Below are 57,671 nucleotides of genomic sequence, written 5' to 3'. Positions count from 1 at the left end.
GCACAGGGTAAAGCGGCCAAACCAATGTTGTTGGATGTGCGCTGGAATAATATTGACCGTGCAGTGCCTTATGTGGGTTGGCTAAAAAGTGAATCGGGGGATGTACAGTTAGCATTGGTTGAGGGGCAGCAAGATATTTTTGTGGCGACCAAAGTCAGTGCGCATGAGCAAACGGCTTTGCCTGCAGGTATGTATCAAGCCAAATTAAACCTTAAAAACAACCGTTTAAATATTCCAAACTTTAAGCTAGATACGGGCAATAGTCACTTGGCAGGTAGCGCCGTAATAGATTTACCTTCTGACAAACGTCAGTTGAAATGGAATGCGGTGTTGGCAGCCAAAGATTTTAATCCGCAAACTGTGGTAGCGGCAGCACCAGTGAATGTGTTGAATGGGCAGTTAAAAGCCAATGGTTTTGCATTGCCGAATCAGCAAATTATTCATTTAAATGATGTGAATTTAACTGGGCGACTGGCCAACCAAAATGAAAGTGTACATTTAACAGGGCAAAGCACGATTGCTTTACTGTTCCATGATGCCAAAGCAGGCGGTGGTTTTAAAAGTTTTGCGGTGAATTATGATGGTGACCTAAATGCCAGCGCAATTCAGGGCAGTCAAGGCAGTTTAAAGCTGAAAGTTTCGGGCACACCTGAGCTGATCAAAATTAGTGATTTACGTCATAACGGAGTCGCAGGGCAAATTGTGGCAGATGGTTTATTACATCTGAACAATGGGATGGGCTGGAATTTAAATGCTTCTTTAATCCGTTTTAAACCGCATTATTTTGTATCGAGTGTACGTGGTGAATTATCAGGAAACATCCGCACACAAGGCATTTGGTCAGAAAAGCAGAAGCGTATTAACATTGAGCGTCTAAATTTAGCAGGTATGCTGAATAATAAACCTGTACGTGGTACAGGTAATTTGGCGATGGTGATTGATTCCAATCAAAAAGGTTTCTTGCCGCAACAGTTTGAAGCCAATAATTTGTATCTGTCTTATGCCAAAAACCAGCTACAGGCCACTGGCAATGCACAAAACCTACGCATTAAAGTCAATGCACCTGCCTTATACGAAATATATTCGGGCTTACGTGGGCGTGCCTATGGTTATTTAAATGTGCAGTCGCAACCACGTTTGAAAGCAACCGCCAATTTAGCGGTTGATCAGTTCAGTTTTAACAATATTTTCAGTGTACGTAAATTGCGCATACAGGGTGAATTGCCAACATCTGAAAATACCGCAACATTGATGACCGCATCGCTGGAACATCTCCGCAGTGGCAATCGTGGCATTGAACAAGGTCAAATTGCGCTGGCAGGCACACGTCAGGCACATGTATTAAAACTTGAAGCAGAAAATAAACTGAGTAAGTTTTATGTGCAACTCGCAGGTGGCTTGAATGCGCAAAACGATTGGATTGGACAAATCCAGAAAGGTGATTTTGACTCATTAAGAACCCATTTGGCGCAGCGTCAAAATGCAGCGGTAATTTATCAGCATAAAAACAGTGAGCTGTATGTGGGTGCACATTGCTGGATGAGCCAACAAAGTCAGTTGTGCTTCGATCAGCCGATTCGAGTCAGTAAAACCAAAGCCAATGCATCTTTTGTGACACAAAACCTAGACTTAAACGATTTTGCTGCCTTTATGCCTGAAGGTCTTGCCATTACAGGTAAGGTCAATGGTCATGCCAAAGCAGCTTGGGCCAAAGGGCAGAAACCTAAAATTGATGCGCATCTGATTACACGTAATGGTGTGATAGGTATTGCAGCAGATGACCCGCAAGATATTGGCTCTACTTTACGCTATGAACAAGTCGCTTTGGTGGCGAAAAGCATTGCCGATGGTTTACAGTTACGCATGGATGTCAAAACGCCTGAAATTGGTGCAGGTTATGCCAATGTGGTGATCGATCCATACAGTAAAAATATGCCAATGCGTGGTGAAATCGCCTTCGATCAAGTGCAACTAAAAGTCTTTAAACCGTTTATTGCCGATGTGCGTTCCATGGCGGGAACTCTATCTTTTGCTGGTAAGGTCAATGGCACTTTAACCTCACCTTTGGTCACTGGTGAAATGCGACTGAAAGATGGCGCAATTAGCATGATTTCCTTACCTGTGAATTTGACCAATGTGCAGCTGTATTCTTCAATTCGACAAGATCAAGCCTCTATTAATGGTGCATTTAATAGCGGTGGTGGTGTAGGTCGTTTAACAGGTAGTGTGGATTGGAAAAATGATCTTCGAATTCAGTTAAATTTAAATGGTAAAGATTTATTAATACGTCAGGCGCCGTTAATTACTGCAATGATTACGCCTGATGTCTCTTTGGATGTTTTACCGTTCCAAAAAAAACTGAGTTTAAAAGGGAAAGTAGATGTACCACGTGCGTTAATTTCTATGCCTGAAGTTTCTGCACCCGTGGTGAATGTGTCTTCTGATGTACGTGTAGTACATGAAGGTCAAGATCAGCTCGCATTACTACGTTCAGCACGTCCATGGGATATCCGAGCAGATTTAGAGCTAAACTTGGGTGATCGAGTGATTTTCCAAGGCTTTGACAGCCGTATTCCACTTATTGGACGTTTGTATCTTTCTCAACGTGGTTTGGAAACTGCCATGCGTGCCAATGGTGCAATTGGTGTTAGTCAGCGTGTAAAAATTGAAGCATACGGACAGAGTCTGGACTTAAACCGTGCGATTGCACGTTTTAATGGCCCGATTTCAAACCCAACTCTAGATATGGATGCCAATAAAAACGTACAAGGCAGTATGGTGGGTTTTAGGGTTACAGGTACAGCCAGCAGCCCAAATATTCAGGTTTATAACGATGCGGGTTTATCTGAACAGGAAGCATTAAATGCTTTGATTACAGGACGTATCAATGAAGGTACTAGCGGTCTGAGTCAAACTGAAAGCTTTAAGTCGGATGTAAACAATACCATTGCTGCAGCAGGGATCAGTATGGGCTTGGGTGGCACACGTGCCTTGACCAACCAAATTGGACGTACATTCGGTTTAAGTGGTTTAGCGCTTGATGCCCAAGGTACGGGGGATGACACGCAAGTTAGTGTGACGGGTTACATTACTCCAGACTTATTTATTCGTTATGGTGTGGGCGTATTTACCCCAGTGAATAAACTGACCTTGCGTTATCAAATGAATAAGCGCTTGTATTTGGAAGCCAGTCAGGCTTTAGAACGTGCGGTGGATATTTTCTATAATTGGCGTTTCTAACCGCAGCTAAGTCAGATAAAAAATGCGCTCTACATGAGCGCATTTTTTCAATGAAATTTCTTATTTTGTTGAACATTGATTATCATAAGCCTAATAGGAGAGCGTGAATGAAAAAGATTTTGGTTGTTACTGCCGTGCTTGCATTAATGGGCTGTGCAGAAAAAAAACCTCTAACCCCAGAAGAGCAATGGCAAGGTTACTGCAGAAGTGTTGGAAATGCAGCACGTACCATTATGCTAGATCGTCAAAATGCAATTGAAAAAGAACGAGCTATTGAGCATGCCAACAAAATTGAAGATGATACGACCCGTACTTTTATTTTAGAGATTATTGAGCAAATTTATGCTTTGCCAATAGATGAAATTAAGGGCGATGCAGATGCCGCACGTGAAAAAATCCGTGCTCAGTTTACTGAAAAATGTATTGCTACACCGCATGATAAAATGCCAGATTACAAACCGTTCTAAAAGAACGGTTTTTTTATGAATATTTATTATTCTACCAACAGTAATTTCAAAACTTAAATAGCCTAAACAGTGTCTAGTATTCGTTGTCAGACCATTAAAATTTCCCACAAATAAATTGTGACAAGTTCTTAATCTTAAAACTAGCAATACTTATCTTTTTACTGAATAATGAATTTATAACAAAAACAGTAGGAGCGCATAATGGAAGTGGTTGCTTACCTGCATAATGCAGACTTGCTCTTAGAAGATGAACAGGGTGTCGCCATTGTTGGTGGTAGTCACTATGTTTTAAGTTTAGGTGATCGGGTTTTTTTACGTCAGCAAATAGATGAGCCCGCAAAGATTTATCAAGTACAGATTTCATTTGCTAGTGCAGCGCATTGTATGCTGCATGAAGATGAAATTCAGCTCAAGTTTGAAGGTAGCCGTGAACAATTACAGCACTATCTTCAAGCTACTACAGTACACTAAGGTGGAATATCTTTCATTTTAGATAGAAGGCAACATTGGGTTGCCTTTTTTACGAGTTAAACTTTAGGCAAAAGTTAAAGTGAATGCAGTTTAAGTCAAAATTAAGTCATGTTTTGCCTGTAAATTGAACAATATGCGCATCATTTAGTTATAAAATAATGGGCATCACAAAGAAACACTTTAGTTGCATTAACTTTTAACTGGAAGTTTAGTAAAATTTTGCAGTCCATATTATTTGTGATGCTTTGCAAAAGCAGGAATTCGCAAATAATTTTTTAAAAAAGAGGAATAACACCGTGCTAGAAGCTTACCGCCAACACGTTGAAGAACGTGCCGCACTCGGAGTCCCACCGAAGCCACTTGATGATGTGCAAACAGCTGCATTAGTTGAATTATTAAAAAATCCACCAGCAGGCGAAGAAGCTTATTTAGTTGATTTGCTTGAAAACCGCGTACCAGCAGGTGTTGACCAAGCGGCATACGTTAAAGCTGCTTTCTTAGCTGCTGTAGCAAAAGGTGAAGCAACCTCTCCACTCGTGTCTAAAGAGCGTGCTGTTTACTTACTAGGTACTATGCTTGGTGGTTACAACGTAGCACCTTTAGTTGAGCTTTTAGACAATGCAGAATTATCTGGCTTAGCTGCTGATGCATTGAAAAACACTTTGCTTGTATTTGATGCGTTCCATGACGTAGCAGACAAAGCAAAAGCAGGTAACGAAAACGCGAAAGCAGTTTTACAATCTTGGGCTGATGCTGAATGGTTCACTAGCCGTAAAGATGTACCTGAAGAAATCAAACTTACAGTTTTCAAAGTAACTGGCGAAACTAACACTGACGACTTGTCACCTGCACAAGACGCATGGAGCCGTCCAGACATTCCATTGCACGCAAATGCAATGTTGAAAAACGTACGTGATGGTATCAACCCAGAAGTTCCTGGTGAAGTTGGTCCATTAAACCAAATCAAAGACTTAATCGCGAAAGGCAACCAAGTTGCTTACGTGGGTGACGTTGTAGGTACAGGTTCTTCTCGTAAGTCTGCAACTAACTCTGTACTTTGGTTCTTCGGTGACGAAATTGCGCACATTCCAAACAAAAAAGATGGCGGCTACTGCTTAGGCGGTAAAATCGCGCCAATCTTCTTTAACACAATGGAAGATGCGGGTGCTTTACCTGTAGAAATCGACGTTTCTAACATGAACATGGGTGATGAAATCACTCTTAAGATCGACCATGCTGCTGCTAAAGTAACAGCGTTCAAAGACGGCGCGCAAATCGCTGAATCTGAACTTAAAACTCCAGTGCTTCTAGACGAAGTACGTGCTGGTGGTCGTATTAACTTGATCGTTGGTCGTGGTTTGACTGCTAAAGCGCGTGAAGCTTTAGGTCTTGCACCATCTACATTGTTCCGTACGCCAGTACAACCTGAAAACACAGGTAAAGGCTTCACTCAAGCTCAAAAAATGGTAGGTCGCGCTTGTGGTCTTCCAGAAGGTCAAGGTGTTCGTCCAGGTACTTACTGCGAACCTAAGATGACAACTGTTGGTTCTCAAGATACAACAGGTCCGATGACGCGTGACGAATTAAAAGACTTAGCATGCTTAGGTTTCTCTGCAGACCTCGTTATGCAATCTTTCTGTCACACAGCTGCGTATCCAAAACCAGTTGACGTACAAATGCAACACTCGCTTCCTGACTTCATCATGAACCGTGGTGGTGTTTCTTTACGTCCAGGTGACGGTATTATCCACTCTTGGTTAAACCGTATGCTTCTTCCAGATACAGTAGGTACTGGTGGTGACTCGCATACTCGTTTCCCAATTGGTATTTCATTCCCAGCGGGTTCTGGTCTTGTAGCGTTTGCTGCAGCAACTGGTGTTATGCCACTTGACATGCCTGAGTCTGTACTTGTGAAGTTCAAAGGTAAAATGCAGCCTGGTATCACGCTTCGTGACCTTGTACATGCGATTCCTTACTACGCAATTAAAGAAGGTGACTTAACTGTAGAGAAGAAAGGTAAGAAAAACATCTTCTCTGGTCGTATCTTAGAAATCGACTTAACAGAAATGGAAACTGACTTGACTGTTGAGCAAGCATTTGAATTATCTGATGCTTCTGCTGAACGTTCAGCTGCTGGTTGTTCTATCACACTTTCTGAAGAGAAAGTTGCTGAATACCTTCGTTCAAACATCACTATGCTTAAGTGGATGATTTCTGAAGGTTATGGCGATGCGCGTACTATGGCTCGTCGTGTTGAGAACATGGAAAAATGGTTAGCGAACCCATCACTTCTTAAAGCTGATGCTGACGCTGAATACACGAAAGTGTATGAAATTGACCTTGCAGACATCAAAGAACCTATTCTTTGCTGCCCGAACGATCCAGATGATGCAAAACTTCTTTCTGACGTTCAAGGCGACAAAATTGATGAAGTATTCATCGGTTCTTGTATGACAAACATCGGTCACTTCCGTGCTGCTGGTAAGTTATTAGACAAAGTTCCTGGTGGTTCTTTATCTACTCGTCTATGGTTAGCGCCTCCAACTCGTATGGATGAGCGTCAACTTATGGAAGAAGGCTTCTACAACACTTATGGTAAAGCTGGTGCACGTACAGAAATGCCAGGTTGTTCATTGTGTATGGGTAACCAAGCACGTGTAGCGCCGAACACAACTGTCGTATCAACTTCTACACGTAACTTCCCGAACCGTTTAGGTCAAGGTGCAAACGTATACTTAGCTTCTGCTGAGCTTGCATCTGTTGCTGCGGTACTTGGTAAGTTACCAACACCAGAAGAATACCAACAGTACGCTTCTCAAATCGACAGCATGTCTGCTGACATCTACAAGTACTTGAACTTTGACAAGATGGAAAGCTACACAGACGCTGCTGCGAATGTAGACACCAAGAAAATTGCTGCTGCTCAGTTGACCTAAGTTAGGAAAAGCAAACGCAAGAGCAAATCTATGATTTGTTCGAGTGTTGAGCGATAAGCAAGATCAAATAAGGGCTGATTATTCAGCCCTTATTTTTATGCGTAAAATTTCAATCTAATAATGAATGACATTTAAAACAGCATAGATTGTGATATTTCAGCTTGCCTAGCTGATTTTAAAAATAGGGGCGTAAGCTATGAAATAAATTAGGATTTAACTTATTAAAACAATATAAATTTGCCTATCAATACCGTTCGTCATAAAATAATGTAAACTGCGTCACAAAATATAATGGATTAATGCTGGTATTCAATTTTAATTATAATTTTTGGTAAAAACTTTATTGAAATGAACTACTTAGTTTTAATTTTAATGAAATTGGATATTTTTTAATAACTTACTATAATGATTGTAAAATTATGTAATTAAAATGTGTCATATTATTAATGCATTGACCAATTAAAAAAATTTTGCGTCTCTCTTTAAATATGAAACTGGGTTGTTTTTATGAATTTAATAGAAACAGTTTTTGACTTTAAAGCGCTTTCAATGCAGCAGCAATCGTATTTTTTTGAAAAAATTTATCAATTCGATCAAAAAATCTTTCCAAATTCGAGTTTAGAAGAATTTAAAGCCTTTGTTTATGACCCCGATGCAATCGCAGTCATGGTTATTCAATATCATGATCGAGATCAAGTGGTTGGGCAAAATGTTATTCCTTTTATTTTGATTCATTATAATGAACAGCCTATGCATGTGGTCAATTCACGAGCGGGTTTTTTGTCTGAATATCAAAAACAAAATTTGACGATTCCAAGTGCAGTCAAAGCCATGTTGAATCGACGCTTAAAAAATCCATTTATTCCATTGTGGTTTGTGATTAGCATTAATCAACCGAAGATTTATGCTTTGTTTGCTTCGCGTTCTAAAAGTTTTTTCCCAAGAGTCGGGAAAACTATGCCTAAGGAATATCATGAAGTTTTGCAGCTTATGGCGGCACGGTATCCTGAAATTCAAAAGCGCGGTGAAGGCGTATATGTGCATGAAACTCATTCTCCAGCACGAAGTTTTGAGCAACTGATGCATTTGAGAATTCCGCAAGATGTACATTCCAATTTCTTTTTGCAGCACGCGCCTGATTATTTTGATGGTTGGGGCATTATGTGTATTTGTAAATTAGACGGTAAAACTTTATCTGAAACGGCACTCAATTTAGCACTAAACAGAAAAGTGGATTAGGTGCTTATCACATCGAAAAACTGTAATCCTCTGTACGTATCCTGTTGACTCTATACTGCAGTAGATGATGAATTTGGGCAGTGATGGGGTGTAACCATCATCTTCACCAAAGTTTTATTGAGTGAAATAATGATCTTGATGTTTGCAGTTGCGACAAAATAAGGACACATAATTTTCTGCGTCATAATCGACAGTCAGTTCATCCGATCCGCAGTGCATACAGCGTTTAAGTGAATAAAATTTAAGTCGTGCTTCAATTTTTCGCCAAGAACGCCACACAGGTTGAAAGAAAATCCTTTCGTCATAACCCAAAAAGCGGAAGAATAAAATTTCGCTCATATAGCTGAAAGGCAAATTAGGCGGGCGTGGCAGGGTAGAGGTCTCCCATTTTTCAGCCACTGACCGTTCTCGGTATTGCTGCACAGTCTTTTTCAGTAAATTGGTATTAATAAAGTTTTCATTACGCGGTTTGAGTGCTTTTTGTTGGTATAAAAATTCCAAAGCAGTTTGCACCAAGTAATAAATTTGCCCAACCGCCACGACATCTAAAAGTCGGTAGCAAAAGCTCTGAAAACTATGGTTGCCCGCAATTTGTATTCCCCAAGTCCGACAATAAAATTGCATAAACTGCACAATCTCTTGATACAGCAATAAATACAGCGCATCTTTGACTTCATCTGCTGTTTTGAACGGTGTGCCCATACTCAGATTTTCATAAAACCAATAACGTAATTGTTGTGCAATGCTGAATAAGCTTGGTTCAGAATAACCATCTAAACGGACATTGATATAATATTGCTGCGCATTTTCGGCAAAATCTTTGGCAATTAATATTTGCTCTTTTAGCAAATGTTTGATCATGCCGTGCTGGAAAAAATAGTTGGGGGTAATATTTAAATACTTGATTTTTTCCCAATCTATAAATTCTTCATGTGGAATATGTTCCTGTGCATGCTGATCTAAAATACTCAATAAAAATAATTTATCTATAAAACGCAGCTGATTTAATTCGCGTTCAGGTGCATCCTGTTTTTTGAATTTTTGTTGTTCTTGCAAGCGGGTTTCCGCCATGATTTTTTTGCGTTGTTGGGTACAGCTTGCGCAATGACAGTTTTGTTGTTGGCTATTTTGAAAGATGCGATGTTCACAATGACTACATTGGTGAAAATTTAATTCCTGCTCATATTGTTCTGCTTCTACCCAATACATAGATGCCTGACACAAAGGGCATAATGTGCTTTCATCTAATTGTTTTTGCAGAATTTGTAGCATTGTGAAATAGAAGCTCAAGTAAATCGTGATATGTCATTATACATGGCTTGTGTACTGAAAGGTGGAAGCTTCTGTGCTTTTGATCATCATCAAAATTAGCCTGTGTTGGTCGTATTTGAAGTGAAGTTGCATATCAAAATATTAAATTTACGCGTAATAGCAATACAGGTATTGATTTAAACAGTCTGCTTTTATGTTACTTGTACAGGATTAATCCAGATAGGATTGAAAAGCTTGGGTTGAGCGCCCATATAAATCAGCATTGTTGAACAAGACTGAAATAGATTGTGCGCAGACAGATGTTGAAAGTTGTCGTATGATCATTGCAACTTTACAAAAACAAGCGCATCGCCACAAAGAATGAGGACAAGATGAATATTGCAGCAAATCCTATGGTTGAAGCCAGCCAAACTATCTATTTAAAAGACTATCAAAAACCTTCATTCTTGGTAGATGCTGTAGAGCTAGATATTCAAGTCTATGCAGATTACACCCAAGTGGGTGCAACATTGAAAATGCAGCGTCAGACTGCAGGCGATTTGGTGTTATTGGGCCGTGATTTAGAATTGAAATCTATTATTTTGAATGGCACGGAATTATCGGAAAGTGACTATCAATTAGATAGTGAGCAGCTTCGCATTGCAAATGCACCTGATCAAGTCACGTTAGAAACCATCGTGATCATTCATCCTGAAAGCAATACGCAACTTGAAGGCTTATATCAGGCAAGTTCTGATTTATTTGTTACCCAAAACGAGCCTGAAGGTTTCCGTAAAATTACCTTCTATCCTGACCGCCCAGACGTATTGTCGGTATTTACCACACGTGTTGAAGCCGATAAAAAATATCCTGTGTTATTGGCAAACGGCAACTTGTTAGAAACAGGTGAAGCAGGCGAAGGTCGTCATTATGCGATTTGGCAAGACCCGACCAAAAAGCCAAGCTATTTATTTGCTTGTGTGATTGGCGATTTGGCAGTCATGAAAGACCATTATGTGACATCTGAAGGGCGTAATGTTGCACTGGAAATTTATGCAGAAGAAAAAGACATTCCAAAATGCAAAATTGCTATGCAAGCGTTAAAACATTCGATGCGTTGGGATGAAGAACACTATGGTCTGCCGTATGATTTAGATAATTATATGATTGTGGCGACCAGTGCCTTCAATATGGGCGCAATGGAAAATAAAGGTCTGAATATTTTCAATACGTCATGTGTATTGGCCGATGAAGAATACACCACAGATGCCGCAATTATGCGCGTACAGTCCGTGATTGCGCATGAATATTTTCATAACTGGACAGGTAACCGTATTACTTGCCGCGATTGGTTCCAGTTGTGTTTAAAAGAAGGTTTAACGGTGTTCCGTGACCAATCTTTCTCTGAAGATTTACAGTCTGCCGCAGTACAGCGTATTGATGATGTGGCGGTGCTCAAAGCACATCAATTCCCCGAAGATTCTGGCCCGTTATCGCACCCGCCACGTCCAGATCATTTTGTAGAAATTAATAACTTCTATACCGCAACAGTCTATGAAAAAGGTGCGGAAATTAACCGCATGATGTCGACTTTACTCGGTAAAGAAAAATTCCGTAAAGGTAGTGATGAATATTTCCGTCGTCATGATGGACAAGCAGTCACGGTTGAAGATTGGGTCAATGCTTTAAGCGCAGGTTCAGGTGTCGATTTATCTAATTTCCTGACTTGGTACAATCAACCAGGCACACCAAAGCTTGAAGTGCAGGGCGAATACGATGCGGCTGCGCAGGTTTATCGTTTAAATTTAAAACAAAGTCTGAAAAGCAATGCCAAATATCCAAACTTAAAAGCATTGCCTATTCCTGTTGCATTGGCATTGTTCAATGCAGAAACAGGCGAGCAATATATTTTGCAGTCTGAAGCTTTGGTTGAAAACTCAGTAAAAGATGGTGTGTATTTGTTTGATCAGGCACAAGCAAGTATTGAATTTAGCGGTATAACTGCGCATCCCGTTGTTTCTTTATTGCGTAATTTTTCTGCACCTGTGAATTTAGAATTTAACTATTCTAATGATGAATTGGCATTTTTAATGCAGCACGAAACCAATGGCTTTAACCAGTGGCAGGCGACTCAGACTCTATTGGAACGTATTTTATTGGAAGAACATGCAGCAGATACTTATTTGCAAGCCATGAAAAATACAGTACCTGCTTTAATTGAAAAAGATCCTTTGTTGGCATCACGTATTTTTGATGTACCTTCTGAAGGCTATTTGGGCAGCCGTATTGATCAAAATTATCAACCTGAAAAAATTCAGCAACAACGCAATGCGCTGTTAGATACATTGGCGCGCGAACTTGGTGCATTCTGCAAAGAAACCTATTTAAGCCTTGATCCAGACATGCAGCAAGATTTCTCTCAGGCAATGGGTGTACGTGCTTTAAAGAATATCATGTTGGCGTTAATGGCACGTCAGGGCGATGCCGAAGCGTTTGAGCTGGCAAAGCAGCAATACCAAACAACTCGAAATATGTCTGAGCGTTTAGGGGCATTGCGTGTCTTGGTGTGGAATGATGCACCGCAAGCCAAAGCTGCTTTGGAAGATTTTTATACACGTTTTAAAGATGAAGCTTTAGCACTTGATCAATGGTTTATGGTTCAAGCTTCACATCCAAAAGCGACAGCTGAAACCATTCAGGCTTTAACTGCACATCCTGATTATGATTTGGGTACACCTAACCGTATTCGTTCAGTCAGTGGTGGTTTAAATAGCAACCCTGTGAATACATGGAGTTTTGGTGTTCAGCATTTTATTGACTTAGCCAAGTATTTAGATGAGAAAAACCCAATTGTAGGTTCGCGTTTATTGCAGGTGTTGTCGCGTTGGTACACTTTGGCAGAGCCACAACGTAACCAAGTGCAAGCAGCGTTGCTAAATTTGCAGTCTGTGGTGAAATCTAAAAACGTGGTTGAAACCCTAAATAGTATGTTAGAGGTTTAAGTTAAAAAACTAAAAGCCATTTCATCAATTCGTTGAAATGGCTTTTTTGTGGCTGGAATACATTAAAAATAATCTAGCTTAGTCACAGCGAATTTGATATTCATTTTTATAGTTGGTGTAAGTTTCATTTAATTCAGCATGTAATTTTTCTCGTTATATTGCCGATCTTCAGGTTTAGAATTTTTAAGTACAATTGGCATATATTCATGTTTGTAAATCTGCGTATATTCTTCACAAATAATATGTTTGCGCTCATCTGCAGAATAGTTATCTAAATCGCGAAGCAAGATTTCATTCATTTTGGTATTGATGAGATCGAGTTCATCAAACATGCTTGGGGCTTGATCTGACGGTTGGGATGGGGAACAGCCGAAAGTGATAAAGCTACATATCAGAACGTAAACCCACTGCTTCACATTGACCCCAATGATAAAAAATCAAATTTATATTATAGCCTTAAAAGCGTAAAATTTAAGTGAATAGTCAGTTTTATTGGCAGTGAAATCAATTGAATGACAGTGTGTCGATTTTGTGTATTTAGACAATATGGCTGACTTGGGAAATGCAGTTTTATGTGTTAGTTTTGATGAAAATGAATGTTTTTCTGCGCTGAATTTCTGCAGATGAGTATCTAAAAAATCACGAAAAATTGAGGCATGAAATGGCTAAACATTATGACTATTTGGTAATTGGGGCAGGAAGTGGTGGTATTGCTTCGGCCAATCGCGCGGCGCAATATGGTAAAAAATGTGCATTAATTGAAGTTGCAGATTTGGGCGGGACTTGTGTCAATGTGGGGTGTGTGCCTAAAAAAGTGATGTGGTATTCTGCGCAAATCGCCGATGCTATTCAAAAATACGGCCCAGATTATGGTTTTAATACTGAATTAAAATCGCATGATTGGAATACGTTAATTCAAAATCGTCAAGCTTATATTCAGCGTATCCATGCATCGTATCAATCAGGTTTAGCTAAAAAAAATGTTGATGTGATTCAGGGCTTTGCTCGTTTTGTAAATGAAAAAACAGTTGAAGTAAATCAGCAGCAATACACTGCAGATCACATTTTAATAGCCACAGGAACTGAGCCAACACGTCCAGATATTGAAGGGGCAGAGCTAGGAATTGATTCAAACGGTTTCTTTGAATTGCAACAATTACCAAAACGCACGGCAATTGTCGGTTCGGGTTATATTGCCGTAGAGTTAGCAGGTGTTTTAAATGGGTTGGGTTCAGAAGTTGGATTGTTTATTCGTAAACAATTGCCGCTGCGTAGTTTAGATCAATTTTTAGGTGAAACATTACTTGAATGTATGCGTGATGAACATATCCAAGTGCATACGCAAGCCATTCCAAAGAAAGTCACTCGCCAAGCGGATCAGTCTTTGTTATTACATCTTGAAGATGGTTCACAGCATGAGGTCGATTGTCTGATTTGGGCAGTTGGACGTAAACCAAATACACAAGCATTGAACTTGGCTGCTGCAAATGTGCAGATTGATGAAAAAGGATATATCGCAGTAGATCAATTCCAAAATACCAGCCAAGCAGGTATTTATGCGGTGGGCGATATTATTGGAAAAATTGAGCTGACACCCGTTGCTGTTGCCGCAGGACGTAAATTGTCTGAACGTTTATTCAATCACAAACCAAATGAATATTTAGATTATCAAAATGTTGCCACGGTGGTCTTTAGTCATCCGCCTATTGGTACGGTGGGTTTAAGTGAAGCGCAAGCCATTGAACAGTTTGGGCAAGATCAGGTCAAAGTCTATCAATCTTCTTTTACCTCAATGTACACGGCTGTAACTCAGCATCGTCAAGTGTCTAAAATGAAATTGGTCTGCGTTGGTGATGAACAGAAAGTCGTGGGCGTGCATGGTATTGGCTATGGCATGGATGAAATTTTGCAAGGTTTTGCAGTCGCGGTCAAAATGGGCGCGACCAAGCAAGATTTTGACAATACTGTCGCAATTCATCCAACTGCTGCAGAAGAATTTGTGACTATGCGCTAATGGAGTAGCGTAGTCGCACACAAAGAGTATGGGTTAAAAAAATCCATACTCTTTTTTATTTTTGAAATTTGTAGATAAAAAATCAGAAGATAAACGTCAGAAAGATAAAGTTTGTTATCGTTATTTAGTTAGCCTAATAAGAAACCCACCGAAGTGGGCTTGTGCGATCAAACACCATCCATTGTGTTTGGGGTAGATTATCTCACGAAAATGATTAAGGTTTGATTAAGAAATTTTTGTTTTATTAAGTTTATCTTTACAACTTTGTAGTCCATGCTGCAAAGACTTTAAATCTATGTTATAATATAACTTGTACAATAAAAATATCTCTATTCTCTCGTAGTTATTCATCATCATGCTGTGCTGCATTTATTTTCTATGCACTGCAAATTAAGTGTGATGAATGTTGTTGTATTAAAAACTATGCTCAAAATTTTAATTTGAGCTTGATGTGTAAGTTATAAATGAATTGGTGTAAATATTGAAAAAAATGCAAACAATGCTTGCGAAAGCAGTGAATGGTCGCGAAATTATGGTGTCTTTGGTGGCATCAAAGAAAAAGCAAAATACCCGTGATGGTTTTAAATGGGTCGAAGTCGGAAAACATGTGTTGTTGGAATGTGGTCAGGAAATTGAACTGAATTTAGATGGTCGCAGTTTTTATACCGATACGCATGAAATGTTCCGTTTACCGCATCGGGTTAATTAAGTTTTGGTCTGAAATGAATATTCAACCTAGCTAAACTGGATTGCATAATATGTAATTTAGAAAAGCTTTTAAAAGTTTTATCCAGAAAAATCCCGTTCATTGGCGAACGGGATTTTTTTATTTTATCTTTTACTGTGGCAGAGCACAGTTGGTAATGAATTAAACCTTAACAATCAAAACAGGAACAGGAGACTGAGTCAGTACGTTTTGGGCAACGCTACCGAGCATCATCTTTTTCACGCCAGTACGGCCATGCGAACCCATAATAATCAGGTCAGCACCAATTTCATTGGCAATTTGTACAATCCCTTCAGAGGCTGCAACACCGCGGATAATTTTGGTATCTACCGAAATACCTTCACGGCTAAACGATTGCTGAATTTCAGCCAAACGATTTTGTGCATTTTGTTCAGCCTGCATGAAATAATCGGTAATTGCTGGTGCAACTTTGTAGAAGTCCACGCCTACAAAAGGATCAACTGCAATTACACTCATAATAGTAACAGGGCAATTTAGATCTTTTGCCAATGAAAGTGCTTGTTCGGCTGCAGCATAAGACATAGGTGACTCATCTACTGGAACAAGTAAGTGTTTATAAGTTGTCATGGCAAATCCTTATTAAAAATTTATGATGAAAATATGGCTTAAAATAGTGATTAAGCTTTAACTACAAGCACAGGTAATTCTGTATGACGTAATACGTCTGTGGCAAAGCTACCCAATAATAATTTTTGGAAACCTTTACGACCATGTGAACCCATCACAATCACATCGGCATTTAAGTCTTTCGCAGTTTTGATTACACCTTCAGCAGATACCAAACCCTCAACCACGCGAGTTTCTGCATTTACACCCACTGCTTTCGCAATTTCATCTGCTTCTTTTAATGCCTTTTGTGCATTGGCTGTCGCTTGCACAAAGTATTCTTTCATAATGGCAGATGAATAATTATAGTAAAAGTCAGAATCAGTAAATGGGTCTTCCGCAACAAGGCTAATTAAGGTGAGTTTACTGTTAAATACTTTGGCAATTTCAGCTGCATGTTTGACCGCTGAAAAAGAAATTTGTGAACCATCTACAGGGACTAAAATATTTTGGTACGACATGCGGGTAACTCCAGAAATTATGATTATTCGCCTTACACTTTATTGATAGCATATAGTCTATATAGGTTCAATTTAAAATCTGAAAAAAGATTGATAATTCATTTAATTACCCGCCAAATTTGCTGAAAGAAAAGATAAGCTGAAGATGATGAATTTACTCAACTCAACGGCAAAGCTATACGATAAAATAAGATGCTAAATTTGCAAAAATAAATAGACCTTCATAATTTAATTTTAAATTACTTGGGTTTGAATTGGGCCTATGAATCTTGAGGGAAATGTGGTTTGAAAATAATTTGGATGTTGCTGTGTTTTATGTTGTTAAGTGCTTGTCAAACCACGCAGCAGAACAGTCGAATCATTGCTGGTGCATTTAATCTCACCACAGGCTTGCAGCAAAAAATCATGGATCGCTATGCACCCAAAAACATACAAGTGCAACATGATATTGTGTATGCCACGCAGCCCAATTTGAGTTTTGACTTGTATCAAGACAGTCAATTGCAAGATTTAGCTGCACGCCCGACAATTGTCTGGATTCATGGTGGTGGCTGGATTGCAGGTTCAAAAGCCCACGCACGTGGCTATTTTAAATTATTAGCCGCGCAGGGCTTTAATGTAATTGCCGTACAATATCAATTTGCCCCGCATGCAACTTATCCTACTCAGTTGCAACAAATTGATCAGGCTTTAAATTACATCACGCAACATGCAGAAAAATATCAGCTTAATCCACAACAATTATATTTGGCAGGTGATTCTGCAGGGGCGAATTTAGCGAGCCATTATGCCGCATTATTGAGTAATCCAGCGTTTGCACAGCAGTCTAATTTACAGCCGACTATTCAGCGCAAACAACTTAAAGGGCTGATTTTGCACTGCGGGATTTATGATCTAAAAGCGTTTGTTGAAACTGCGCCAGATGAAATGAATATCGTAGAGTAGGGTGTTTATAATTTGGTGCAGGCTTACACGGGAGATCGGAAACAGGACAGTGAATTTCTGAAGAATATTTCGCCTATTCAACATTTAACGGCAAACTATCCTGCGGTATTTATCAGTGGTGGTAACAAAGACTTTTTAACAGAAACTCAATCTATGCCGATGCTGCATGCTTTACAGCAACAGCAGATTCCTGTGACGACAGCATTTTATCCAGATACAAAAGCATGGTTAATTCACGAATATCAATTTTTTATGCACCAAAAAGAAAGCCAACAAACTTTTGCTAAAACAGTAGAATTTATCCGAAGCACAGCAGACCCTAATGTATCGCGCATACAATAAATCAATACGATGCTTCAGAAAAAGTGTTTTTTAACTGCTTAAGTTATTTAGCTTTTGCTGTTTAAACTTTAAAACTGCCAAAACCACACAACCAAAAATCAGTCCCCAAAATGCAGAACCAATACCAAAAAACTGCACCCCAGAAGCACTAAATAAAAAAGTCAATAAAGCAGCTTCACGTTCTGCAACCTGCTGAAAAGCGAGGGCGATGTTGTGTCCAATGGTGCCAAGCAGTGCAATTCCTGCCAAAGCTGTAATAAAAACAGCAGGGAATGCCATCAGCAAACTGGTAAGCGTTGCCGCAAATATCCCCATCAAGATATAAAACAAACCGCAGCTAATTCCCGCAATATAGCGCTTACTGGCATCGGGATGCGATTGATCATCTAAGCTAATCGCAGCACTGATGGATGCGATATTGACACTAAAACATCCAAATGGCGCGAAAATCGCTTGTGCTGTGCCTGTCCAACCAATTAAGTGACGTACATTTGGGTTAAAGCCATAGCTTTTGATCATGGCAAGACCGGGCAAATATTGCGATGCCATATTAATGACAAACAAAGGCAGGGCTAAACCTAAAATAGCAGACCAACTTAATTCAGGTTGCATCCAAACTGGTTGTGCAATACTCCATTGCACACTCGGCATTTGAAATTGCAAGAAGATTGGGCATAGTGCGACCCCAATCAATACAGTTAAAACAATGCTATAACGCGGGCTAAATCGTTTTGCCAATACATAGGCTGCCAATAAAGACAAAATAAATGCCCATGCTTCTTGCAGACTGGTAAATAGGGCAATTCCAAATTTAAGCAGCACACCTGCCAACATGGCGCTGGTTAAACTCTGTGGAATATAAGTCAGTACCTTTTCAAAAATACCTAAAAAGCCAAGCACTGCTGTGAGTACGCCACAAAATAAAAATGCGCCAATTGCTTCGTGTAAGCTATAACCGCTGTCCGTGGCGATAATCAGTGCCAAGCCTGCGGTAGACCATGAGGTCGCCACAGGATATTTAAATTTCCAAGATAAAATCAGCCCGCTTAGACCAATACCTAAACCCAACGCGCAAAACCAAGAGCTGATTTGCTCAGCACTTGCGCCTAAAATTTGTGCTGCCTGAATGACTAAAACCGCGGAAACACTAATACCGACCAAGAAGGTAATAAAACCTGCAAATACTGCAGGCACAGAGAAGTCATTTAAAAGTTTTTGCATGCTTTCTTAGACATATTTTCTATAATTTATGAACAGATCATACACATTTGAACAAATAGTCAAAAGTGTTTTTTATACTTTTTTTATAGCGTTGAGCTTGCCAGTCTAAAGCCAAAACCGCAGAACAAAATACCAATGCTTGCAACGCAAATGGCTGCAATTTTATAGCGTTGATTGAAATAACTGGCTAATTTGACTCCTGAAAAAATCAAGATAGATAAATAACCCATGCTAATGATTTGTAGGACGATGGCTAAAACAGCAAAGCTCAGCATCGGGTAGGTGTAATCAGGATTGACGAATTGCACAAAAAAAGACAAATAAAACAAAATTGCTTTTGGGTTAATAACGCTAATCATTAAAGCAGTTCGGTAGGGATGAACCCGTTCAGTTGTATTGCTCGTTGCTGTTGTAGAAAGATTGGCGTGCGAAGTTCTGGTTTGTGGAAACCATGTTTTATAGGCTGCAATCAGTAGTTTAATACCTAAATAGCCTAAGTAGAGCGCACCAACTACTTTTAATAAGGTGAATAGCCATGGAAAAGCATGCAGTAATGAGGCTGCCCCTAAAATGGTGCACACAATTAAAATCAGATCACCCGTAAATACACCGAAAGCAGCTGCATAGCCTGTGCGTATCCCAAAGCGTGAAGCCACTGACATGACATAGAGTGAGTTTGGGCCAGGCAAGAGCACAATTAAGGTTGTGCCAATTATAAAAGTGCTGAGGTCACTAATACCAAACACGCAAACTCACCTAAATAAAAACCGATGTTGCAGTATAACAACATCGGTTTTGTGGCTTAGTAAAAATTTTGGAATTTTACTGGGATAGGTTAAAGCTTAAGCTTTAATCTCTGCATCTAAGCCGAAAGACTGGCGTAATAGGGTGGCAAGTTGCTCACGCGCTTTAATAAAGCCATCAATGCCGCCTTGTAACAATTGGAACGCCATCAAATCTGCCTCAAGTTGCGCTTTGAATTGTTCCTTTTCAATTGCTGCCAGTGGTTCAGCTTGAACTTGAATGCCATTGGTCGATAACGCTGCAGCGACTTCTCGTTCATCAGCTTCAAGTTCTGCCAATAAATTTGGTGCAACGGTCAATAAATCACAACCAGCTAAAGCCAAAACCTGATCTATACTACGGAAACTCGCGCCCATAATTTCAGTTTGTACTTGATGCTGTTTATAGAATTGATAAATTTTCTTCACCGAAAGTACACCCGGATCTTTTTCAATAGGGTAGTACATGACATTTTCAGCTTTTTTATACCAATCTAAAATACGACCCACAAATGGTGAAATCAACGTCACTTTGGCATCTGCACAAGCATGTGCCTGATGTAAACCAAACAATAAGGTTAAATTGGTGTGAATGCCTTCGGCTTCCAACACTTTCGCCGCTTGAATGCCTTCCCATGTCGATGCAATCTTAATCAAAATGCGGTCTGAATGAACACCATAAGCTTGGTACAGTGCTAAAAGTTCTTTGGCTTTGGCAATGGTCGCATCAGTGTCATAAGACAAAGAAGCATCCACCTCAGTCGAAACACGACCTTCAATCAGCTTTAAAATTTCTACACCAAATTTGACCGTTAAAATATCAATGCTGCGCTCAACCAATAGATCATTTGTATAACCTTCAGCTTTGGCTTGCTCAAATGCAGCTTCAATCAACGCTTTATTTTCAGGTTGATTTGCAGCCGCCGTAATGAGTGATGGGTTGGTGGTCGCATCCAAAGGACGAAACTTTTCAATCGCAGCCAAGTCACTACTATCTGCAACAATGGTGGTTAAGTTTTTTAGTTGATTTAAGGCTGTCTGTGTCATTCGAGATCTAGTTCTTAGGTTATTGCTTATACATTCAGTTATATCACAAACAGCTTTTAACCCAAGTACCAAGTAAGAGGGTTTGTGGATTATTTACCAGTTTTTCTCAGATTTCGGACGTGATTAATCAAAAAATGAGCAGCAGCGCCCAATTGATGTTCTCGGCTCCAGACCAAATCGACAAAATATTCAAATTTTGGGGTGAAATCTAGCAGCTGTAAAATTTTTAATTCGTGTTGTAGTTCAGGATGTTCATTCAGCATTTCCAAGGGCAAGACACCCCAGCCTAAACCCTGCTTAATCATACTGCAGGCAGAATGATGATTATCGGTACGCCAATAGTGCTTAGAAAATAACAACTCGGGTTTAATCTGCCGATCACGGCTCGCCACTACAATTTGCCGATTTTGTAAAATCTGTTCAAAACTGACTTGATCAGATTCAGCCAGCGGTGAATGTCGGGCAGCGACAGGCACTAAAATTTCACGTTTTAATTCCACAAATTGTTCACTGCTTTGTAATTGTTCGCGTTCAAACATAAAGGCCAAGTCCGCTGCTTGAGTCATGAGTAAATGCAGTGCATCTTCTTGTGGCGCAGAGAAAATATTGATCTGCAATTCAGGAAATTGCTGTTCTAGTAACACAATATAATCTGTCCAGCGAGTGTGTAGTAATTCAGACACCACCACAATATTTAAGTGTGCTTCCAGCCCAGAACTGAGCGCAAAAGCATGTTGTTTCCTTTGCTTCATTTCTATGAGCAGTTGTTTGCTTTTTTCGTAAAGACTCTGCGCTAGTGGGGTAGGCAAAGGTTCACGCCCAATCCGTTCAAACAGTTTTAGGTCTAAATCAATTTCTAAATTGGCTATCGACATACTGACTGCAGAAGGTACTTTATTTAATTTACGTGCAGCTGCGGAAAAAGAGCCCATTTCCATGACAGTAATAAAAATAATCAGCTGATCTTGGTTGATATTCATTATTGGTACTTGATTTATCTTTCAATATTATTGATAGATTCTAACTCGAACATTCAAAACTATGAACATAAAATACTCCTCAGTATTTAACGTCATTGAGTGGGATCATGTTAATTTCCAAGAGAAGATTGCTACATGCGCTGAGCTATGAAGTAGTTTTATTAATTATTATTGCTTTGGCACTTAGTTTTGTATTTGAAATGCCCATGCAAGTTACTGGTGGTTTAGGTATTGCAATGGCAGTGACTTCGGTGCTTTGGAATATGCTGTTTAATCATTATTTTGAAAAGTTTGAAGCCAAACACAAACTCAATAGAACCTTGAAAATACGGGTATTACATGCCGTAGGTTTTGAAGGTGGACTGATGCTCGCGACCATTCCAATGGTGGCCTATGCCTTACAAATGTCGATCGGGCTGGCGATTTTAGTTGATTTATTGATGACGCTCAGTATTTTGCTCTATACCTTTATTTTTCAATATTGTTATGACCATATCGAAGCGAAATTGGGTTATGCTCCGCAACATTCAGTCAGATAAAACGCTAGTGGCTAATTAAAAGTGAGCTGCTATAAATTAAGCGCTATAAAAAAGCCACCTGAGCGAATCAAGTGGCTTTTATTGCTATCTAAATTGGAACTAGGCAGAATTATTTTTCAATAATGGCTGTTACACCTTGACCGCCTGCTGCACAGATTGACACCAATACACGACCTGAACCTTTTTGATTCAGAAGTTTCGCCGCAGTGGCAAGAATACGTCCGCCTGTTGCTGCAAATGGGTGACCTGCTGCCAAAGATGAACCTTTGACGTTCAGCTTGCTACGATCAATTGATCCTAAAGGTGCATCTAAACCTAAACGCTCTTTACAGAAGTTCGGATCTTCCCATGCTTTTAAGGTCGACAAGACTTGTGAAGCAAATGCTTCGTGAATTTCGTAATAGTCGAAGTCTTGTAATGTTAAACCAGCACGTTCAAGCATACGTGGGACAGCGTATGCAGGCGCCATCAACAAACCTTCTTTTTTACCTACAAAATCAACTGCGGCAGTTTCTTGGAAAGTCAAATATGCCAAGACTTCATGACCATTGGCTTTTGCCCATTCTTCAGAGGCAAGTAATACGCAAGATGCACCATCGGTTAGTGGAGTCGAGTTACCCGCCGTCATAGTGCGCGCGTCGCCTTTACCAAAAGCAGGTTTTAACTTCGCTAGTTTTTCTACAGTAGAATCTGCACGTAAGTTATTGTCACGTTCTAAACCTAAAAATGGCGTGATGAGATCATCAAAGAAACCTTCGTCATAGGCAGCTGCCATTTTTTGGTGAGATGAAGCTGCTAACTCATCCTGCGCTTCACGAGAGATGCCCCATTCCAACGTAGTAATGGCTTGGTGGTCGCCCATTGATAAACCTGTGCGTGGTTCACCGTTACGTGGCGCATCCATTAAATCTTTAATGTTGATTTTGGTTAATGCTTTTAAGCGGTCTTTACCTGTTTTTGCAATGTTCAATTCAAGCAATGCTTTACGCAAACCATCGCCAAATGCGATTGGCGCGTCAGAAGTCGTATCTACACCGCCTGCAACACCAACCTCGATTTGACCCAGTGCAATTTTATTGGCAACTAAAAAAGCAGCCTGCAAGCCAGTACCACATGCTTGTTGTATATCGTAAGCAGGTGTTTCAGGAGCAAGGGCAGTATTGAGTACGCACTCACGAGTCATGTTAAAGTCACGGCTGTGTTTGAGCACTGCACCTGCAACAACTTCACCCAAACGCTGACCTTGTAAGTTGAATCGTTCAACAAGACCATTTAATGCTGCTGTAAACATATCTGTATTAGATGCAGTAAAGTAAGCGCCATTAGAACGTGCGAATGGAATACGGTTACCACCGATAATAGCAACGCGGCGAACAGTGTTTTGGCTCATAATTTTATCCTGTTGAACAGAGGTATTGGTATTAGATGGTGCTTTTGTTTGCGTTGAAGCAGTTGTTTTAGCACGGCTAGTCGTGCGGGTACGTGTAGTTTTTGTCGTACTCGTGTTGGAACGGGTTGCAGTGTTGCTACTTTTGCTTGTACGTTTAGCAGTTGATGTATTTGACACAGAATCCGTTGCAGAATTTTCCACTGCTGGATTTTCTTGAGTTGTTTTGCTCATAAGGCTTTTCCAAGCATGTTAAGGGTCTACTTGATGCGTACATTAGCACAATAGTATGACAGCTGAATTGACTACAATGACATTGCAGAATGCATTCAGGTCAAGACATCTGATAATTAACTCAAGTATGATTTAGCACAAACAGGTAACGCTATTGAAATGTGGGCATTTGGCATCATATTGATGTTAAAAGATATCGTGTAATCCATCAAAAAATGAATTTATGAGAGATAATAATCATGACTGATCAATACCAAACATTTGCAAAATCTCCTATTGGTAAATTTGTCATTAAAAATTTGGGTTTACCATCCCCAACTTTTTTAGATCGTTTCGAGTCTGCAACGCCTGTGGTAAAAGGTGCAGTACTTTTAGGTGCAGCGCCTGCAAGTGATTTATCTGCTGAAATTGCACAGGTTTTAGCCAATGTACATGCCAATAGTTATGCAGGCAACAATGCAGAATTGCAACAAGCTGCGGCAAAAGTAGGTTTAAATTTAGGTGCGTTCAATTCGGGCGATAAAGAATCTAAATTTAAAGTGGTGGTGTTTGATGCTTCAGGTATTGAAAACTCAGAACAATTAAAAGCGCTTTATGATTTCTTTAACCCAATCGCACGTCAAATTCAGGCTTCTGGTCGCGTGGTGGTGATTGGTACTACACCAGAAACTGCAGGCAGTGTGAAAAAAGCCATTGCACAACGCGCTTTGGAAGGTTTTGTAAAATCGGTAGGCAAAGAATTTAAAAAAGGCATTGCGGCTAACTTAATTTATGTCGATCAAGGTGCTGCAGCAAACTTAGAATCTACGTTACGTTTTGCCATTTCACCACGTTCTGCTTATGTGTCAGGTCAGGTGATTCGTGTGTCGAGTGCTGCAACTGTAGATGTAGATTGGGCAAAACCATTGGCAGGTAAAACTGCTGTAGTGACAGGTGCAAGCCGTGGTATTGGTGAAGCGATTGCGCATGTGTTGGCACGTGATGGTGCACACGTTATTTGCCTAGACGTTCCACAACAACAAGCAGATTTAGACCGTGTTGCCGCTGAAATCGGTGGTTCAACACTAGCAATTGACATTACTGCTGCAGATGCAGGCGAGCAAATTAAAACAGCTGCCGCTGCGCAAGGTGGTTTGGATATTATTGTGCATAATGCGGGGATTACCCGTGACAAAACTTTGGCAAATATGAAACCAGAGCTTTGGGATTTAGTCATTAACATCAACTTGTCTGCAATTGAGCGTGTGAACGATTACTTATTGGAAAATGATGGTTTAAATGCCAATGGTCGTATTGTTTGCGTATCTTCAATTTCAGGTATTGCAGGCAACTTGGGTCAAACCAACTATGCAGCATCTAAAGCTGGCGTGATTGGTGTCGTGAAATTCACCGCACCTGTTTTAAACAACGGCATCACCATTAATGCGGTTGCACCGGGCTTTATTGAAACGCAAATGACTGCTGCAATTCCTTTTGCCATTCGTGAAGCAGGTCGCCGTATGAACTCTATGAGTCAAGGTGGTTTACCTGTAGACGTTGCAGAAACCATTGCTTACTTTGCTTCATCGGCATCGACAGGTATTAATGGTAACGTGGTACGTGTTTGTGGTCAAAGCTTGTTAGGGGCTTAACACCTTCAAAGTTCTCTCCCTTGGGGAGAGGATTTAGGAGAGGGAGATAAGGGGATAGATTATTAACCCTTCTCTCTAGCTTTCTCCCAGCGGGAGAAAGAACTCCATTAAATAAATTAGAAAAACTTCTCAAAGGTTCAGTATGAATACTCGCCATTTTAGTCAACTTCCAAAACCCTATTTAGCCTATCCAAAAGTGATTCAGGGCTTAATTTTTAAAAAGCCAAAAGGTGAAAAAGTTCTGCCGCAAGTTGAATATGTGGTGGATTCATTCAAGGTCGATCAAAAGCACTTAAAAGCCTATAATGCAGTGACAGGTTTTAAAAATAACGGCTATATTCCTGCAATTTATTTGGCTGTATTGTCACAAAGTCTGCAAATGCACATGATGACCCAAGAAGCATTTCCATTTGCAATTTTGGGCTTGGTGCATATTCGCAACCAAGTCAAACAAAGCCGTAAAGTTGGATTGAATGAACAACTGACCTTGTCGTGTAAATTTGGTGAATTGCAACCACATGATAAAGGCGTACAGTTTGATTTTATTACCACCGTTAAAGTAGGCAATGAGGTGGTGATGGAAGGTTTGACCACGTATTTAGCACGTCAAAAAACCACCACTAAAGCTGCTGCAAAGCCTGCAGAAAGCAAAGCGCTAAACTATGCCGTTCAAGCTGAATGGGATATTTCTGAAAATACAGGTCGCCGTTATGCTTTAACGTCTGGCGATTTTAACTTAATTCATATCCACGCGATTACTGCAAAAGCATTTGGCTTTAAACAAGCGATTGCGCACGGCATGTGGAGCAAAGCCAAAGCCTTATCTAGTTTAACTTTGCCAGATGCTTATGAAGTCGATGTGTGGTTTAAGTTACCTATGTATTTGCCATCTAAAGTTGAGTTTTTAACTGCAACGGACGCTAAAAATACAGATTTTTTAATTCGTAACAGTAAAAACCAAAAACCGCACGTGACAGGTGTTGTCACCGCGCTTTAATTCAGTGATCGAAAGCCTAAATCCTTTGGATTTAGGCTTTTTATTTGCGCTAGCTTTTTATTAATAATAAAAACGAGATAGACAGGACGATGCAACATTTAAAGGATTATATTTTTGCTGAAACTGAAAATTATCGTGGATGGGTTGCACCTGAGTTTCATGATTTAGCGATGCAATTTAGCCGTTTGCAAAATGCACGTAGCCAACAGGGCGGAGCTGCTTTAGCGGTGTACTTTCAAGGTCAGAAAGTCGTCGATATTTACACAGGTAAAAAGTCGCCAGATGAAGACTGGCAAGCCGATACGTTATCGGTATGTTATTCCACAGGCAAAGGTGTATTAGCGACACTGGCACATATTTTGGTCAGTCAAGGACTGGTCGATTACGATACTCCCATTTATATATACTGGCCTGAATTCGCCCAAAATGGCAAAGCATTGATGACCTTAAGGCATGTGCTGAGTCATCAAAGTGGTTTATATGACATCCGTAATATCATTGCCGATGCGACTGAAATGGCAGATTGGTCGCACATGCTGGATGTGTTGGCTCAAGCCAAGCCACGTTTTGATGTAGCAAGTGAGGCAGCGTATCAACCTTTAACTTTTGGCTGGCTGGTCGGTGGGATTTTAGAAAAAGCTACAGGTCAAACATTGGCTGAATTGATGCAGCAATACTTGGTTGAATCTTTGGCTTTGGATGGGGCGTATTTTGGTGTGCCTGCGTCTGAGCTTTCCCGTGTCGCACGACCATTTAAAACTGCTGTGACATCAGCGCAAACAGATGCATCATCTACAAATAAACAGACAGCTAAAGTTAAAAACCAAGCTAAATCGAGCAAACGTCCTGTATCAATATTCGATAAAGTCATTGCATGGAGTGGGCAAAATCCGCAAGACTTTCAGGATGGCATGATTCCCAAAGGCATGAAAAATTTTAGTTTTTTTAGTGATACAGGCTTACAAGCCGTGATTCCTGCTGCCAATGGTGTATTTACTGCCCAAAGTTTGGCACGTATTTATGCCATGTTGGCGCAGGGTGGATCATGGCAAGGTCAGCAATTGATTCAGCCTGAAGTTTTTCAGCAATTGAGCCAAGTACAATATGTACAGCGTGATCGGGTCATGCCTATCCCGATGCATTGGCGATTAGGCTATCACCGTGTATTAAGTTTGGGTAAGCGCTCTCACGGTTTTGGACACATGGGTTTTAATGGTTCAGGCGCGTGGTGTGATCCTGACCGTCAACTCAGTTTTGCCTATACCCATAATTTTGCTGCAGGTTCTTTAATTGGTGATTATCGACTTTGGGGACTGAGTCAGGAAGCCATTCGCTGTGCAGATCGGCAATTGCAAGGGCGTAAAGGCTGGTTTTAGGCGTGATTGTACGTTCACTCTTTGCCAAAAAAACAGTATGCTTAGACCTGTAAAAAGGAGCATTCATGTATCAGGTACTTGCGCGTAAATATCGTCCTCGTAATTTTAATGAATTGGTGGGACAAAACCATGTATCACGGGCATTGACCAGTGCTTTGGAACGTGGGCGTTTGCACCATGCTTATCTTTTTACGGGAACACGTGGTGTAGGTAAAACTACCATTGCGCGTATTTTGGCCAAATGCCTGAACTGTGAAACAGGCGTGACATCTACCCCATGTGAAGTGTGTCCGACCTGTACTGCGGTCAATGAAGGTCGTTTTATTGATTTAATCGAAATTGATGCGGCGTCACGTACTAAGGTTGAAGACACACGTGAGTTGCTCGATAACGTACCTTATGCACCGACTCAGGGACGTTTTAAGGTTTATCTGATTGACGAAGTGCACATGCTGTCTACGCATTCGTTCAATGCTTTGCTAAAAACTTTGGAAGAACCGCCTGAGCATGTGAAGTTTCTGTTTGCGACCACAGACCCACAAAAACTCCCTATTACTGTGATTTCGCGCTGTTTGCAATTTACTTTGCGTCCATTGCAGGTCGATGAAATTACCAGTCATTTAACGGATATTTTAGCCAAAGAACAGATTGTTGCAGAGCAAGATGCAATTTGGCAGATTGCTGAATCTGCGCAAGGTTCTTTGCGTGATGCGATGTCTTTGACAGACCAAGCCATTGCTTATGGTCAGGGTGAAATTCATCATCAAGATGTCAAAGACATGCTGGGCTTGATTGATCGCACCATTATCTATGATTTGATTTTAGCGATTCATCAAAACCAACAGCAGCGTGTGAGTCAGTTGTTATTACAATTTAGACAGCAAGCTTTAGATGTGTCTTTGGTGTTGGATCAGTTAATTTCGACACTGCATGAATTGGCAATCATGCAATATCTGCCAGATTTAAACCTAAAATACAGTGCTGAAATTAATCAAAAAATTCAGCAGCTTGCGGGTCTGATCTCTGCACAAGATTTACAGTTGTATTATCAAATTGCTTGTAAAGGACGCGCCGATTTACAAATTGCCGTAACCCAAGAACAAGGCTTTGAAATGTGTGTACTGCGTTTACTGGCATTTCGACCTTTGCAAGCCAATGAAGTGTTGGTTGCTGCGCCACAAAATACTGCACAAACAGCGGCTTCCCAGCCAGTTGCTCAAATGGAGCAAACTCCACAAGCTGTGGCAACTCAAAATACAGCACAAGCGGAACAGCATGTAACTGAATTAGATGCGGTTGCAACACCTGATCTTGATGGATTTGACTATGAGGATGACGATTATTCAGATCACACCACGACACAAGCCAGTGTTGCGGAACCTTCTTCAGATGATTTTTTAGATGAGGATGAGCCTCAAGCTTTAACACATCAAGATCAACAGTCGATTCAAGCGCAACAACCGACTCCGCGAGCGCTACACTCAACAGCTGCGATTTCACCAGAATCTATGTCAGAACCTGCAGTGAATGAAGAAACTGCAATACAGGCTGAGGATAAGCAATCTGAATCTATCGTGTTTGATCCAAATGCAGATGCACAATTGTTTGGTTTAGATGAAGATGCCTCATCGGTAAGCACTACATCTGATGTGCAAAGTCATGATGATTTTTTACTGGAAAGTTTTGATGCCGTTGCACCGTTAGGTGATCTTGCTGCATCAGCCGAAACATCGCTAGTTTCATCTACACTACAATCGAATAATGCTTCACCGTCAATTACACAAAATGTAAGTAATGCAGAAACCGCTTTATTTGATTTAGCAGCGACTGAAGTCGAACCGAATGTTGCCAGTGCGACAGCACAACCGCAGCAAACCATAGCATCTAATGCCGATGATCAATTAATGCCGCAGGATATTCTGCGTTTACAGCCGCAAGTTTTAGAAGGTGAGTGGACTTTAGACAAGTGGGAATATTGGTTTAGACACAGCGAGTTGTCACCTGCCGTGCAAGAATTGGCGCAGCATGGCGTAATGACGGGGCAGATTAATGCTGAATCGGTTTTTCATATTCCTGAGCAATATCAGCAGTTATTGACTCAACTGCAACATGCTTTAGAAAGTGCTTTAAAAGAACAGTGGAGTAAAACTCTGTTTAAAGTGCAATATGAAAATGTGGATGACACGACACCGTACATTTTGCAGCAACAGCGCAAACAACGCGCTTATCAACGGGCTGAAAATTTATTGCATCAAGAACCGATTGTGAAAGATATTTTGCAAAACTTTGATGGCGAATTACATAACATTCAGTTGAAATAACCTGTTGTTAGCTTTTGTTTGCAGAATTTTAAGGCTGGGTCAAACCAGCCTTATTTTTTGCTAAGCGCAAGCTGAATCTGTGCTTTTATATGGCTGTAATGCTTCGCGGATGGAGTCAGGAATCGGGCAGTTTTGGCGTGTAATTCGATCTACAAATACATGCACCACTTGTCCTTGTGCAGCGGCAAGATTTTGATTGTTTTTAAAAATTGCCAAATCATAAATTAAGGATGAGTTTCCAATTTTTTGAATAGCAACACCTACTTCAATCATTTCAGGATAGGACAATTCCTGCAAAAAATGACAGGTGGAATTGACCACTAAACCAATACAGGGTGATCGTTTGGGTTCAAAGCCTGCTTTTTGCATCAGTAGGGCATTGGCTGCGCTGTCAAAATAGCTGTAATAAGTGACATTATTGACATGTCCATACATATCGTTGTCTGCCCAGCGAGTTTGGATGGGAAAGAAAAAAGCGTATTGCTCACGGGTTTTGGTGTCAGGTTTCACAAGTTTACCTATATTTTTATCGACGTGGTGTCATGCTTTAATGGGTGGAAATCATCCCAAATAAATGTAGAAAGTTAAATACAGAACGTTAAGCGTAAATGTTAGGCATAAATGGCTTGGTAAATCTGTAACGCATCCTGCATTTGCATTGCTCTCGGGTTGTTTTGCAATAAACGGCTTTGCAGCATCGCATCTTCTGCCAGTTGTGGCAGCATGTTTTCTGCTATGCCTAGGGCACTGAGTTTTAACACCAAGCCACTTTGATCTAAATGATTTTGTAAATGATCAATAAACAAATCACATAATCCATCTGTGCAGCCTTTACTGCGTGGGTCTAACCAACACATCAGTTCTGCATAATACTGTTTGGCTGCAGGCGCATTAAATTTTAAAACTTCGGTTAGTACCAATGCATTGCTATGCCCATGTGAAATATGGAAATGTCCGCCTAAAGGATAGGCAAGCGCATGTACCGCAGCCACAGGAGCATTGGCAAAGGCTTGTCCTGCCAGCATTGAACCAAACAGCATGTTTTGCCGTGCTTGCATATTGCTGCCATCTTCAAGCACTAATTTTAAGTTTTGATCAAGTAAACGCAGCGCATGTTTTGCCAGAAAATCTGAATACGCATTTTTTTTGATTTTAGAAGTATAGGCTTCAATGGCATGTACCATCGCATCTATACCTGTGGCTGCGGTAATCTGTGCAGGTAGATGACGGGTAAAATTGGCATCTAAAATGGCAACATCGGCATATAAAATAGGAGAAACAATGCCTGTTTTACTGGTTGCACCTGTGGTGACAATGGAAATAGGTGTGACTTCTGAACCTGTGCCTGCTGTAGTGGAAACTAGAATGAGCGGTAAACGTGGTGCTTTCGCATTGCCGACACCGTACAAGTCTGACAGTTGTTGAGTTTGTGCAGGATGACTCAGCACGGCAATAATTTTGGCGACATCCATCGCACTACCCCCACCAAAACCTAATACAACATCAATATTTTGCTGTTTGGCAAAATCAACTGCTTCTAACACAATCTGTTCTGCGGGGTCGGCTTGCACATTCGAGTAAATGGCATAGTCCAGTTGCAGTTGCTTTAAAATTTCTAAAATAGGTTGATGTAATTGTTGTTGTAAAATGCCAGCATCGGTGACCAATAACAAACGCTTATAATTTTTTTCGGTTAAAACCGTTTTTAGTTCAGAAATTGAACCCAATCCAGAAATAATGTTGCCAACTGTTTGAAATTGAAAATGCTGCATCGTCTTTATTCCTAATTTTTATACTTAATTCAACATTATTGTAGGGTCGCGATATAGGATTCATATCATAAATAACTTAACATAAGACTCTTAAAAATAAAGTAGCTTTGAGGTTGTTTATGTCATCCAAAACGCCATATAAGGTGTTATGTGTTTGTTTGGGAAATATTTGCCGCTCTCCAACGGCAGAAATTGTACTTCGACATTTTTGTGATGAACAACAACTCAATGTGTTGGTAGATTCTGCTGGAACCAGTAATTATCATCCAGGCAAAGCCCCAGATTTACGCAGCCAAAAACATGCGTTCAAACGTGGTTATGACTTATCTACATTGCGCGCGCGTCAGTTACGTATACAAGACTTTGTCGAGTTTGATTTGATTTTGGCGATGGATTTTGAAAACTTAAGCAATATTCAATCTTTAATGCGCCGTGCTGAAGCTGAACTGGGCAGTTTGCGCGCTGAAATAGCCTTAATGAGCGAACACGATCCGCATTATACGCAGCAAGAATTACCCGATCCATATTATGGCGAAGCCGATGGTTTTGAGCGGGTGCTCGATCAATGCGAGTCGAGTAGTCGCGCATGGGTGAAAGTTTTACAACAACAATTTGAATTGAAGGTTTAAGTCATGCACATTCACTACAACATGCAACTCAAACCTTTCAATACGCTCAATTTAGATGCAACTGCGTCGCATTATGTCAAAATTGAAAATATTCAAGATGTACAGGATGCTTTGGCATTTGCCCAGAAAGAACAATTAAATGTGCTGATTTTATCGGGTGGTAGCAATATGTTATTGCCTGAACATATTCATGCCTTGGTCATGCACATGGATATTCAGGGCATCGAAAAATGCGCTGAAGATGATGCAAGTGTCACCCTAAAAGTTGGGGCAGGACAAGTCTGGCATGAGTTTGTGTTGTGGAGTACGGAACAAAAGTTATATGGTCTGCAAAATCTGGCTTTAATTCCAGGTTTGGTCGGCGCTTCACCTGTGCAAAATATTGGTGCTTATGGCGTTGAAGTCGGTGAGTTTATTGAATCTGTGCAGGTCTATGATCGTGAATGCCAACAATTCAGCTCAATTGTTGCTGCAGATTGTCAGTTTGCCTATCGACACAGTATTTTTAAAGATCATCCCAACCGTTACATCATTACCCATGTGACTTTTAAACTGTTAAAACAGGCTGCGTTAAAATTAAATTATGGCGACTTAAAAGCTGCTGTAGGCGATGAGCAAACTGCTGAAAATCTGCAGCAACAAGTCATTCAAATTCGCCAAAGTAAGCTGCCTAATCCTGCAGAATATCCAAATGTAGGTAGTTTCTTTAAAAATCCTGTGATTTCGACTCAGCAATTTGACCAAATTGCAGCACAATTTCCAAATTTACCCCATTACCCACAGCCGAATGCGCAAGTTAAAATTGCAGCAGGCTGGTTGATTGATCAAGCTGGCTGGAAGGGAAAACAACTGGGTGTGGTGGGTATGTTTCATAAACAAGCGTTGGTTTTAGTCAATTATGCCGATGCCACTTTGGCAGATGTGCAACACACCTATCGTGCTGTGCAGCAAGATGTTTTGAGTCGTTTTGGTATTTCACTAGAACCTGAACCTGTGTTATTTGATGAAACAGGTTTGATTCGTGCACATCAACCGGTAGGTTAAGTGAAGATGAAACAGAATCATTGGATGCTCAGATTGGTACAAATTGCTGCCGTGCTATTTGTATTGTTTGCAGCGTTCATGATTTTTATCTATTCACCTTTTTATTCTACTTTGGTGGTCAAAACGCTGAACACTTTGTTACCTGTAGAAGTGAATCAAGTGGCAGCAAAAAGTCAGCAAATGGCGGCTTTTAGTGATCAAGACAGCTTGGAACCCGGTTCAGATTTATGGATTGCCCGACAAGCTTATTTGAAGCTGATGGAGCAAGAGATTCAATCTGAAAATTCGAAAAATTTAACTTTAATTCAGGCTCGTTATAAAGCCTTACAAGCGCTTATTTTAGAAGAACAAACGCAAAAAAAATTAGCATCTGAGCAAGAGTTGCCGCAAGTCCCATTGTTGGTGTCTAATGCAGCTTCTGATGCAGTTGTAGAAGACCCATCCGAAAATGTAAAAGCCTTGCTCAATTTGGATAGTCATGAAAATCAGGTACTCATGGAACAATACTTGGAGTTTTTAAGCACTCATAAAATTGCCGAAACCGAAAGTGAGCCTGTAGATGAAGAAATCTTTAAAGATATTGCTTTAATTCAGCAACAAAATATTCCAAAAATACCTGCAAACTCTAAACCTTATGCGATTGTGGTTTTAGGTGGTGGCTTAACTTTAGATGATAATGGCAAAGATATTGTGGTCAATGACTACACACGTTTACGTTTAGAAACGACCCTAGCGGTGGTAAAACAATATCAATTGCCGATTGTACTGAGTGGTGTAGAAGCACCTTATATGCAGCGTTGGTTAAAAAAATATGATGTCGAAGCAAAATTATTAGAAGATCGCAGCATGAATACTTGTGAAAATTCACGTTTTAGTTCTTTATTATTACAAAAAAAAGGGGGGGCGCCGACAGTGATTTTGATTACAGACCGTTATCACATGCCACGCACCCGCCGTTTATTTGCTTTAAATGGAATTGAAACGATTCCTGTCGAAGCTCCAATGCCGACTCAACTGACCGCATGGCGTCCAAGTGAACAAAACTATGATCACAGCCGCCGTGCCAATTATGAAATGCTTGCCGCCATTCGGGATGTCTTGATTGGTTCTAGCGCATGTCGCGAGGTGCCATAATGCCTGATATTCCATTTTTAAACCCAAGCGTGTTGAAGCAATTAGATTTGCCAGTGCCGAGTAGGGAAACCACACCACAAATTCTACAACCTTTAAATTTGAATCGTGGTTTTGAACCGAGTGTTGAGTTACAAGCCTATCGACAGCTATATGGTTTTCATTTGTTGGACTGTGAACATTGGCAAGGCTATGTGCAAATGCCGTTGTTTAAATTGCATGTGCAAATTTTTCAACCCGATTTAAGCAAAACCAAATTTGATCAGGTGCAGGGCACGGTATTTCTACTGCATGGCTATTTGGAACATAGCGGGATTTATCAACCTATCGTCAAAGAATTATTAGAGCAGGGCTTTAGTGTTTTGACTTATGATTTGCCCGGACATGGATTGAGTGATGGTTATCCTGCCAACATCAAAAATTTTGATCATTATCAGCAAGTATTACATGCGGTTTATCAATATGTAAAAAATGCCGATCAATTGCCAAAACCGTGGTTGGGCATTGGGCAAAGTACAGGTGGTGCAATTTGGATGCATCACTTGTTGGAATTTGCTCAGCGCCGTGAAAATCCATTTGTAGAGCGTGTGTTGTTGTTATCGCCTTTGATTCGTCCTGCAAAATCGGCATGGTGGCATAACTCTGTTGGTTTGGGCATTATCCGTCGGATTAAGCGTGAAGTGCCGCGACATTTCCGACGCAATAATCATAATCCTGAATTTTTACGCTTTGTGCGTTTAAAAGACCCGCTGCAACCTAGAATGATGGGCATGGATTGGATTTTAGCCATGTCTAAATGGATGTTGGAGATGGAAGAACGTCCAGCTTGCCGTATTCCTGTTTGGTTGGCACAAGGGGCGCAAGATCAAACCGTAGATTGGCGCTACAACATTGAGTTTATTCGGCGTAAATTCCGCCTGCAAACCTTACTCATGTTAGAAGAAGGCTCGCATCAATTAATCAATGAACGTGCGGATATTCGTGCGGCTTTAACAGGGCTGATTCCTGCATTTTTACATGCACATAGCTCTAAGACTTATTATTAATTTATCAACCATCTTTTAAATACGGCTCTACATTTGCTTTGATGCTGTTCTCGGCATCAAAGCATATTTATGCTGCGCTGCTCATTAAAATGTGAAGCGATTTCTAAAATAAAATAGTACTTCACATTTATTTTTTATTTCATGCTCGAGTTTCATGTTTCAGTGCTATGCTCATGTTTATAAAATAAGCTAAATTTGAAAAACTCCTTAATTCTAGGGATAGTGTTTACATCAAAACGATTGATATATTTACAAACATAATCAAGGGGATGAATGATGGCAGAAATGGAAGCGATATTACCCGTACCGGTTTTAATTGTTGAAGATGAGCCTATTATTCAGTCACGTCTTAGAAAAATTTTGCATGATATTGGCTATCAAGATGACATGCTATTTTTCGTGAGTCATCTTAAAGCTGCAATGACGTGTATAGAAGATCATCCGATTGCTTTAGCTTTAGTCGATTTAGGCTTGCCCGATGGCAATGGTAAAGAACTAATCGAACAATTACATTTTAGAGATCCAAGCGCATTAATTTTGGTGATTTCTGCATGGAGCACCCAAGACAGCTTATTTTCTGCAATTCAAGCAGGTGCAACAGGCTATGTGATTAAAGAACGTGATGATGCTGAAATTATTATCGCAATACGCAGCATTTTAAGAGGTGGTGCACCGATAGACCCATTTATCGCCCGTGAAATTTTATCGCAAATTTCACATCAAAAAGTACCCGTGCTGACCGAAGATTTATCAGATCGCGCCGATGCTCATGCATTCAACTCACATTATGAACAGCTCACCAATCGTGAATTAGAAATTTTAAATCTGGTGGCGCAGGGCTTAAGTAACCGTGAAATTGCTGAGCAATTATTTGTGTCGCGTTATACCGTTGAAAGTCATATTAAACATATCTATCGGAAGTTGTCGGTCACTAAACGCACTAAGGCTGTCAGTACCGCTAGAACTTTAGGTCTTTTATGATTCAAAGGCTTTGGCAGTGTGGTTTGGGCGTGTTGTTATTGTTCTGTGCGTGGCAAAGCTATGCGCAGCAAGTGGTGTACCCAATTAATCAGTACTGCAATGTGCATGTACTTTCAATCAGCTCTGCCAAAACAGCATCACATAATAAAAAACCTGAAACGGGTTGGGAAAATGTTCAACTGCCCGACGTTTGGGATGATCGCTGGAAAAATTATAATGGTGGGGCGTGGTACAAAATAGAGTGGGAGTGGTTTTGTGAGCGTGATCATCGTTTAAATCAACCCATCGTTTTTGCACTGAATTTTTTAAATAGTGCAGGGGCAGTTTATCTGAATCAAGATTTACTTTGGGCAAGTCAACATTTAGAAGAGCCTTTGTCAAAAAACTGGAATATGCCACGTTACTGGATTTTACCTATTTCAGGCTTAAAACAAGGTAAAAATCAAATATTGGTCTATGTAAATGGATATGCATTTCAAAATGCGGGTATAGGAAAAATAAGTTTTAATAATGTGCATAACAATATTGAACAGCACCAGCAAAGTATATGGAATAAACGTACTTTATTTGAAATTAATGCGATTTTATCTGCCACTTTAGGCATTTTATGTTTGGTTATTTGGCTGTTTTTACGCCGTGATCAGAGTTTTGGTTGGTTCGCGTTGAGTTGCATGTTCTGGTTATTATTTATTTCTCATTTTTTAACCACAGAAACCTTTCCATACCCAAGTGTATTGGTGGCATCTCAAGCCAATTTAAGCTTTTTTATCCTCTATGTTTTAGCTTTTAGTCTATATTTAATTAGGTTTGTCAATCAACGCTTGCCAATATTGGAAGAAAGTATTTTTATTCTGAGTTTAGCGGTAATCGTTTGTGTGTTTTTAACACCCTTAGATTATGTCAAACTGGTATTTGGGATTGTCTTTTTAAGTTATGCCAGCTTACTAGTCGTGGTTTATTTTTATTTGGCGTATTTAGCGTATAAATCCCCAAAAACAGAAGTATATCTGCTGCTATTTTGTTTAACCTTGATTGGCTTTTTTGCGGGTGTAGATGTATTTCGTTTAAGTAATGCGGCAACGGCAAGTTTATATCAGCCATTATCACCGTATACCTCGCCAGTAATTACTTTATTTATTGCGATTATTTTAGGCATACGCCTAAAAAGAAATATTCAAAAAATTGAGAAATTTAATCAAGATTTAGAGCTTAAAGTTTTTGAAGTCAGTGATGATTTAAAACGCAGTATGTCAGAAAAGCATTATTTAGAATTGGAAAATGTGCGTTTGCAAGAGCGGATTCATCTATCGCATGATTTGCATGATGGTTTGGGTGCATCTTTGGTACGTTCCATGATTATGGTCGACCAAAGCGAACAGAACATGAGTAATCAGCAGTTCTTATCTATGCTGAAATTACTGCGTGATGATTTACGTCAAATTATTGATAGTGGTTCTTCCATTGGTTCTAAAGTGCCTGAAAATCCTAAAATTTGGGTTGCGCCAGTACGTCATCGTTTTAGTCAATTGATGGATGAAATGGATATTCATTCCAAGTGGGATTTTCCAAATGAATGGGTGATTGAGCCGAATTCGTTACAGTGCTTAACTTTGATGCGGGTATTAGAAGAAAGTTTAACCAATGTGATTAAACACAGCCAAGCCAAGCATGTATCCGTCAGTATGCAATTTGTACCGCCTAAGCAATTGGTACTTAAAATTCAGGATGATGGTGTAGGTTTTGAAGCCAATAGCGTGCTTGAACATGGCATGAGTATTGGGATGCGCAGTATGAAAATGCGTTTAGAACGGGTTGGAGGGCAATTAAAATTAAATTCGACACCTGGCTATACGTTAATTCAGGCAGTTTTAACTTTAGATCCCGCTTATCTAAATTCCCCAAGATGAATTGATCATCTTGAGGGGGCTGAAACGAATATTTTAAGCGTCTTCAGCAGGTAACAACATTAAAATGGATTCATTGAGCAGTTGTACCAAATCTTCCAAAATATTTGCGTCGTAAAGGTTTTCATCGAGCAGCACGCGTTCACCATTGGCAATTTTTTGCAGCGTAGGGATAGATGCTTCTGCGACACAAATCGCTTCACCATTCGCCCAAAATAAAACTTCATCTAGCTGATTTGCATAAAGTAGGCGAGAGGCGGGTTCCAACATGATTTGATAACCCTGATCTAGCGCATCTTCTAAATCGCCTACACCTATTTCATCTACTTCAGGAATATTTTCAGGATATTTCGGTTCAGACATTAAGCTTAAAATCGCATCATCCAACACCGATGAGTTTTGTAAACGCGCCCACAATTCTGCTTTCAGATAATCCAATTCTGTCGCAGTCATTTCGCCAATTTGGGTACTTTTTTTACGAACAAGGTCTTGTAGTGGCGTGCGTAACATTTCATCGGCAGAGAATTTATCGCTCACTCGATCCATCATTTCACTAATATTCGGCATGCGGAAACCGAACGAGAACGTCAGACAATCATCTTCCGCCACGCCATAATGTGCCAAACCCGGTGGCACATAGAGTAAATCGCCAGGTGCAAGAACTTCATCAAAATTGACCTGCATTTCAGGCAATAATTTTAACGGTTGTCCTGCGACAAATTCAGTTTCAGCATCACACATTTGCCCAAGTTGCCAACGACGATGTCCATAGCCTTGTAGCAAAAACACATCGTAGAAATCAAAATGCTGACCTACAGAGCCGCCTTTAGGGGCATAAGACACCATTATGTCATCACGTCGCCATTGCGGAATAAAAGGAAATTTTTTCCAAAGTTCAGCGAGATCAAAAGAGTAATGATCAACGGCTTGTACCAATAGCGTCCACAACTTTGGCATTTTTTGAAAATCAGCCTTAATGAGCGGTGATGATTTCACAGTCCATTGATTTGGATCGCGATCTTTTTGTTTGATTAAACGGGCAGTCACATCTTCTTCAAGTGCCAGTTCCATTACATCACTAGGTTCAAGTAGGTTGGCAATTTCTGGGAGTGCATTGCGTACCAAAAGTGGTTTTTTTTGCCAATATTCACTTAGGAATTGTTCTGCGGTAATTCCGCCCAAAACATCTAAAGGTTGCGACATAAAATAGCCTAAGCAAGTTTTATCAATAATCTCAATATTGTCTGATTTGTCGCTGCAAAGGGCAAGGTGATTTATAGTCTTTATAAATATTCACGGCTGTTAAATTACACAGTTTTAAACTTAAGGAACCTGAATATTCAGCATTCTTAACATGCGGCATAACTGAATCATCGGCAGACCCATCAAGGTAGTTTGGTCATTGCCTTGCATGGCTTCAAACAGACTAATACCTAAACCTTCGCACATAAAACTACCTGCACAGTGTAGCGGTTGTTCCTTTGCAACATATCGTGCAATTTCATTGTCAGTTAAGCTGCGGAATTTAACTGTGTAGTGTTCTACAACCGTTTGTTCAAAGCCTGTAGATTGCTGCTGCACACTCAGCGCAGTGCTGAAATAAACCGTTTGACCTGAATTGGCTTGTAATTGTTGTATAGCTTTTTCTGAAGTGAGCGGTTTACCTATAAAAATATCTGGCTGCTGTTCACGCCATGCCACTTGATCTGAACCAATCACAATTGCATCAGGATATTGCTGCGCAATACAGTGTGCTTTTTCAAAAGCCAAGCGTCGCGCCAAATTATCTGCATGCAATTCACCCTGTGCAGATTCATCAATATCAGGTGAAATTGACTTATACGCCAAATGCAGACGATTCATCAATTGCTGACGAGTTTGACTGCCAGACGCTAAAATAATTTCAGGATGTTGCATCAGATCATCACACCGCATAATCCATCAAAATATCTAAAGGCACATAAGACAATACTGACTGATGACAGGCTTGAATTTTAATTGGTGGTGCTTGACCTGCCTGATAGGCTTCAACCCAACGGGTGACGCAAATACACCAGAAATCACCCGGTTGTAAGCCGTTAAAACCAACTTCTGGTACTGGCGTGATTAAATCATTGCCAATTTTTTGTGAGAAATTTAAAAAATCAGAGGTCATTTGTGCACAAACGGTGTGCTGACCTAAATCGGTTGGGGCGGTATGACAAAAACCGTTACGAAAATATCCAGTAATAGGATCAAAGCAACAACTGGCGAGAGATTCGCCCAAAACATTTAAACGATTGATATTTGGATCAGGATGAATAGACATAAGTGCGAGAAAGATGGTGGCTTTTCTCTATCATAATCAAAACTTTTGCTTTAAACAGCAATTCTACAAAAGTTGCTAACCTTTTTCTGCATAATCATTTAAAATCGTGGCGTTTTGATATCAATAAAGTGAGCTATACATGAACTTTCAGCGTATGACTGACCTCGATTTAGCAGGTAAGCGTGTCCTTATTCGTGAAGATTTAAACGTACCTGTTAAAAATGGTGTGATCACCAGCGATGCACGTTTACGTGCGGCATTGCCAACGATTCAAGCTGCTGTTGCCAAAGGTGCAGCAGTGATGGTGTATTCTCACTTAGGTCGTCCTGTTGAAGGTGAGCCAAAAGCTGAACAATCTTTAGCACCTGTAGCTGCGTATTTAACCCAAGCATTAGGTCAAGATGTTCAACTGATCACTGACTATTTAGATGGTGTAGACGTTGCTCCTGGTCAAGTCGTTTTATTGGAAAACTGCCGTTTTAACCACGGTGAAAAGAAAAACAACCCAGAACTTGCCGCTAAATATGCAGCATTGTGTGATGTATTTGTGATGGATGCATTTGGTACCGCGCACCGTGCAGAAGCCTCTACTGAAGGCGTTGCACGTTTAGCACCAGTGGCAGCAGCAGGCCCATTATTGGCTGCGGAATTAGATGCTTTGGGTCGTGCCTTAAAAACACCTGAAAAACCAATGGTGGCGATTGTTGCAGGTTCTAAAGTATCGACTAAGTTAGATGTATTGACTTCATTGTCTGATATTTGCGATCAATTAATTGTAGGCGGTGGTATTGCCAATACTTTCCTTGCTGCAGCAGGCTATAACGTGGGCAAATCATTATGTGAAAATGATTTGATTGACACTGCCAAAGCAATTGCCGCAAAAGTTTCTGTACCACTGCCAACCGATGTTGTAGTTGCAGATGCCGCTGAAATTAATTTTGAAGATTTCTTGGGTTCATTGGCAGCAGCGAAAGCAACTGTGAAAAAAGTTGAAGATGTTGCAGACAACGATATGATTTTAGACGTAGGCCCAGAAACTGCAAAAGCATTTGCTGAAATTTTAAAAACTTCAAAAACAATTCTTTGGAATGGCCCAGTGGGTGTATTTGAAGTTGATCAATTTGGTGAAGGTACGAAAGCACTTTCATTGGCGATTGCAGAATCTGCAGGTTTCTCTATTGCAGGCGGTGGTGACACTTTAGCTGCAATTGACAAGTATGAAGTTGCAGACAAAATCGGCTATATCTCTACAGGTGGAGGTGCATTCCTTGAATTTGTAGAAGGTAAAACCTTACCTGCAGTTGCGGTATTATTAGAACGCGCTTAAATCTAGAAAATTTATCAATAATTTTTAAAAAGGTTGACTTCGGTCAACTTTTTTATATTTATGTCATGCCGTAGTCATCAAAATGTCATAAATATGCAATAAACTGTAGTAAATGAATGACCTAACTGTAGGAAATGACGATGATTCAAAAACTAACACTTGCTGCTTTAATTGCTGCATCTTTAGCCTTGACTGCTTGTGCAAAAAAAGAAAGCGCACCTGCGACTGAAACTGATGCATCTTCTGCAGTTGTAGATAACGCTCAAGTTACACCAGAACAACAAGCTGCAATCGACGCAATTGACCAACCAATCTTGGATGAAGGCAACACCGATATTCCTGAAGACGTTGCAAATGCACCTGCTGACGTTGCGACTGCAGACACAGAAGTTGCTGCTTCTGAAGCGCAATAAGTGCTGAAAAACGACAAATTGTAGTAATTTGTTTAAAAGTCCCTGCTTTTGCAGGGACTTTTTTTTGAAAAAGGCGATTTGTTGCTGAATTGAAACAAATCACAGGGTAGAATAACCAACATTATTTGGGAGGATATTATGGCTCTTATTTCATTGCGCCAGCTCTTGGATCATGCCGGTGAACATGCTTACGGCGTTCCAGCGTTTAACGTCAACAACTTAGAACAAATGCGCGCAATTATGTTAGCCGCAGATGCAACCAATTCACCTGTAATTGTTCAAGCTTCGGCAGGTGCGCGTAAATATGCAGGTGCGCCATTCTTGCGTCACCTGATTTTGGCTGCAATTGAAGAGTGGCCACATATTCCAGTGGTTATGCACCAAGACCATGGTACAAGCCCTGATGTATGTCAGCGTTCGATCCAACTAGGCTTTTCATCAGTAATGATGGATGGTTCTTTGGGTGAAGATGGTAAAACACCAACGTCGTATGAATACAACGTCGAAGTGACGCGTCGTACTGTGCAAATGGCGCATGCGTGTGGTGTATCGGTTGAAGGTGAGATTGGCTGTTTAGGTAGTCTTGAAACAGGTATGGCAGGTGAAGAAGATGGCGTGGGCGCAGAAGGCGTACTTGACCACTCTCAATTGTTAACATCTGTTGAAGAAGCACGTAGCTTCGTTGCAGATACTAATGTGGATGCTTTAGCGATTGCTGTTGGTACTTCGCACGGTGCATACAAGTTTACTCGTCCACCTACAGGCGATATTCTTGCAATTGACCGTATTAAAGAAATTCATGCTGCGTTGCCAAATACACACCTTGTAATGCACGGCTCTAGCTCTGTACCACAAGAATGGTTGGCGGTGATTAACCAATACGGCGGTGACATCAAAGAAACTTATGGTGTACCTGTTGAGCAATTGGTTGAAGCAATTAAGCATGGTGTGCGTAAAATCAACATCGATACAGATTTACGTTTAGCTTCTACTGGTGCAATGCGCCGTATGATGGCAGAACAACCAAGCGAATTTGACCCACGTAAATTCTTCGCAAAAACTGTAGATGCAATGAAACAAATTTGTATAGACCGTTATGAAGCATTTGGTACTGCAGGTAATGCAGACAAAATTCGCCCAATTTCTTTAGAGAAAATGGTTGAACGCTATAAGTAATTCTTAATTTGATTAAGAACTCGAAAGCCCACAGTCCTTGTGGGCTTTTTACTGATGAATCCACAACTTCCAATCAAGAACAAAAACAATCCTCGAGCGTGTCATGGAACTGATTGTAGCCGCAGCCTTTTGTAGTGTACTGGTCTCTATTTTATTAAAAGTCTGCAAAACGCAGGGTTTTAACCCCATGCAGATGATTACATGGAATTATGTCAGTGCCAGTGTGTTGTGTTTTTACTGGTTTAAACCCAACTTGGGCACGATCTCAATCCAACATACGCCGTGGTGGCTCATTATTAGTTTGGGTGTGTTGTTGCCCAGTGTCTTTTTAGCATTAGCAAAATCGTTGGACAGCGCAGGTATTTTAAAAACTGAAATTGCACAGCGTTTGTCAGTGGTTTTGTCTTTAGCAGCCGCTTATTTTATTTTTCAGGAAAATTTTAGCCAACTGAAAATTGTGGGAATCGCGCTTGGGATTATCGCGGTCTTATGCATTTTGTATTCGCATCGTGCTGCAGTGCAGTCTGCTAAAGCGCAACAAGGCATCTTATATTTGAGCTGTGTTTGGTTGGGTTATGCACTGATTGATGTTTTGCTTAAATACACCACAGGTTTAGGACTGCAATTTGCAGTTGCACTGAATTTGATGTTTGTATGTGCTTTTGTTTTGGCGATGGCTTATATCTTAATCCGCGATAAAAGCATGGGCAGTATGCAAAATATCAGTGCAGGTTTAATTTTGGGTGCACTGAATTTTGCCAATATTGCCTTGTATGTCAAAGCTCACATGCTGCTCAAAGACAGCCCTGCAGTGGTATTTGCAGGGATGAATATTTTAGTGGTGCTATTTGGCGTGATCAGTGGAGTATTGTTCTTTAAAGAAAAGCTGAAAAGCACGACCACTATTGGGCTAGGCTTGGCATTGCTTAGTGTGCTTTGCCTCGCTTATGCCATGACGGTTTAAGATAACTCAACATAAAGCGAAAAGGATGTCGCAATAAATCTGCAGTTTCTGCAAGACCATGCAGCATTGTGGTTCTATCGCAGATCGGGCAGCGCAGGGTTGGATAGCTTGGTTTGGCTTGATATAAATACAGTTTTTTACAACGTCGGCATTCTAGTTTTAGCGGCATTAAATTGAGCATCATACACCTCATTTTTATTTTTGATAGAGATTGAGTACAGATTGCAAATATAGATAAAGCAAAATTCAGACCAAAAAATAGGGACAAATTTTGTCCCTAGTGTTATCGCATGTTTGTTTTACAGTTGCGTGAAAATCTCGCGTTTATCAAGGCGTGATTTTGGCAGTTTGGCATTAAAATCTTGTTCACTACGATAGCCTAAACACAATAAAACCGAAGGAATCAGTCCTTGCTCAGTTAGTTGCAGTTCTTGAGTTAAAATTGCTTCATCAAAACCACCAATTGGCGTTGCGTCAATTCCTTCAATGCCTGCAGCCAAAAGCATTTGTCCGAGTGCAATAAAGGTTTGATTTTCTGCCCAACGCTGAATATCGCCTTTTTCATTGCGGTAGTAATCGACATAACCTGTGCGGCTGTCTTTCTGACCTTGTTTAGCGGCTTCATCTTTAAAGCGTCCACTAGCAGCATCCTGATTAAGCAGGTTTTCTAAATGTAATTCGCTAATGTCAGCTTTGGTGCAAAATAAAATGGTATGCGAAGCATCTAAAACTTTAGGGGCGTTATAGGCGTACTTTCCAACTAAAGCTTTAGCAATACGTTGTTTGGCTTCAGGGCGATCTGCAATAAAAAAATGCCACGGCTGAATATTAATGGAAGATGGTGCTAAACGCAGAATTTCTAATAAACGCTCAAATTGTTCTGCAGGAATAGTGCGACTCGCATCATAGGCTTTGGTCGTATAACGAGTTTGTGCAACGTTGAGCAAATCCATGAATCATCTCCATTTAAAGACTATATTTGGGGCAGGTGTGCGCCAAAAGCTTAACATGCCTCGCTATGCTAACGGAATGAATCCATGTGCTATTTATGCGGTTAAGATGAGATGAGCACGACATAAACATCTTTAAACTTAGTGTTAAATTCAATCATGTAAGACGTTTTCACTATTGGTTGTTTATAGCAAATAGGCGTTAAATATAAACTTGAGCATGGTGCATCCCAAAGGTGTATGGATGGAATATATCAATTATTTTAAGCGTAAATTAAAAACTCAGCAGCAAATTGGCTTATGGGTAGGTTTAGCAGATGCGTATGGTACTGAAATTGCTGCCAATGCAGGCTATGACTGGCTTTTAATTGATGGGGAACATGCACCGAGTGATTTAAGAACCACTTTGTCACAATTACAAAGTATTGCGGCTTATCCCTCTCAAGCGGTGGTGCGCCCGCCGATTGGCAGTGTGCAACTCATTAAACAACTGTTGGATATTGGCGTACAAACTTTGCTGATTCCTATGGTTGAAAGCGTTGAACACGCTGAGTTGATGGTCAAAGCGGTACGTTATCCACCTGAAGGTATTCGCGGCGTAGGCGCAGCTTTAGCACGTGCAACTCGCTGGAACAGTATTCCAAATTATTACGCGACAGCGCATGAAAATATTTGTTTGCTCATTCAAATTGAATCGGTCACAGGTTTAGAAAATCTGGATGCTATTTTACAAGTCGATGGGATTGATGGGGTGTTTATTGGTGCGGTGGATTTATCTGCCACGATGGGTTATGAAGGCAATCCGAACCATCCAGAAGTACAAGCCGCTGTGGTCGATGCGATTCAACGGATTCGTGCAGCAGGCAAAGCAGCAGGGATTTTATCGACCCAACATGAAGTGACACAAAAGTATTTGGATTTAGGCACAGAATTTGTGGCAGTTGGGGTAGATACCAGTGTGTTGATGACTTCGCTGCGTGAGTTGTTGGCTAAATATAAAGCTGATGCCGAAGTGATTAAAACGGAAGGTGGGTATTAATCTGCTAGCTGAAGAGATTTTGGCTAAAGAGGTTTTAGTTAGCTATGTTTAGCTAAGTACCTTTAGTGTTGTATCTATTATTTTTATGTAAAGATGTTGCGCTTAATAGTTCCAATGACTCAGTTGCCAAGTTGCTAAGGCTTGATTTGGTTCAACTACTAAAATTTGTGCAGCATCTGTGCGCCAATCGCCTAATACAATTCTAGGTTTGCCGTGTTCATTGTGAATATTTGGACGATGCGTATGCCCATGAATTAACACATCTGCATGCTGCAAGGCTTGTGACACAGCATCTGCATTTACGTCCATGACGTCATAACTTTTGACTTGATTGGCTTGCTGACTTTTTTTGCGGAAACCTTGTGCAAGTTTTTGCCGAAAAGCCAAAGGTGTTTTCTTTAAAATCCCTAAAATGATGGGATTGCGAATGATTTTACGGAATTTTTGATAGGACACATCATCGGTACACAGTGCATCGCCATGTTCTAAACGTACCTGTTGAGAACCAATATGCAGCGTGTACACATCGGGCAGGAGTTGTCCTGAAAACTGATCTAAAAATTTCTGACCCAAAGCGAAATCACGATTGCCGACAATAAAGTAAATTTGATTACCTGCTTGGCTAAATTGCTTTAAACGTGCAACAACTTCATCGAGCCACGCTGCGGTGTAATCATCGCCAATCCATGCATTAAACCAGTCGCCTAAAATATACAGTTGGGTGTTTTTATTTTGATAAGCGTCTAGCAAATCTAAAAACCCCCGAACAAGTCGAGGGTGATTTGGTGACAAGTGTAAATCTGCGATAAACAGATAGGTCACGAATTATTCCTTGGAATCTCCCGAAATCCCTCTTTTAAAAGAGGGATTTCTCCTCCCTAAACGAATTTTAAAGCAGTACTTTAAAATGATGTGCGTAAGCGAGGTCGGGTAAGATTCTTATTCAGCAATGATTTTTGCAGATTCAATCACCACATTTTCTAGTGGAACATCTGCGTGATAACCACGGTTGCCAGTACGCACGCCTTTAATTGCATCTACAACGTCCATACCTTCAACAACTTTACCAAACACGGCATAACCCCAACCTTGTGCAGTTTTGCCTGTGTGGTTTAAGAAAGAGTTATTTTTTACGTTAATGAAGAACTGTGCAGAAGCAGAGTGAGGTGCTTGGGTACGTGCCATTGCAATTGTACCAACATCGTTGCTTAAGCCGTTGTCAGCTTCGTTTTCAATCGCATCACGTGTTGCTTTTTCTTTGAAGTTTTCATCCATGCCACCGCCTTGGATCATGAAACCATCAATAACACGGTGGAAAATTACGCCGTCATAAAAACCATCACGAACGTATTCTAAGAAGTTAGCAACTGTAATTGGTGCTTTTTCAGCGTTCAATTCTAAAACAATACGACCTTTATTGGTGTTTAATTCGACTTGAGGAAAACTCATTGTGTAATCTCCTAAACATGGACACGAATGCCATGGGTTTTTTGGTTGAGAGAAGCATAAGCAAACTGTAAACTACAAGGCAAGTAAAAACGTTATTTTCTTTGTTAAAAACAAGGAAAAGCGTTCTAATGGGTGATGTATGCTTCACTACTGAAGTTTCTGTAACCTAGTTTATCCAATTTTATTTTAGAAGTGATTTTATTGCTATGAAGCCAAATGATGTTGTTGCATCTCTGCCAAACACCCCGACACCAAGTTCAAATGCCTCTGTCGATGCTGTGCAGCAAGAACAACAGCCGGGCTTGGACTTTATACGTCAAGTCATTACCGATGATATTGCGGCGGGTCGCACTCAGCAGGTGGTGACACGTTTTCCACCTGAGCCGAATGGTTATTTGCATATTGGTCACGTGAAAGCAATTTGCTTGAACTTTGGCATCGCACAAGAATATCAAGGGGTGTGTAACTTACGTTTTGATGACACCAACCCAGATGCAGAAGAACAAGAATATGTTGATGGTATTGCCAATGACGTGAAATGGCTGGGTTTTGAGTGGAATGGCGAACCACGCTATGCATCAAGCTATTTCGATCAATTATATACATGGGCAATTCAGCTGATCGAACAAGGCGATGCTTATGTCGATTTGCAAACCCCTGATGAGATTAAGCTCAATCGTGGTTCTTTTGTAGAGCCGGGTAAAAATTCGCCATATCGTGATACGCCAGTAGCAGAAAACTTGGCTTTATTTGAAAAAATGCGCAATGGTGAATTAGGCGAAGGTCAGGCAGTACTCCGTGCCAAAATTGATATGGCTTCACCAAACGTACACATGCGTGATCCGATTTTGTATCGTGTTTTACATTCATCGCATCACCAAACGGGCGATAAATGGAAAATGTACCCAATGTATGATTATGCGCATCCATTATCAGATGCCATTGAAGGCATTACTCATTCACTATGTACTTTAGAATTCCAAGACCATCGTCCATTCTATGATTGGGTGGTGGAAAAGGTGAAATCCGAGGCTGTGCCGCGTCAGTATGAATCTAGCCGTTTGAATATTGATTACACCATCACATCTAAGCGTAAATTGCGTAAATTGGTTGAAGGCGGTTTTGTGAATGGTTGGGATGACCCACGTATGCCAACAGTGGTAGGTATGCGTCGTCGTGGCTTTACACCAGAAGGTTTGCGTGATTTCTGTAAGCGTGTAGGTGTGTCTAAGTCGGATGGTATTGTGGATGTTGCAATGCTTGAATATTGCATCCGTCAGTCATTGGAAAATACTGCAGCACGTGGCATGGCGGTGTTGAATCCACTTAAAGTGACTTTGACCAATTTGCCTGAAGCACTGGATTTAGTCCATGCACGTCATCCAAATGTAGATATGGGCGAGCGTAGTATTCCACTGACTTCTGAAATTTATATTGACCGTAAAGACTTTGAAGAAGTGCCGCCTAAAGGTTTCAAGCGTTTAGTGCCAGAAGGTGAGGTGCGTCTACGCCATGCTTATGTAATCAAGTGTGATGAAGTGATTAAAGATGCTAACGGCGAAGTCATTGAGCTGAAATGTTCAATTGACCCTGAAACTTTGGGCAAAAACCCAGAAGGTCGTAAAGTCAAAGGCGTGATTCACTGGGTATCTGCAAGTAAAGGCGTTGCGGCAGAAGTTCGTTTATATGATCGCTTATTTACTGAGTCTGATCCAGAAGTGGGTGATGATTTCTTGGCGAATTTAAACCCCGAATCGTTGACTGTGGTACAAGCCATTGTTGAACCTGCATTGGCAACAGCACAACCAGAAGATCGTTTCCAATTTGAACGTGAAGGTTATTTTGTTGCAGATCAGTATGATCACAGTGCGGAAAAACCAGTGTTTAACCGCATTTTAGACTTAAAAGACAGCTTCAAACCTGGCAAGTAACACCTTATTTAAGTTTTAGCTTGCAACTTGAAAGCCCAACTTGATCAATTCAGGTTGGGCTTTTGGTTTTATCTATTTGAGGTTTATAGAATATTTTGTGAGATATACAGTGTCGCTAAAATGACTGCGATTAGCGGTTTTTATGCTGTTCCTGCTTCATCAGGATTTGCGGTAACTGCATTTTGGCTTTATCGCGTAGTTTCTTCTTAATATAGAGCACTAAAGCAAAGCAAGTGGTGGTCAGGGTCAGCATCATACTGTTCATATAACTCATCAATGAACTGACATACCCAATGGTGGTTAAACGATCCATCATCTTAAATACTTGCGGGCTGCTTTCCACACCTGTAATTGCCCAAGTGCATAAATGTTCACAGTTATTCATAATCAGATGATAATTGTTTTCATGCATTCTGGAGCGCATACGGCGTACCACTTTGCGGCCTTTATACTTGGGCGCATGATACGACTGCACAATAATATTTTTGCCGTGACTAAACTTTTCAATACTGGTCATTTCAATCGGGTGTTTTTTAAAAAGATGTGCAAAACCCGAATAGTGAATCACGCGACCACGCCCGGCATAGATACCATGATGGCTATAGCCGAAGTGTTTCACAATTAAATGTGCCCCTAAAGGAAATCGTGTTTTCTGCTTGAGCATCGTACGCTTGACCAATAAAGTAACATGAGTAGAGAAAAGAAATCAGGTTTTATAGTGTACTGCGTCTGAAGCAAATATGCGATAACCCATTCAGTTATATGCACAATTTGTAACATAGCAGGTATGGAGATGATAATGTTTTGTTCTCGGTGGAAGTGCTTATTGCTCTGTTATTTATTCTGCACGCCTACTGCACAAGCGGAAATTCGCGCATGGACGGTTAACAACAGTAAAATCAATGCAGATGTGGTGGAAGTGACACAGTTGTCACAGTTAGGCTTATATCTGAAAGATCGGCAAGGGAAACCATATCTGCAAATTTCACAACTACAAAAAAATCTACAGTCTTGTGAAAACATGCAATTTGCCATGAATGCAGGCATGTTTCATCCAGATTATTCGCCTGTGGGTTTGTATGTGGAACAAGGACGACAACTTAAAAAGCTGAACCGACAGCAACAGGGATGGGGGAATTTTTTAATTCAGCCCAATGGTGTACTGGCGTGGAATCATCAACGGGTGTTTTTAGGAACAACCCAACAATATGCCAATCAAGCGTTCAAAGCGCAGTATGCGACACAGTCTGGCCCAATGTTAGTTATTAATCGCCAGTTAAATTCACGTTTTTTGGCAGACAGTACTTCTTATAAAATTAGAAATGGGGTTGGGTTAAAAGACCAAAGCCTGTACTTTGTGATTAGCAAGACGCCCGTAACTTTTCATCAATTTGCCACCTTTTTTAAAGATGAGCTGCAAACGCCAAATGCCTTGTATTTAGATGGTTCGATTTCTACAGCGTATATTCCGCAATTACAACGTCATACTCATCCACATCGCAATTTAGGTCCAATTTTAGCTTATATAGATCATCAAGGCTGTAAACCCTAACATTGGAATTTGGTTTTGGCTTGGCTGAATTTATTGTCCAATAAAACCTAAGGCTGTGCCTTGCATCCTGCAGATTTTGACTGCTTCTTCGCTTTTCATTTGTTTGACTTCATTTTCAAATTGCTTTTTTTGTTGTTTAAGTTGCTCATCTGAAATACCCATGTTTTTAGCAAAACTTTCCATTTTCTCCCAAGTTTCGGCACATTCTTTCGGCATTGGGCTACAGGCTGTTAAACTTAGGCTGAGTAGGGCAAGACAGCTAAGGCTAGTTTTTTTCATTGTCATTTTCTCTGTTTGAATAATTCGAATTTATTGGTGTAATGATTATGTATAGAAATATTAGCGCATGATTATGAAGATATGATTGACTGCGTTTGAAAAGATTAGCGTTTTTGTGCAAGTTCAAGCACGTGTCGCGATTTATAAAATTTATCGTTCTAATATATATGCAGCCATTAAAAAAGGCACTTAGTTCAACTAAATGCCTTTTTTATCATATTCCATTACTGGAATGGTAGATGCTGGAGTTCATTCAACTCTTTGCGGCTATAACCTCGCGAAGCGAGAACCTTCTTAATCCCGATAATGACATCTTCATCTGTGGCTTTGGTTAAAGCTTCGAGAAGTTGTTCATTTGTCTTGCAAGAGCAATCATTTTCAACACAAGCAATTTGATTTTTATGCTCGTTTTGCTGTTCTGTAGAGAACAACTTTTGCCAAAAACTCATAGAGCCTTCATTCACAACCTAACATAGATCGAAATATAGCCAATATAAAAAATAAATCAAGTCGACCTAAGTGATAAAAGCAGCAATCGAGTTGCAGAATTTTCGATGATATTGCATTTTTTTAACGAAATTATGACAGCTAAAGGGCTTGTAATGCTTTAACTGATTCATTTACATCATAATATTTACAAGTGCTAAAAAGCAGAACTTGTAAATATTGAAGAATAATGCAACAAATTGTTTAAATCTTTTCCAGTAAAACACCCGACTCAACATGATGGGTGTATGGGAATTGATCAAACAGTGCAAATTGCGTCACTTTATGGCTTTGACACAAGGTTTTTAAATTGTCATGCAATGTGTCTGGGTTGCACGAAATATAAATAATACGCTTAAAACGCTGTAGGAGTTTTAAGGTGTCATCGTCAATTCCTGCGCGTGGCGGATCGACAAAGACCGTATCAAAATCATAACTTGCAAGATCAATGTTCGCTTCTTGCAAGCGGCGGAATTCACGCTCACCGTTATAGGCTTGAGTAAACTCTTCAGCCGATAAGCGTGCCACTTGAATATTCTCAATCTGGTTTTGTTCAATATTCCACTGCGCTGCATATACCGAAGATTTAGCCAGTTCTGTGGCAAGTACACGACGGAAACGAGTCGATAGCGGCAGGGTAAAGTTACCATTACCACAATAAAGTTCTAATAAATCTTGCTCAGAATATTCGGCAACCGTACATGCCCATTCCAGCATTTTTTGGCAAACTTGCGCGTTTGGCTGGGTAAAGCTGCTTTCAATTTGCTTATAGGTATAAGTGCGCTCAAAAACCTGTAATTGTTCAACTACATACTCATCGGATAGCACGAATTTTTGCCCACGGCTGCGTCCAATCAGTTTAATGTTTAATGCTTTGCTCAAAGCTTGGGCTGCAGGCTCCCAATCAGATTCAAGTTTGCGGTGATAAAGCAGTGAAACCAACATTTCGCCACTTAAAGTCGCTAAAAAATGCACTTCAAATAAACGAGCCGATAATACGGGATTGGCTTTCAGGGCGGCTAACAGCTTTGGCATTAATAAGTTAATGCTGCGGTCTGCAATCGGAAACTCATCTACACGAATAACTTTTTTCTGCTTATCTTCACTGCGTTCAAACATGGCATAAAACAGATCATCTTCAATATGCCAAATTCGGAACTCTGCCCGCATACGGTAGTTGTGTTCTGGTGAGGCAAATACTTGCAAGGCAGGCGGGTTATATTCGGCAAATTGGGCAGAAATACGGGCAACTTTTGCATCAAGTTGTTGCTGATAAGATGAGGTCATATGCAGTAAACATCACAAACACAGAGAAAGAGCGATGGTAACAAAGTTTTAAAGAGATACCTAAAACTATTATGAAAATGATGCAATGCTGCAAGATGTCAAAATAGCCTAAGCATGTTGATGACATCTTACAAGTGGAAAAATTTAGATACTGTAATTACTTTAAACTTGATGTAATTGATCGAACAATTGCTGCATGCCCTCAGTGGCAGTTTTGGAAATCCGTTGAAATTGAGCAGGAAGTTGGGCTTGCATGGCTTTTGGGTCAATATAATAAGCCTGACAATTTGCAGGAATTTCGTGTACTAATCCAGCAACAGGGTACACCACCAAACTTGTACCAATCACAATAAAAATATCGGCATCTTGAATCAAATCCAGTGCTTCTTCATAGGCAGGAACTGCTTCGCCAAACCAGACCACATGCGGACGTAAAGGATAGCCTTGTGGGCAAAGATCCTGTTGCAAGTTCAGCGAGTCACCTTCAATTGGAAAAAATTCTGTCGTGTATTGTGCATGAGGCCCTGAGCTTTTGGCTAAACGAATATTGCCGTGTAAATGCAAAACTTCTGAACTGCCTGCACGTTCATGCAAATCATCAATATTTTGGGTGATCACTTGTACATCAAAATCATCTTCAAGTTCAGCAATTAAGCGATGCGCCAAGTTAGGCTGCGCATTAAGAATGTTTTTACGACGTTCATTATAAAAGCGTTGGACTAATTCAGGATTCCTTGCCCATGCTTCAGGACTTGCGACATCCTCCACGCGATGTTTTTCCCATAAGCCATCACCATCTCTAAAGGTGTTGATTCCACTTTCTGCGCTCATACCTGCACCCGAAAAAACCACTAATTTACGCATGTTTTATTCTCTTGATGGATGGTTAGATTTGAGTATAAGTGCCGAAAATAGAAACACAAATCTACAGCTCATTTTTTCAGAATTTTAAGTATCTAAATATGTGAAAGTTTAGTGCTGTCTATAACTTTGCTGAATAATTGAATCAAAGTTCACTTTTTATTGCTTGTTATTTCATTTTAATGATAGAACATAAAGTAAAGTAGTATGACGCTGCAAAATCAAATATTGATGAACCAGAACCTATAATAATGTGCAGAGGATGCCATGTCACAACACAATCCATCGCCAAATCACACGCCTGCAACTCACAGTGAAAAAGTGAAATTTGATTGGAAAGATCCTTTTTTGCTTGAACAGCAATTGACTGAAACCGAACGTATGATTCGTGATAGTGCCTATGCTTATTGTCAGGAAAAATTACTGCCGCGGGTACGTGATCAGTTTAGACATGAAACGGTAGATCGCAGCATCTTCCGTGAAATGGGTGAGCTTGGTTTGTTAGGCTCAACCATACCTGAACAATATGGCGGTGCAGGTTTAAATTATGTGAGTTATGGGCTAATTTCACGTGAAATTGAACGGGTCGATTCAGGTTATCGTTCAATGGCAAGTGTGCAAAGTTCATTGGTGATGGTGCCAATTTATGAGTTTGGCAGTGAAGCACAAAAACAGAAATATTTACCCAAACTCGCTTCGGGTGAATGGATCGGATGTTTTGGTCTGACTGAACCTGATTTTGGCTCCGACCCTGGCAGTATGAACAGCAGAGCACATAAAGTTGCAGGCGGTTATCGTTTACACGGTGCGAAAATGTGGATTACCAATAGTCCAATTGCCGATGTATTTGTGGTGTGGGCAAAAGAAGTTTCGGCAGATGGGCAGGTGGGTGATATTCGCGGTTTTATTTTAGAAAAAGGTTGGGATGGACTTTCTGCACCAATCATTCAAGGCAAGGTTGGTTTACGCGCTTCAATCACAGGTGAAATTGTCATGGACAATGTTTTTGTGCCTGAAGAAAATATGTTACCTGAAGTGCGTGGTTTAAAAGGGCCGTTCACTTGTTTAAATAGTGCACGTTATGGCATTGCTTGGGGTGCTATGGGTGCGGCTGAGTTTTGTTGGCATACTGCGCATCAATATACGATGGATCGGATTCAGTTCGGACGTCCTTTGGCGGCCAATCAGCTCATTCAAAAGAAACTTGCCGATATGCAAACCGAAATCGCGCTGGGTTTACAAATTGCTTTACGTTTTGGTCGTATGAAAGATGAGGGTATTGCTTCACTCGAAGGTACTTCGCTGATTAAACGCAACAACTGTGGCAAGGCCTTAGAGATTGCTCGTATGGCGCGCGATATGCTTGGTGGGAATGGTATCAGTGATGAATATGGCGTGGCGCGGCATTTGGTCAATTTGGAAGTCGTGAATACCTATGAAGGGACGCACGATGTGCATGCGCTAATTTTAGGTCGTGCGCAAACGGGTATCGCGGCTTTTGCCAATTAAATCTAGATCTAAACTAAATCTAGGTCTAATGATGCTACGGTGGAAAATATTGCAAACCACATTTTCCACCGTTTTACTTTAGCTGTTTAGTTTTAAAAATTGGCTAATTTCCTGATTAAATTTCAACGGTTCGGTCAGTAAAGGGGTATGCCCCGATTGGTGAAATATGACTTGTTTCGCATTCGGCATAGCTTCTACCACTTGACGTTGTCCTTCTGCCGCATACAAGGTCGATTGTGCGCCTGTAAAAAAGACTGTCGGACAACCCAGTTGAGTTAAAGCCTCACGATAATCTTCCTGATGGTGTAAATAATTGTCGATATACCAGCGTAAATAATCTAAACGCTGTGTAGGTAAAATATAGCGTTGTAAAACAGGACGTTTGACGGCCAGTTTAAATAAAAACGGACTGATTTTATTGCTGGCTTGTAATTCTATAAATTCTAGCCAAAGTTCGACTAAGTTTTTACGCTGCAACACATCCATTTGTTGAATATCAGTATATTGCGCGTGATCATGTAAAAACTCGGACAGATGAATCAATAACTGTTTAAATTGTTGATGTTGATTGCCAAATAAGCCATAAGGCCAGTTTTCATCTACCCCAATTTTTGGTGCTTGGTCAATTTGTAAATAACTGCTTAAATGCGCAGCCAATTGTCCATATTGCATGCCATGCATGGCAGTGGTTGCCCCCATGGAATAGCCAATCAGTTTAAATTGTTGCAGGTTCTGTTGTTGAAGCAGACTGTTTAAATCTTGCCAATGGCTCGAAATAGCATCCAGTTCTGGAACGGCACACAGGTTTGAACCCCCAAAACCACGCCAGTCTGGAATAATAAAACGATACTGCTTTTTATGTTGATACAGAAATGGCAACCATTGCCAACTGTGCATGCCTAAACCTGAAAGCACAACCACAGGCTCACCTTGACCAAATTCACGTACAAATAGAGCTTCGCCATCGGGCATGCGGTAAAAAGGCATCAGCATTTCCTTGCATGGTTGTAATTAAAGATGCGTTATTCTTTATAGCATAGCCTGATCATTTCTGTATGGTGAGCAACCCTGATTTCACATTGATGTGGTTGCTATTACTTAAAAATATACTTTTAAGATGAGGCTTCGGCATCAAACTTTTTCAGTTCAGGAATCACATTTTCTAGCCATTCAATCCAGCCAATTTCCTGATCTATCCCTAGCTGCAAAATCATTTTATGAATATACAGGGTACGGTTGTTCGCAGGTGCTTGGCTAAAGTCTTTGGCAAAAATCTGTTGATAGGTGTGCAACTTGGCTTTGTGAAGCAGCAAATGTCGTTCTAGTTCGGGTAAGACGCTGTTGCCGCCAAGTTGGGCTTCGGCACGTAAACGTACCATAAGTTCTTCGCGTAATT

The 57,671-nt window shown here is 40.4% G+C and carries 52 protein-coding genes and 1 pseudogene (2 of these 53 cut by a window edge); 28 read left to right on the top strand and 25 right to left on the bottom strand.

Annotated elements, in window-relative coordinates:
- The 5 genes from FTV28_RS04395 to FTV28_RS04375 all read left to right on the top strand — a co-directional run.
- On the top strand, positions 1 to 3,240 hold the 3' portion of the coding sequence (locus tag FTV28_RS04395; RefSeq protein ID WP_179989532.1) for a translocation/assembly module TamB domain-containing protein. 1,272 nt of this gene lie to the left of the window's left edge; the window shows 3,240 of its 4,512 coding nt (coding positions 1,273–4,512); the start codon falls outside the window, past its left edge; the stop codon is at positions 3,238 to 3,240.
- Positions 3,241 to 3,347: 107 nt separating this feature from the next.
- Complete coding sequence (locus FTV28_RS04390; protein WP_168417445.1) at positions 3,348 to 3,707, top strand: hypothetical protein; 360 nt, start codon at positions 3,348 to 3,350, stop codon at positions 3,705 to 3,707.
- A gap of 201 nt (positions 3,708 to 3,908) precedes the next feature.
- Entirely contained in the window at positions 3,909 to 4,178 is a 270-nt protein-coding gene (locus tag FTV28_RS04385; protein ID WP_168417444.1) for a hypothetical protein, read from the top strand.
- A gap of 296 nt (positions 4,179 to 4,474) precedes the next feature.
- Positions 4,475 to 7,114, top strand: a complete 2,640-nt coding sequence (locus tag FTV28_RS04380) for a bifunctional aconitate hydratase 2/2-methylisocitrate dehydratase (protein ID WP_179989530.1) — start codon at positions 4,475 to 4,477, stop codon at positions 7,112 to 7,114.
- 507 nt (positions 7,115 to 7,621) lie between these two features.
- The gene (locus FTV28_RS04375) at positions 7,622 to 8,353 is read left to right on the top strand and encodes a hypothetical protein (RefSeq protein ID WP_179989528.1); all 732 of its coding nucleotides are present in this window, start codon (positions 7,622 to 7,624) and stop codon (positions 8,351 to 8,353) included.
- A gap of 114 nt (positions 8,354 to 8,467) precedes the next feature.
- On the opposite strand, the gene FTV28_RS04370 is transcribed toward FTV28_RS04375, so the two are convergent.
- Positions 8,468 to 9,625 carry a hypothetical protein gene (locus FTV28_RS04370; RefSeq protein ID WP_179989526.1) on the bottom strand — a complete coding sequence of 386 codons (1,158 nt, stop codon included), beginning with the start codon at positions 9,623 to 9,625 and terminating at the stop codon, positions 8,468 to 8,470.
- A 371-nt stretch (positions 9,626 to 9,996) separates the two neighbouring features.
- Between FTV28_RS04370 and pepN the strand changes: the two genes are divergently transcribed.
- Entirely contained in the window at positions 9,997 to 12,606 is a 2,610-nt protein-coding gene (gene pepN, locus FTV28_RS04365; protein WP_131260801.1) for an aminopeptidase N, read from the top strand.
- Between the two features lie 128 nt (positions 12,607 to 12,734).
- On the opposite strand, the gene FTV28_RS04360 is transcribed toward pepN, so the two are convergent.
- On the bottom strand, positions 12,735 to 12,938 hold the full coding sequence (locus FTV28_RS04360; RefSeq protein WP_179989524.1) for a hypothetical protein: 204 nt from the start codon (positions 12,936 to 12,938) through the stop codon (positions 12,735 to 12,737).
- A gap of 329 nt (positions 12,939 to 13,267) precedes the next feature.
- Here FTV28_RS04360 and gorA point away from each other — a divergent pair, with 329 nt between their 5' ends.
- Both gorA and FTV28_RS04350 read left to right on the top strand, forming a co-directional pair.
- Positions 13,268 to 14,620, top strand: coding sequence for a glutathione-disulfide reductase (gene gorA, locus FTV28_RS04355; protein ID WP_179989522.1), 1,353 nt, complete (start codon positions 13,268 to 13,270; stop codon positions 14,618 to 14,620).
- 481 nt (positions 14,621 to 15,101) lie between these two features.
- Positions 15,102 to 15,329, top strand: a complete 228-nt coding sequence (locus FTV28_RS04350) for a hypothetical protein (protein ID WP_019837226.1) — start codon at positions 15,102 to 15,104, stop codon at positions 15,327 to 15,329.
- A gap of 159 nt (positions 15,330 to 15,488) precedes the next feature.
- Here the strand turns inward: FTV28_RS04350 and FTV28_RS04345 are convergent, their stop codons facing one another.
- Both FTV28_RS04345 and FTV28_RS04340 read right to left on the bottom strand, forming a co-directional pair.
- On the bottom strand, positions 15,489 to 15,935 hold the full coding sequence (locus tag FTV28_RS04345) for a universal stress protein (protein WP_004973247.1): 447 nt from the start codon (positions 15,933 to 15,935) through the stop codon (positions 15,489 to 15,491).
- Between the two features lie 50 nt (positions 15,936 to 15,985).
- On the bottom strand, positions 15,986 to 16,435 hold the full coding sequence (locus FTV28_RS04340) for a universal stress protein (protein WP_004973248.1): 450 nt from the start codon (positions 16,433 to 16,435) through the stop codon (positions 15,986 to 15,988).
- Positions 16,436 to 16,750: 315 nt separating this feature from the next.
- On the opposite strand from FTV28_RS04340, the pseudogene FTV28_RS04335 reads away from it, so the two are divergent.
- Positions 16,751 to 17,722: pseudogene (locus FTV28_RS04335) on the top strand (alpha/beta hydrolase).
- A gap of 30 nt (positions 17,723 to 17,752) precedes the next feature.
- Here FTV28_RS04335 and FTV28_RS04330 read toward each other — a convergent pair.
- From FTV28_RS04330 to FTV28_RS04315, 4 genes are all read right to left on the bottom strand, one after another.
- Positions 17,753 to 18,943, bottom strand: a complete 1,191-nt coding sequence (locus FTV28_RS04330) for a benzoate/H(+) symporter BenE family transporter (protein ID WP_179989520.1) — start codon at positions 18,941 to 18,943, stop codon at positions 17,753 to 17,755.
- Positions 18,944 to 19,026: 83 nt separating this feature from the next.
- Entirely contained in the window at positions 19,027 to 19,689 is a 663-nt protein-coding gene (leuE, locus tag FTV28_RS04325) for a leucine efflux protein LeuE (protein ID WP_004973255.1), read from the bottom strand.
- A gap of 96 nt (positions 19,690 to 19,785) precedes the next feature.
- Positions 19,786 to 20,772, bottom strand: coding sequence for a transaldolase (tal, locus tag FTV28_RS04320; RefSeq protein ID WP_136144603.1), 987 nt, complete (start codon positions 20,770 to 20,772; stop codon positions 19,786 to 19,788).
- Between the two features lie 89 nt (positions 20,773 to 20,861).
- Positions 20,862 to 21,752 carry a LysR family transcriptional regulator gene (locus tag FTV28_RS04315; RefSeq protein ID WP_179989518.1) on the bottom strand — a complete coding sequence of 297 codons (891 nt, stop codon included), beginning with the start codon at positions 21,750 to 21,752 and terminating at the stop codon, positions 20,862 to 20,864.
- Positions 21,753 to 21,859: 107 nt separating this feature from the next.
- Here FTV28_RS04315 and aceI point away from each other — a divergent pair, with 107 nt between their 5' ends.
- Positions 21,860 to 22,291 carry a chlorhexidine efflux PACE transporter AceI gene (gene aceI / locus FTV28_RS04310; RefSeq protein WP_179989516.1) on the top strand — a complete coding sequence of 144 codons (432 nt, stop codon included), beginning with the start codon at positions 21,860 to 21,862 and terminating at the stop codon, positions 22,289 to 22,291.
- A 109-nt stretch (positions 22,292 to 22,400) separates the two neighbouring features.
- Here aceI and FTV28_RS04305 read toward each other — a convergent pair whose 3' ends face one another.
- Positions 22,401 to 23,912, bottom strand: a complete 1,512-nt coding sequence (locus tag FTV28_RS04305; RefSeq protein ID WP_096900885.1) for an acetyl-CoA C-acetyltransferase — start codon at positions 23,910 to 23,912, stop codon at positions 22,401 to 22,403.
- Between the two features lie 239 nt (positions 23,913 to 24,151).
- Between FTV28_RS04305 and FTV28_RS04300 the strand changes: the two genes are divergently transcribed.
- The 4 genes from FTV28_RS04300 (at position 24,152) to dnaX (ending at position 30,237) form a co-directional block, all read left to right on the top strand.
- The gene (locus FTV28_RS04300; protein WP_179989514.1) at positions 24,152 to 25,543 is read left to right on the top strand and encodes a 3-oxoacyl-ACP reductase; all 1,392 of its coding nucleotides are present in this window, start codon (positions 24,152 to 24,154) and stop codon (positions 25,541 to 25,543) included.
- A 142-nt stretch (positions 25,544 to 25,685) separates the two neighbouring features.
- Positions 25,686 to 26,540 carry a MaoC/PaaZ C-terminal domain-containing protein gene (locus FTV28_RS04295; protein ID WP_131260931.1) on the top strand — a complete coding sequence of 285 codons (855 nt, stop codon included), beginning with the start codon at positions 25,686 to 25,688 and terminating at the stop codon, positions 26,538 to 26,540.
- 89 nt (positions 26,541 to 26,629) lie between these two features.
- Positions 26,630 to 27,916, top strand: a complete 1,287-nt coding sequence (locus FTV28_RS04290; protein ID WP_178318673.1) for a serine hydrolase — start codon at positions 26,630 to 26,632, stop codon at positions 27,914 to 27,916.
- Positions 27,917 to 27,981: 65 nt separating this feature from the next.
- Positions 27,982 to 30,237, top strand: a complete 2,256-nt coding sequence (gene dnaX / locus FTV28_RS04285) for a DNA polymerase III subunit gamma/tau (RefSeq protein WP_179989512.1) — start codon at positions 27,982 to 27,984, stop codon at positions 30,235 to 30,237.
- A gap of 60 nt (positions 30,238 to 30,297) precedes the next feature.
- Here dnaX and FTV28_RS04280 read toward each other — a convergent pair whose 3' ends face one another.
- Both FTV28_RS04280 and FTV28_RS04275 read right to left on the bottom strand, forming a co-directional pair.
- Positions 30,298 to 30,747, bottom strand: a complete 450-nt coding sequence (locus tag FTV28_RS04280; protein ID WP_004973275.1) for a thioesterase family protein — start codon at positions 30,745 to 30,747, stop codon at positions 30,298 to 30,300.
- A gap of 101 nt (positions 30,748 to 30,848) precedes the next feature.
- On the bottom strand, positions 30,849 to 32,009 hold the full coding sequence (locus FTV28_RS04275) for an iron-containing alcohol dehydrogenase (RefSeq protein ID WP_179989510.1): 1,161 nt from the start codon (positions 32,007 to 32,009) through the stop codon (positions 30,849 to 30,851).
- Positions 32,010 to 32,128: 119 nt separating this feature from the next.
- Here FTV28_RS04275 and FTV28_RS04270 point away from each other — a divergent pair, with 119 nt between their 5' ends.
- The 6 genes from FTV28_RS04270 to FTV28_RS04245 all read left to right on the top strand — a co-directional run bounded on the left by FTV28_RS04270 (position 32,129) and on the right by FTV28_RS04245 (position 38,747).
- Positions 32,129 to 32,638 carry a low molecular weight protein-tyrosine-phosphatase gene (locus FTV28_RS04270; protein WP_004973278.1) on the top strand — a complete coding sequence of 170 codons (510 nt, stop codon included), beginning with the start codon at positions 32,129 to 32,131 and terminating at the stop codon, positions 32,636 to 32,638.
- 3 nt (positions 32,639 to 32,641) lie between these two features.
- On the top strand, positions 32,642 to 33,682 hold the full coding sequence (gene murB, locus FTV28_RS04265) for a UDP-N-acetylmuramate dehydrogenase (RefSeq protein ID WP_004973280.1): 1,041 nt from the start codon (positions 32,642 to 32,644) through the stop codon (positions 33,680 to 33,682).
- 6 nt (positions 33,683 to 33,688) lie between these two features.
- Positions 33,689 to 34,816 (top strand): YdcF family protein, encoded by a 1,128-nt coding sequence (locus tag FTV28_RS04260; protein WP_179989508.1) that lies wholly within the window; start codon positions 33,689 to 33,691, stop codon positions 34,814 to 34,816.
- Positions 34,816 to 35,859 carry an alpha/beta hydrolase gene (locus FTV28_RS04255; RefSeq protein ID WP_096900878.1) on the top strand — a complete coding sequence of 348 codons (1,044 nt, stop codon included), beginning with the start codon at positions 34,816 to 34,818 and terminating at the stop codon, positions 35,857 to 35,859. Before FTV28_RS04260 ends, FTV28_RS04255 begins: the two co-directional genes overlap by 1 nt.
- A 276-nt stretch (positions 35,860 to 36,135) precedes the next feature.
- Positions 36,136 to 36,840: a response regulator transcription factor gene (locus FTV28_RS04250; protein ID WP_179989506.1), complete on the top strand. Its 705-nt coding sequence runs from the start codon at positions 36,136 to 36,138 to the stop codon at positions 36,838 to 36,840.
- Positions 36,837 to 38,747 carry an ATP-binding protein gene (locus FTV28_RS04245; protein ID WP_167846047.1) on the top strand — a complete coding sequence of 637 codons (1,911 nt, stop codon included), beginning with the start codon at positions 36,837 to 36,839 and terminating at the stop codon, positions 38,745 to 38,747. Before FTV28_RS04250 ends, FTV28_RS04245 begins: the two co-directional genes overlap by 4 nt.
- A gap of 33 nt (positions 38,748 to 38,780) precedes the next feature.
- Here FTV28_RS04245 and FTV28_RS04240 read toward each other — a convergent pair whose 3' ends face one another.
- The 3 genes from FTV28_RS04240 to FTV28_RS04230 form a co-directional block, all read right to left on the bottom strand.
- Positions 38,781 to 39,947 (bottom strand): cupin domain-containing protein, encoded by a 1,167-nt coding sequence (locus FTV28_RS04240; RefSeq protein WP_004973287.1) that lies wholly within the window; start codon positions 39,945 to 39,947, stop codon positions 38,781 to 38,783.
- Positions 39,948 to 40,067: 120 nt separating this feature from the next.
- A complete protein-coding gene (locus tag FTV28_RS04235; RefSeq protein ID WP_026438423.1) occupies positions 40,068 to 40,661 on the bottom strand; it encodes a nucleoside triphosphate pyrophosphatase in 594 nt (197 codons plus the stop codon).
- Positions 40,662 to 40,668: 7 nt separating this feature from the next.
- Positions 40,669 to 41,052 carry a DUF2237 family protein gene (locus tag FTV28_RS04230; RefSeq protein ID WP_004973294.1) on the bottom strand — a complete coding sequence of 128 codons (384 nt, stop codon included), beginning with the start codon at positions 41,050 to 41,052 and terminating at the stop codon, positions 40,669 to 40,671.
- 139 nt (positions 41,053 to 41,191) lie between these two features.
- Here FTV28_RS04230 and FTV28_RS04225 point away from each other — a divergent pair, with 139 nt between their 5' ends.
- The 4 genes from FTV28_RS04225 to FTV28_RS04210 all read left to right on the top strand — a co-directional run bounded on the left by FTV28_RS04225 (position 41,192) and on the right by FTV28_RS04210 (position 44,932).
- Positions 41,192 to 42,379, top strand: coding sequence for a phosphoglycerate kinase (locus tag FTV28_RS04225; protein WP_004973295.1), 1,188 nt, complete (start codon positions 41,192 to 41,194; stop codon positions 42,377 to 42,379).
- Between the two features lie 140 nt (positions 42,380 to 42,519).
- Positions 42,520 to 42,792 (top strand): hypothetical protein, encoded by a 273-nt coding sequence (locus FTV28_RS04220; RefSeq protein WP_131260911.1) that lies wholly within the window; start codon positions 42,520 to 42,522, stop codon positions 42,790 to 42,792.
- 138 nt (positions 42,793 to 42,930) lie between these two features.
- Positions 42,931 to 43,968: a class II fructose-bisphosphate aldolase gene (gene fba / locus FTV28_RS04215; RefSeq protein WP_004973298.1), complete on the top strand. Its 1,038-nt coding sequence runs from the start codon at positions 42,931 to 42,933 to the stop codon at positions 43,966 to 43,968.
- Positions 43,969 to 44,071: 103 nt separating this feature from the next.
- Positions 44,072 to 44,932 carry a DMT family transporter gene (locus FTV28_RS04210; RefSeq protein ID WP_154320705.1) on the top strand — a complete coding sequence of 287 codons (861 nt, stop codon included), beginning with the start codon at positions 44,072 to 44,074 and terminating at the stop codon, positions 44,930 to 44,932.
- On the opposite strand, the gene FTV28_RS04205 is transcribed toward FTV28_RS04210, so the two are convergent.
- Entirely contained in the window at positions 44,895 to 45,113 is a 219-nt protein-coding gene (locus FTV28_RS04205) for a hypothetical protein (protein ID WP_004973302.1), read from the bottom strand. The two genes, FTV28_RS04210 and FTV28_RS04205, sit on opposite strands and share 38 nt — an antisense overlap.
- Positions 45,114 to 45,231: 118 nt before the next feature.
- Positions 45,232 to 45,885 carry an oxygen-insensitive NAD(P)H nitroreductase gene (nfsB, locus tag FTV28_RS04200; RefSeq protein WP_004973304.1) on the bottom strand — a complete coding sequence of 218 codons (654 nt, stop codon included), beginning with the start codon at positions 45,883 to 45,885 and terminating at the stop codon, positions 45,232 to 45,234.
- A gap of 241 nt (positions 45,886 to 46,126) precedes the next feature.
- Here nfsB and hpaI point away from each other — a divergent pair, with 241 nt between their 5' ends.
- A complete protein-coding gene (gene hpaI / locus FTV28_RS04195) occupies positions 46,127 to 46,921 on the top strand; it encodes a 4-hydroxy-2-oxoheptanedioate aldolase (RefSeq protein WP_096900940.1) in 795 nt (264 codons plus the stop codon).
- A 102-nt stretch (positions 46,922 to 47,023) separates the two neighbouring features.
- On the opposite strand, the gene FTV28_RS04190 is transcribed toward hpaI, so the two are convergent.
- Together FTV28_RS04190 and FTV28_RS04185 are read right to left on the bottom strand one after the other, a co-directional pair.
- Entirely contained in the window at positions 47,024 to 47,743 is a 720-nt protein-coding gene (locus FTV28_RS04190) for a UDP-2,3-diacylglucosamine diphosphatase (protein WP_154320706.1), read from the bottom strand.
- A gap of 117 nt (positions 47,744 to 47,860) precedes the next feature.
- Complete coding sequence (locus FTV28_RS04185) at positions 47,861 to 48,370, bottom strand: peptidylprolyl isomerase (protein WP_004973310.1); 510 nt, start codon at positions 48,368 to 48,370, stop codon at positions 47,861 to 47,863.
- A gap of 206 nt (positions 48,371 to 48,576) precedes the next feature.
- On the opposite strand from FTV28_RS04185, the gene FTV28_RS04180 reads away from it, so the two are divergent.
- Positions 48,577 to 50,301 carry a glutamine--tRNA ligase/YqeY domain fusion protein gene (locus FTV28_RS04180; RefSeq protein WP_154320707.1) on the top strand — a complete coding sequence of 575 codons (1,725 nt, stop codon included), beginning with the start codon at positions 48,577 to 48,579 and terminating at the stop codon, positions 50,299 to 50,301.
- A gap of 130 nt (positions 50,302 to 50,431) precedes the next feature.
- Here FTV28_RS04180 and FTV28_RS04175 read toward each other — a convergent pair whose 3' ends face one another.
- On the bottom strand, positions 50,432 to 50,965 hold the full coding sequence (locus FTV28_RS04175; RefSeq protein ID WP_096900868.1) for a lecithin retinol acyltransferase family protein: 534 nt from the start codon (positions 50,963 to 50,965) through the stop codon (positions 50,432 to 50,434).
- Between the two features lie 135 nt (positions 50,966 to 51,100).
- Between FTV28_RS04175 and FTV28_RS04170 the strand changes: the two genes are divergently transcribed.
- Entirely contained in the window at positions 51,101 to 51,853 is a 753-nt protein-coding gene (locus tag FTV28_RS04170; protein WP_225530198.1) for a phosphodiester glycosidase family protein, read from the top strand.
- A gap of 30 nt (positions 51,854 to 51,883) precedes the next feature.
- Here FTV28_RS04170 and FTV28_RS04165 read toward each other — a convergent pair whose 3' ends face one another.
- The 4 genes from FTV28_RS04165 to FTV28_RS04150 form a co-directional block, all read right to left on the bottom strand.
- Positions 51,884 to 52,132 carry a hypothetical protein gene (locus FTV28_RS04165; protein WP_004973320.1) on the bottom strand — a complete coding sequence of 83 codons (249 nt, stop codon included), beginning with the start codon at positions 52,130 to 52,132 and terminating at the stop codon, positions 51,884 to 51,886.
- Positions 52,133 to 52,356: 224 nt separating this feature from the next.
- A complete protein-coding gene (locus FTV28_RS04160; protein WP_004973321.1) occupies positions 52,357 to 52,581 on the bottom strand; it encodes a hypothetical protein in 225 nt (74 codons plus the stop codon).
- Between the two features lie 241 nt (positions 52,582 to 52,822).
- Positions 52,823 to 53,905 (bottom strand): tRNA (uridine(54)-C5)-methyltransferase TrmA, encoded by a 1,083-nt coding sequence (trmA, locus tag FTV28_RS04155; protein WP_179989504.1) that lies wholly within the window; start codon positions 53,903 to 53,905, stop codon positions 52,823 to 52,825.
- A 162-nt stretch (positions 53,906 to 54,067) separates the two neighbouring features.
- Positions 54,068 to 54,769 carry an NAD-dependent deacylase gene (locus FTV28_RS04150; RefSeq protein WP_004973326.1) on the bottom strand — a complete coding sequence of 234 codons (702 nt, stop codon included), beginning with the start codon at positions 54,767 to 54,769 and terminating at the stop codon, positions 54,068 to 54,070.
- Positions 54,770 to 55,033: 264 nt separating this feature from the next.
- Here FTV28_RS04150 and FTV28_RS04145 point away from each other — a divergent pair, with 264 nt between their 5' ends.
- Complete coding sequence (locus FTV28_RS04145) at positions 55,034 to 56,275, top strand: acyl-CoA dehydrogenase (RefSeq protein WP_136143882.1); 1,242 nt, start codon at positions 55,034 to 55,036, stop codon at positions 56,273 to 56,275.
- 78 nt (positions 56,276 to 56,353) lie between these two features.
- On the opposite strand, the gene FTV28_RS04140 is transcribed toward FTV28_RS04145, so the two are convergent.
- Together FTV28_RS04140 and FTV28_RS04135 are read right to left on the bottom strand one after the other, a co-directional pair.
- Positions 56,354 to 57,262: an alpha/beta fold hydrolase gene (locus tag FTV28_RS04140; RefSeq protein ID WP_096900864.1), complete on the bottom strand. Its 909-nt coding sequence runs from the start codon at positions 57,260 to 57,262 to the stop codon at positions 56,354 to 56,356.
- 125 nt (positions 57,263 to 57,387) lie between these two features.
- A protein-coding gene (locus FTV28_RS04135) for a PadR family transcriptional regulator (RefSeq protein ID WP_004973333.1) crosses the window boundary here: on the bottom strand, positions 57,388 to 57,671 show its 3' portion. 268 nt of this gene lie beyond the right edge of the window; the window shows 284 of its 552 coding nt (coding positions 269–552); its start codon lies off the right edge, out of view; it ends in the stop codon at positions 57,388 to 57,390.

The sequence above is a fragment of the Acinetobacter sp. YH12252 genome, assembly GCF_013417365.1.
Classification (GTDB): domain Bacteria; phylum Pseudomonadota; class Gammaproteobacteria; order Pseudomonadales; family Moraxellaceae; genus Acinetobacter; species Acinetobacter towneri.
Note: the sequence above shows the minus strand (reverse complement) of the source record. Positions and strands in the feature narration are given on the sequence as shown.

Excerpts from the sequence above, each read along its gene's own strand:
- FTV28_RS04390 (WP_168417445.1), top strand. The coding sequence starts at position 3,348 with ATGAAAAAGATTTTGGTTGTTACTGCCGTGCTTGCATTAATGGGCTGT.
- FTV28_RS04385 (WP_168417444.1), top strand. The coding sequence starts at position 3,909 with ATGGAAGTGGTTGCTTACCTGCATAATGCAGACTTGCTCTTAGAAGAT.
- FTV28_RS04375 (WP_179989528.1), top strand. The coding sequence starts at position 7,622 with ATGAATTTAATAGAAACAGTTTTTGACTTTAAAGCGCTTTCAATGCAG.
- FTV28_RS04370 (WP_179989526.1), bottom strand. The coding sequence starts at position 9,625 with ATGCTACAAATTCTGCAAAAACAATTAGATGAAAGCACATTATGCCCT.
- pepN (WP_131260801.1), top strand. The coding sequence starts at position 9,997 with ATGAATATTGCAGCAAATCCTATGGTTGAAGCCAGCCAAACTATCTAT.
- FTV28_RS04360 (WP_179989524.1), bottom strand. The coding sequence starts at position 12,938 with ATGTTTGATGAACTCGATCTCATCAATACCAAAATGAATGAAATCTTG.
- gorA (WP_179989522.1), top strand. The coding sequence starts at position 13,268 with ATGGCTAAACATTATGACTATTTGGTAATTGGGGCAGGAAGTGGTGGT.
- FTV28_RS04345 (WP_004973247.1), bottom strand. The coding sequence starts at position 15,935 with ATGACAACTTATAAACACTTACTTGTTCCAGTAGATGAGTCACCTATG.
- FTV28_RS04340 (WP_004973248.1), bottom strand. The coding sequence starts at position 16,435 with ATGTCGTACCAAAATATTTTAGTCCCTGTAGATGGTTCACAAATTTCT.
- FTV28_RS04330 (WP_179989520.1), bottom strand. The coding sequence starts at position 18,943 with ATGCAAAAACTTTTAAATGACTTCTCTGTGCCTGCAGTATTTGCAGGT.
- tal (WP_136144603.1), bottom strand. The coding sequence starts at position 20,772 with ATGACACAGACAGCCTTAAATCAACTAAAAAACTTAACCACCATTGTT.
- FTV28_RS04315 (WP_179989518.1), bottom strand. The coding sequence starts at position 21,752 with ATGAATATCAACCAAGATCAGCTGATTATTTTTATTACTGTCATGGAA.
- aceI (WP_179989516.1), top strand. The coding sequence starts at position 21,860 with ATGTTAATTTCCAAGAGAAGATTGCTACATGCGCTGAGCTATGAAGTA.
- FTV28_RS04305 (WP_096900885.1), bottom strand. The coding sequence starts at position 23,912 with ATGAGCAAAACAACTCAAGAAAATCCAGCAGTGGAAAATTCTGCAACG.
- FTV28_RS04300 (WP_179989514.1), top strand. The coding sequence starts at position 24,152 with ATGACTGATCAATACCAAACATTTGCAAAATCTCCTATTGGTAAATTT.
- FTV28_RS04295 (WP_131260931.1), top strand. The coding sequence starts at position 25,686 with ATGAATACTCGCCATTTTAGTCAACTTCCAAAACCCTATTTAGCCTAT.
- FTV28_RS04290 (WP_178318673.1), top strand. The coding sequence starts at position 26,630 with ATGCAACATTTAAAGGATTATATTTTTGCTGAAACTGAAAATTATCGT.
- dnaX (WP_179989512.1), top strand. The coding sequence starts at position 27,982 with ATGTATCAGGTACTTGCGCGTAAATATCGTCCTCGTAATTTTAATGAA.
- FTV28_RS04275 (WP_179989510.1), bottom strand. The coding sequence starts at position 32,009 with ATGCAGCATTTTCAATTTCAAACAGTTGGCAACATTATTTCTGGATTG.
- FTV28_RS04270 (WP_004973278.1), top strand. The coding sequence starts at position 32,129 with ATGTCATCCAAAACGCCATATAAGGTGTTATGTGTTTGTTTGGGAAAT.
- murB (WP_004973280.1), top strand. The coding sequence starts at position 32,642 with ATGCACATTCACTACAACATGCAACTCAAACCTTTCAATACGCTCAAT.
- FTV28_RS04260 (WP_179989508.1), top strand. The coding sequence starts at position 33,689 with ATGAAACAGAATCATTGGATGCTCAGATTGGTACAAATTGCTGCCGTG.
- FTV28_RS04255 (WP_096900878.1), top strand. The coding sequence starts at position 34,816 with ATGCCTGATATTCCATTTTTAAACCCAAGCGTGTTGAAGCAATTAGAT.
- FTV28_RS04250 (WP_179989506.1), top strand. The coding sequence starts at position 36,136 with ATGGCAGAAATGGAAGCGATATTACCCGTACCGGTTTTAATTGTTGAA.
- FTV28_RS04245 (WP_167846047.1), top strand. The coding sequence starts at position 36,837 with ATGATTCAAAGGCTTTGGCAGTGTGGTTTGGGCGTGTTGTTATTGTTC.
- FTV28_RS04240 (WP_004973287.1), bottom strand. The coding sequence starts at position 39,947 with ATGTCGCAACCTTTAGATGTTTTGGGCGGAATTACCGCAGAACAATTC.
- FTV28_RS04235 (WP_026438423.1), bottom strand. The coding sequence starts at position 40,661 with ATGCAACATCCTGAAATTATTTTAGCGTCTGGCAGTCAAACTCGTCAG.
- FTV28_RS04230 (WP_004973294.1), bottom strand. The coding sequence starts at position 41,052 with ATGTCTATTCATCCTGATCCAAATATCAATCGTTTAAATGTTTTGGGC.
- FTV28_RS04225 (WP_004973295.1), top strand. The coding sequence starts at position 41,192 with ATGAACTTTCAGCGTATGACTGACCTCGATTTAGCAGGTAAGCGTGTC.
- FTV28_RS04220 (WP_131260911.1), top strand. The coding sequence starts at position 42,520 with ATGATTCAAAAACTAACACTTGCTGCTTTAATTGCTGCATCTTTAGCC.
- fba (WP_004973298.1), top strand. The coding sequence starts at position 42,931 with ATGGCTCTTATTTCATTGCGCCAGCTCTTGGATCATGCCGGTGAACAT.
- FTV28_RS04210 (WP_154320705.1), top strand. The coding sequence starts at position 44,072 with ATGGAACTGATTGTAGCCGCAGCCTTTTGTAGTGTACTGGTCTCTATT.
- FTV28_RS04205 (WP_004973302.1), bottom strand. The coding sequence starts at position 45,113 with ATGCTCAATTTAATGCCGCTAAAACTAGAATGCCGACGTTGTAAAAAA.
- nfsB (WP_004973304.1), bottom strand. The coding sequence starts at position 45,885 with ATGGATTTGCTCAACGTTGCACAAACTCGTTATACGACCAAAGCCTAT.
- hpaI (WP_096900940.1), top strand. The coding sequence starts at position 46,127 with ATGGAATATATCAATTATTTTAAGCGTAAATTAAAAACTCAGCAGCAA.
- FTV28_RS04185 (WP_004973310.1), bottom strand. The coding sequence starts at position 48,370 with ATGAGTTTTCCTCAAGTCGAATTAAACACCAATAAAGGTCGTATTGTT.
- FTV28_RS04180 (WP_154320707.1), top strand. The coding sequence starts at position 48,577 with ATGAAGCCAAATGATGTTGTTGCATCTCTGCCAAACACCCCGACACCA.
- FTV28_RS04175 (WP_096900868.1), bottom strand. The coding sequence starts at position 50,965 with ATGCTCAAGCAGAAAACACGATTTCCTTTAGGGGCACATTTAATTGTG.
- FTV28_RS04170 (WP_225530198.1), top strand. The coding sequence starts at position 51,101 with ATGTTTTGTTCTCGGTGGAAGTGCTTATTGCTCTGTTATTTATTCTGC.
- FTV28_RS04165 (WP_004973320.1), bottom strand. The coding sequence starts at position 52,132 with ATGAAAAAAACTAGCCTTAGCTGTCTTGCCCTACTCAGCCTAAGTTTA.
- FTV28_RS04160 (WP_004973321.1), bottom strand. The coding sequence starts at position 52,581 with ATGAGTTTTTGGCAAAAGTTGTTCTCTACAGAACAGCAAAACGAGCAT.
- trmA (WP_179989504.1), bottom strand. The coding sequence starts at position 53,905 with ATGACCTCATCTTATCAGCAACAACTTGATGCAAAAGTTGCCCGTATT.
- FTV28_RS04150 (WP_004973326.1), bottom strand. The coding sequence starts at position 54,769 with ATGCGTAAATTAGTGGTTTTTTCGGGTGCAGGTATGAGCGCAGAAAGT.
- FTV28_RS04145 (WP_136143882.1), top strand. The coding sequence starts at position 55,034 with ATGTCACAACACAATCCATCGCCAAATCACACGCCTGCAACTCACAGT.
- FTV28_RS04140 (WP_096900864.1), bottom strand. The coding sequence starts at position 57,262 with ATGCCTTTTTACCGCATGCCCGATGGCGAAGCTCTATTTGTACGTGAA.